This is a genomic window from Paenibacillus turicensis (assembly GCF_050461185.1).
Taxonomy (GTDB): Bacteria; Bacillota; Bacilli; order Paenibacillales; family Paenibacillaceae; genus Fontibacillus; species Fontibacillus turicensis_A.
Genome location: NZ_JBCMOR010000015.1, coordinates 1 through 57,671, shown reverse-complemented (window position 1 = coordinate 57,671; position 57,671 = coordinate 1). Strand labels below are relative to the sequence as shown.

Genomic DNA, 57,671 nt, shown 5'->3' with positions numbered 1-57,671 from the left:
TGCGATCACGTGGATGGATTTTAAGATGGGCTAATTCTTGCAACCTAGCTTGGATCGCCTCAGGTGTAGATTGCCCTGGATTTTGCTCAATCACGATCGTTTTTCGCTCCTGAGTCTTCACCACAGTCACTTCAACCTCTAATACGCCGTTAATATCGTAAGTATATCTCACATCGATCGATTGCTCGCCACGCTCAGCCTTAGGTACGGCAACCTGTAGCTCACCAATTTTCACATTATTTTTTACGAGGCGACTTTCACCTTGATACACCTCTACTGAAATGATGCTTTGTTGATCATGAGCAGTATATAACCGTTCTACCCGACTAACAGGGATTGGCGTGTTGCGCTCAATAATTGGTAAGAAATACCCGCTATCAACAGACCCGTTATTGCTTCTTCTTATCACATCGGTTCCCAGTGTATATGGACATACGTCAGTCAAAATCATTTCCTTTAAGCTAACATTACGTTCCTTTAGCGCGACCTGAATCGCAGCACCTAATGCAACGGCTTCATCTGGATTAATATTGAAATTAGGGAGACGCCCAAAAATTTTACTCACAATCGTTTTGATGACGGACATTCTTGTTGCGCCACCAATCAGAATAATTCCATCAATGTCAGATGGCATTAAGGAAGCATCTCGTAGGGCACGCTCCACAGGATTACGCAGGCGAAGCAACAGCGAACTACATACTTGATCAAATTGCTCCTTTGTAACGCTCAGTGTATAGCTTTGCTCCTCGTAGTTTAATTCCATTTGTCCCGTCATATTTTGGGATAAGCTCAGCTTACATAATTCCGCTTGCTTTTGAAGTGCAGATTGAGTTTTATGTGGCATTTCATTAAAGTTTAGCTTATGGGACTCCACAAAATGAGACATCAACACATTCGTAAAGTCTTCGCCACCAAGATAGTTATCGCCCGCAATTGCTTGTACCTGCATGACACCCTCGAAGTAATCTAACACCGACACGTCAAAGGTTCCGCCACCAAGGTCAAACACAAGAAACTTCGTATCCGCGTCCTGCAAATGAAGACCATAGGAAACAGCAGCAGCAGTGGGTTCACTAATGAGTCGTTCCACATGTAATCCTGCTAGATTTGCGGCGCGTTTCGTTGCTTTACGTTGGGCATCATTAAAATAAGCAGGTACACTTATGACCGCCTCATCAATGACCTCACCTAGAAAAGTTTCCGCATCTGATTTTAACGAACGCAAAATAAAAGAAGATAAGTCCTCTGGAGATAAAGTTAGATTGCCAAGCTGATACATTTTTTCTGTTCCCATATATCGTTTAAAGGCAGAGACAGTGAGCGAAGGATGTGTAATCAAGCGTTCTTTTGCAATCTGTCCCACTAAAATTTCATTATTTTCATCTACACTGACGATCGAAGGAGTTAAAAATTGGCCGAAGGCATTAGGGATCAGTGCTGGGCCTTCCTCTGTCCAGTAAGCAGCTAAGCTGTTGGATGTACCTAAATCAATACCGATTTTTGCCATAATATTACCTACCTCACATTACATAGTCTTAGTATTTTATTTCGGAAAATAAAGGAATAAAAATGAGATCAAAGACCCAAAAAGCAGGATGAAATCCTAAAATCATACTTTTAAATTGCTATAGAGATAACAATACTACGTTTACCTACAGCGACATGATATACTACTACACAGATTACTTACCCAAATAATAACCTATTGGAGTTGATTTTTTAAATGAGTTCAACGTTAAATGAAAAAGAATTAGTAACATATATTGTAGAAGAAACAACCGCTACCCCTGAGCAAGTTCGTCTTGTATTAAAACATGAAGCAGCTTATCTTGATAACGCACATAAGGGTGGAGCGAAGGAAGTAGATGTTGATTTTGATGATGTCGTTGATTATGTGCTTAGCCGCCGCGATGTGAAGTTGAGTGAGTTATTGGTGGAGGAAATTTTGGAAGCAGAAATGGATTATTTGATGGACAAAGGTTTAGCAGGTTACGAGGATTAATGATGAGATCCCTCTATTGTATCGGTATCGTTGTTGCCTTAATGGTATCAGGATGTTCAGTGCAGGGGGAAGCTGCTACCTCAATGGCGCAGAATCGCTCAGTCAATACAGTGGTACAGGCTACGTCTGAATCAACAGGTAAAGCAGAACAAAATATCAATATTAAGAAAAAATTGATACCTACTGTAGTGGAAGGGACATATGCTAAACCAGATTATACGGCTGTGAATAATGGGAGTGCTATCGTATCTAAGCTAGGTGATAATTTGTACCATATTGATGTCTCCATGGCATCAGGCTATGCTCATCATACAGGAGAGATTACGTCTGATTTTTCATGGAATGGGGAGCGTTTTGTATTAAAGGATGAAGAGTATGCTGGGATAGAACTGTTCTTTACCTCAGATGGCTTACGTATTGAGTATGAAGATTCTATTAAATATGGTGGGCTAAATGCTGAGCCTAAAGGCACTTACTACTTGCAAAACACGATAGAAGATCATGTTCCCTTTCTAAATACTGTTTATGATGCTGTGAAGCTTCCAGAAAAATATCGCCAAGGGCAAAGTGATTTATATATTTATAATATTGGAGATCATCTTAATAAAATTGTGTATGTTCAGGCCTATGACATGTCACTTCCTGAAGGGATGATGCAGGAGTATGTTGCAATCTATGACCCCGCACAAGGCAAGGTGAACTTTGTTGGCGAGCCAGATCGCTATAATTATTTCCAGCTTAGTTCTATACTACGAGAGCAGGGTGCAACTGATGATGTCATCTATGAGGTGCTTTGTAAGCCATATGCAGATCGATGGGTTAAGTTGAAAATGGCGCTAATAGATGAGGGGAATACAGCAATACGTGATGATGACAACTTCAAACTCAGTGTAGAACAAGCCTTTTATATTGTGACTGGGGTAGAGGGCAAAACGATCCTACAAAATAATTTGCTTGATAAAAAAACGATCGGTTCGACGTTTGTTCAAGAGGTGGATCATTGGGATGAAAATAAAGTTATGATCCACACTTATGAGTTGGCTGCAAATAGTAATGGAAATGAGCATTTAGCTATCGGTGATTGGCTTGAGGTGGATAGAGCCACAGGGAAAGTTCGAAATTCACTTATTAATAATAAGTAGGCAATAATTTTGCTGTGAGGTGAAGCCAAGTGGCACATAATATACTGCTTGTTGATGATGATAGTTCAATCGTAGATATGCTGACAGGTTATTTAATCAAAGAGGGTTATGCTGTAACTACCGCTAGTAATGGGGAAGAAGGGATCAGCCAATTCCAGAGTAAAAAGTTTGATTTGCTCATTGTTGATATTATGATGCCGAAGCTGGATGGGATTGAAATGATCAAAATCATTAGAGAAAGTAGTCCCATTCCTATTCTTATTATGTCTGCTAAGGATAATGATATTGATAAGGCGATTGGACTTGGTTTTGGTGCAGACGATTATATTGCCAAACCTTTTTCACTTATTGAGATAACAGCAAGAATTAAAGCTGCGATTCGCCGAGCTACCTTATATGCGAAGCATGATCTGCACAATGAACCAGAGGTCGTGGCTAGCCAAGTGCTTGATTTAGGCCATGCTATCGTGGATCTAGATCATTATTTGGTTAAAAAAGGGAATGATGAAATACAGCTCACCTCTAAGGAAGCAGATATTCTCAAGCTTTTTCTGAAAAATCCTAATCGTGTTTTTACGAAAGCGCAAATCTATGAGTTCATTTGGCAAGACGATTATATGGGCGACGAGAATGTTATTAATGTACATATTCGGCGTTTACGGAGTAAGATTGAAGAGAATCCTTCAGAGCCAAGGCATCTTAAGACATTATGGGGAATCGGCTACAAATGGGATGGACTATCATGTTAATGATCCTTTTGGTTAGCATTATCGTCCTGCTATTGATTTTACTTTACCAGCAATATAATTATAATCGAAGACGCAATCGACAGCTTGAAGAAATACACCATAAGCTTGCCTCTATCATTTCGGATAGTCCCCAGGAGAAGTTACTACTATACACTACAGATAAACAATTAACCACGTTGCTCTCTGATATTAATACTGTGTTAGAGCACAATCAACGTATTTTAGGAGATCATAAAAGAACAGAGCAATCCATACGCAGAATGTTATCTAATATCTCGCATGATCTGAAAACACCGCTGACCGTCGTATTAGGCTACATTGAACGTATGAACTTGGACACAGAGATGTCTACCGAAGAGCGAACTGAGTCATTAAAAAAAGTGCAGTGGAAAGCAAATGAGCTGATGGATATGATTCAGCAGTTTTTTGACTTAGCTAAGCTGGAGGCGGGGGATCAACCGTTACCGTTGACAAAAGTACACTTAAATGAGCTTTGTCGCCGTAGCATCCTTCAGTTCTATGATGATATGACAACTCAAGGTATTCAGGCGGAGATTGATATTCCCCAAGCGCCGTTATACGCACATGCTAATGAAGGTGCATTAGATCGCATCCTGGATAATTTAATTTCCAATGCGCTACGCTATGGTAGTGAGGGTAAGATGCTAGGTATAAGTCTTAGGCAAGATGAAAAGTGGTTATATATTGAGGTGTGGGATCGAGGTAAAGGCATTCATGAGGCGTATCATAGCCGTGTTTTTGAACGAATGTATACGCTGGAGGATTCACGTAATAAATTGTACCAAGGTAGTGGATTGGGACTGACCATCACGAAACGCCTTGTTCAAAATATGGGGGGCGAAATTACTTTATATAGTAGACCATACGACAAAACCGTGTTTACTGTTAAATTGAAGAGATTAAATTATTAGCTTATGGCAGGTAGGAAATTACCTTGTCGTGGGCTATTTTTTTAGACTTATATATCGGTGATTAATAAGGTTTATTTTCAACAATATCGGCTCATCTAAAAAATCAGAACTTGACAATAGGCAAGCGAAGCGGAGGAGCAGAGAGATGGTGGAAAAGCGATAGCGTCCGCCTTTAAAGTCCCACTTTTATCATTTCAAGATAAGTTATAAAAGAAAGTGGGACTTTAACAGCGGTTGAAACCACTCTCTGCTACGTAGCCTCCCACTCCAAAGATTGTCAAGTACTGATTATTATATTGAGCCACAAAATCCAACTTAAGAATTAAGTAAGAATTGATTAATAATTTAGAATGGATTGTCTTTTACAATAGATAACATAAGAGCTTAGAAGTGAAGGAGAGAGAGCAAAGCCTATGAGTTATATGATTAGAACAATTCAGTTGACAAAGGTATTTAATAATAAAGAAGTCGTCTCCAATGTAAATATGAATGTGAAGCAAGGCGAGATTTATGGTTTTCTTGGACCAAATGGGGCAGGGAAAACAACCGTTATGAAAATGATGACCAATTTAATCAAACCCACCACAGGTGAAATCGAACTGTTTGGACAGAAGCTTACAGCCAAGTCCTATCTTCAACTAGGGCGAATGGGCAGTATTATTGAGGTTCCTGTTTTTTATGACAAGCTAAGTGCGAAGGAAAACCTTGACCTTCATTGTGAGTATATGGGGTACCATAACAAGAAAGCGATGAAAGATGCCTTAGAGCTTGTAAATCTTCAGCATATCGGGGATCAAGCTGTGCGTGAGTTTTCATTAGGGATGAAGCAGAGACTTGGCATTGCTAGAGCAATTATAACGAAACCCGAAATTTTAATTTTGGATGAGCCTATTAATGGATTAGACCCTGTTGGAATTAAAGAAATTCGTGATTTGTTCAAGATGCTGTCCAAGGAATATGGGATTACTTTATTAGTATCTAGCCATATGTTAGGGGAAATGGAGCAAATGGCAGATACGATTGGGGTCATCAATCATGGCAAGCTTATTCAAGAGGTATCTTTGGAAGAGGTCAAAGAGAAAAATACGGACTATATTGAAATTACCGTTCGAGATAGCAAGGTTGCAGCATTTGTATTGTCTAATCAGTTGAACCTTTCCAATTTTAAGGTCATAAATGAACATATATTACGTGTATACGAAACTCGTATTCCACAAAATGAACTAAATAAAATACTTGTCATGCATGATGTGGAGATTGAATCAATTTATAGTAAAAATAGTTCCTTAGAGGATTACTTCTTATCCTTGTTAAATGGAGGACCACCATATGCTTAGTATTATGAAACTCGAAATGCAAAAGTTTAAAATGCGAGGAAGTGTGATTGGTGCATTTGTCGTGACATTTATCTCGATGGCAGCCATTATTCTCATGAATTTAGATGAAGATGTGAGAATGAATAGCTATGAGGAAACAATGAGTCTGATCAATAATATAGTTTCATGTATATTTATTATCTTTGCAGCAGCATTAATTTCTAAATATATTATTAGTGAGTACAAGGATAAAACCATTACAGTGTTATTTATGTATCCAATTCCAAGGCAAAAAATTATGATTGCAAAGCTTCTTATTATTTTGGCCTTTACGTTTATCTTTGGCATTATTAGCAAACTGATAATCTATACAGCGTTTTATTTCTTTAATCAATTTGTACACTTTTTTGAACATGAGATGACAAGTGCTTTGGTATGGAGATATGGAGCGAAGATAGTTATTGACTCCTTATTAATGAGCTGTGTTAGTCTGATTCCACTCTATTTTGGCATGCGTAAATATTCAATTATTACCACAATTCTATCGTCTTTATTAGTGGCAAGCGTGTTGTACTCCAATGTGTCCTTTTCGGATTCCAATTTTGCGTTAAGTAACATTGTTATGATTCATATCCTAGTTTCAATTATTGGTTTACTTATTGCGTATAGTGCCATTTATCGGATTGATCAAAAGGACGTGTTGTAATGGAGGACAACCACATGCTTAATATTATGAAATTAGAAATGAAGAAATATAAAATGCGAGGGACTGTGATTGGTGGATTCATCACGACCTTGATTTGGATGGCGTTCATTATTCTTATAAATTACGATGAAGAATCGGTTATGAAGAACTATGAGGATGTAATCGGGTTTATTAATATTACAGTCTCATGTACATTTATCATCTTTGCAGCAACATTAATTGCTAAATATATTATTAATGAATACAAAGACAAAACGATTACGGTGTTATTTATGTACCCGATCCCGCGGAAAAAATTCCTTATTTCAAAGCTTATTATTATTTCTGCCTTTACGTTTATCTTTGGTATTATTAGCAAACTTATCATTTTCTCAGGAGTGTATTTCTTTAATCAGTATGCTCACTTTTTTGAACAAGAGCTGACAAGTAATTTTCTATGGAAAAATGGAGTGGAACTGATTATTAATTCATTTTTGATGAGTTGTGTTAGTCTGATTCCACTCTATTTTGGGATGCGTAAACATTCTGTTAGTACAACCATCGTATCTTCTGTAATTATTTCACTTCTGTTGTATTCCAATGTGTCTGTGTCTGGTTCGAATTTTACATTGAGTAGTATTGTTATCATCCCTACCATTGTTTCAATTGTTGGTTTACTTATTGCGTATAGCGTGATTCATCGTATTGAGCAGAAGGATGTAGTGTAATTGAGTTGAAAACAGTACTTGACCGCTAACTAAAACTAGCGAAGAAACAGAGAAATCCTAAAGAATAACAATCGCAAGAACTCTCTGGATCGTAGCTACGAGCCTCCAATCGTTGGTCAAGTACAAATTTTTAAATATAGCCACAGCTTTATCGTAATTTATGCCGATCTATTTCAAATTGGCGAGCATAGCGGCGTTCGAGATACTTCTGCAATATCCCTATGCCGATACATAGTAACCAATAAATGAGGGCTACCAAGACATACATCGACATGTAATCAAAGGTTCTGCCTCCAACGTTCTTTGCTTTTAAAAAAATATCTGGGATTGAAATCATCGCGACTAGCGATGTTCCTTTTAGCAAATCCATCGCAACGTTGCTTAATGCGGGGATGGAAATACGAAAGGCTTGTGGCAAGATGATCAAGTTTAGTGTTTTCGTAAAACTAAAGCCTAGCGCATAAGCAGCGTCCCATTGTCCACGCTCTATACCAGCAATTGACCCTCGATAAATCTCACCAATAAATGCGCTACTCGTTAGCGTAAAGCAAAGGATTGCGGCGGCTAATTCTGGCAAGTGGTAGGGTAGTCCAAAGTACAATAAAAATAGCAACACTAATGCAGGTACTCCCCGAAAGAAAGACAGATAAACAGCAACGACTGCCTTCACCAATCTACTAGGGAGCATCCCCAAAAATACAAGCAAGATGCCCACAACATTCCCAGCTAGAAAAGAGCTAATTGCAATCCCTAATGTATATCCTAGACCCGAAAGTAAAAAAGGAATGGATTCTAACATTAAGTTGAAGTCAAGTCTTGGAATATACATTAGTTTTTTGTTTCAACCGTTTTTACTGGTTTATCTGATTTTACAGAAATGTCAGTTTGGAAATATTGCTCGGAAATTTTTTTGAAAGTGCCGTCTTTTCGCATTTCCTCAAGTACAGTATTGATCTTTTCACGAAGTGCAATATGCTCTTTTACAAATAAAAATCCGGTTTCATTTGGATTAAAGTACACGTCTTCTAAAATTTTAACAGGCACATTAGGTAGTGCTGCTAATGCCATCTTTTGCAAATAGTAATCGTTAAGAATTACATCTGTACGACCATTAGCGACATCGGTTAAATATTGATCATTTGTTGCGTTATCGTACGATACAGGGGTTGCGCCGTATTTCTCAGCTAATTGCATATAACTTGTGTTTGGTTCGCCTGCCGCCTTTTTCCCAGCTAAATCCTCTAAGGAAGCAATACCTGAATTATCACTCTTGCGTACGATCATGCTATCAAAGGAGTATTTAATAGGACTCGATAAGCTAAATTTCTTCTCACGATCTGCATTTATGCCAAAATCATTAGCGGCAAAATCGGCTTCGCCTTTGGTCAAAGAAGCAATTTGTCCATCCACATTGTATTGTTTAAATTGAATCTTAACACCTAAGCGATTAGCAACCTCTTTGGCTATGTCTACGTCATAACCCACTAATTCATTTTTATCATTGAAATAAGAAGAAGGGTACAAGGTTCCAGAAGTGGCTACAGTTAAAGTTTTCTCCTGTTCTACTTTACTTAAGCTTTGGTCTGAGCTGTTATTACTGTTACAGCCACTAAGTAAGAGAGCTCCTAACACTCCAATTGTTAATAGTTTTGTCCACTTTTTCATTATTTTCACCTTACCCATTCTTATAATTTGTAAAAATTTTAACAAACTGTTATATAACAATTCATATGCTATTTCATTTAAAACAACTATAGCGGAAACAAGATTATTTTTCAATATGAGTATAACAGTTTTAATGAAATTATAATCTGTATTATAAGGTAAATTGTAAATTTCTTTCAAATACATACTTTAAGTGATAGGTAAACTCTCCTTGCATCCTCCGCTACTATGTATTACAATATAGCCAACACTATTTTGCATTGCAAGATAGCTTCCCAAATGAGGTGAATGACATTGATTCCATCCCAGATGCTAAAGGGAACACTAGAAGGCTGTATTTTAAAAGTGATCAGCTTTACAGAAACATATGGCTACGAAATCTCTCAGCAATTGCAGGCATATGGCTTTGTTGATATTTCTGAGGGAACAATTTATCCACTATTGTTACGTCTCGAGAAAAATGGTTTAATTTCAGCACAATATCGACAATCCGCAGTAGGACCCAAACGTAAATATTTTTCCATTACGCCTGCGGGAGAGGGAGAGCTGGAATTATTTTTAGGACATTGGCAGGAATTACAGCAAGCCGTTAATAAACTGTTTCAGATTGGAGGACAACAAGATGTACAAGGAAATGAAGGAGCTTAGAAAGCTGAACAACAAGCTAGACAAAAAGCTAGCACCTGAAAATAACAAGGTTTTAACTGATATTATTGTTTACTTACGTGGGGCTAAAATTTCGGAATATAATCAGGAGCTTATTAGACAGGACTTACTGGAAATGGTATTGTCTGCGCAGGAACGGGGGGAAGATATCGCATCCGTCATTGGAGAGGACTATAAAAGCTTCGCTGACAATATTGTAGCGAATGTACCAAAGCTAACTTGGAAGGATCGAATGATAGAGATGTTGGATATTATTTTGTTATCTTCCTCTATTTTAGGTCTAATATTTTTAGTAACATCTAAAGATACTTTTTCAATTGTTCGGAATTGGTTTGCAGGTGAGCCTGCTCAGTACAGTATCTCTATCTCATTGGGGGCATTAACTGCTTATGGACTGATTATCATTTGTTCCATTCTTCTCATTCATTTGGTGACTAAAACGTCTTTTGATTATTTAAGCAAACGTAACATTATTAGAATTGCCCTCCTAGATGTGGTGTTTGTGGCTGTGACTGTGTTGCTGGCATGGGTAGGAAGGAATACAGTTTTTACAGTTCATTTTGCCATCGTTTGTATGTTGGTTGTCGTTTTATTTGTATCACATAAGGTTTTGGAACGATATTGTAAATAAACAAAATGAATCAAGCCCAACGGTGTTGAGAAATCAACATGGTTGGGCTTTTTAATGTAGTGAATATTATGTCTCTTATATTACGTGGACTACTTTTGCTACCCCTGTGCGCACAGCCGCGTCAATTACAGCCTTACGAATGTAATCAACGACATTAGGATCAAATGCATTTGGAATAATGTACTCCGCATTACGTTTCTCATCCGAAACCGCAGATGCAATCGCTTGTGCCGCCGCCAGCTTCATTTCATCATTAATGTCACTTGCACCACAATCCAAGGCAGCTCTAAAAATACCAGGGAAGCATAACACATTGTTAATTTGGTTCGGGAAATCTGAACGTCCTGTCGCCATAATTTTTACATAAGGTGCTGCTAGTGCAGGATCAATTTCCGGAATAGGATTGGCCATTGCAAATACGATCGGGTCTTGTGCCATTTGCTTCACATCTTCAACGGTGAGTACATTTGGTGCGGATACGCCAATGAAAATGTCAGCGCCTTTGATACAATCAGATAAGGCTCCCTTTTCCAGTTTCGGATTGCTGATGTTTGCAAATTCGGTCCAATGTGACTGCGCATACGTATCTAGTCGGTTAATCGCACCAGCACGATCTACGCCAATTAAATTAACTGCACCTGCTTTCAGTAGCATTTTAGAGATGGAGATCCCTGCTGCACCACAGCCATTTACAACGATTTTAACGTCTTTTATTTTTTTATCTACAACTTTGAGCGCATTTAGGATACCTGCTAACACAACAATGGCTGTTCCATGCTGATCATCGTGAAAGACAGTAATATCTAATTCTTCTCTCAGTCTACGTTCAATTTCAAAGCAACGTGGAGACGCAATATCTTCTAGATTAATCCCCCCAAATGAAGGTGCAATTGCTTTAATGGTAGCAATAATTTCTTCCGTATCCTTGGTATCTAAACAAATCGGTACTGCATTGACATTAGCGAAACGCTTAAACAAAGCTGCTTTTCCTTCCATGACAGGCATGGCAGCTTTGGGTCCAATGTCTCCAAGTCCAAGCACTGCTGTACCATCACTCACAATAGCAACTGTATTTTGCTTGGTGGTGTATGCGTAAGCTTTGCTCTCATCCTCGGCAATGACTTGGCACACTTTAGCTACACCAGGCGTATACACCTTAGCTAAATCCTCCATCGATTCAATAGGGTGCTTTAACGTTGTCTCCATTTTTCCGCCTAAATGTAGCTTCATGATCTCATCAATATTGCTCATTTTTTGTGCCTCCTAGTTCATAGTTAGAATGTAGACTTTTCCGAATATTTAATGCTAAAGAAAAGGATAAACAATTTATAAATGGTGAATTTTGTAGTATGTATTAATCATAGATCACTTAATGTTCGTCTTTTTGTGTAATCGCTCATTTATGCTTGATTAAAACATATTCCAACGTAAATGGAAAGTATAAATGTATAAAACTCATCTTTTGCATAAATTTAGAAACCCAATTATAATCGTCATGAATAGATGAATAATAAAATTTCACTTTCCCTATAAAGGAGAATGTACACATGCGGATGGTTGACCTGATTGCGAAAAAAAGAGATGGGCATGAATTAACAACAGAGGAAATTCAATTTTTTATTAAAGGATATACTGAGGATGAGATTCCAGACTATCAAGTCAGTGCGCTTGCAATGGCAATCTACTTTCAAAATATGACGGAACGAGAACGTGCCGATTTAACGATGGCGATGGCGCATTCTGGCGATATGATCGATTTGTCAGCTATTGATGGCGTCAAGGTAGACAAGCATTCCACAGGGGGAGTTGGGGATACAACCACATTAGTATTAGCTCCGCTTGTTGCAGCATTGGACGTTCCTGTGGCAAAAATGTCGGGGCGTGGTCTAGGACATACAGGAGGAACCATCGATAAGCTAGAATCGATTCCAGGCTTCCATGTAGAGATCAAGACGGAGGAGTTTATTGGGCTTGTCAATGAGCATAAGCTCGCAGTTATTGGGCAATCGGGCAATTTAACCCCTGCGGATAAAAAGCTATATGCATTGCGTGATGTTACTGCAACAGTTAACTCAATTCCACTCATCGCAAGTTCGATTATGAGTAAAAAAATTGCGGCAGGTGCAGATGCGATTGTATTAGATGTAAAAACAGGCGCAGGCGCATTTATGAAAACGATTGAAGAGTCTAAGGAATTGGCACAAGCAATGGTGAACATCGGCAATCAAGTGGGTCGTAGAACGATGGCGGTCATCTCTGACATGAGTCAGCCTTTAGGACGTGCAATTGGAAATGCGCTTGAAGTGCAGGAAGCGATTGATACGCTTCGTGGAGAAGGCCCTGAGGACTTGACTGAGCTATGCCTAATCTTAGGCAGTCAGATGGTATTATTAGCGAATAAGGCTAGCTCATTAGAAGAAGCCAAGCAAATGCTACAGGAAGCGATTACTAGCGGCAGAGCACTTGACAAGTTTAAGCAATTTATTATTAATCAAGGCGGAGATGCCTCAGTAGTAGATGATAAGGAGCGTTTGCCACAGGCACAATTTATCGTGGAGGTTCCTGCCAAAACCGCTGGTTATGTGACGGAAATCGTGGCAGATGAGCTTGGTACAGCGGCAATGTGGCTTGGTGCTGGACGTGCAACGAAGGACTCTGAGATCGATCTTGCAGTTGGCTTGATGCTCGATAAAAAGGTAGGCGATCGTGTGGAGGAAGGCGAAACACTCGTTACGATTCATACGAACAAGATTGACATTGATCATGTGATTGAAAAAATATATGATAACATAACAATTGGGGAACATGCCGAAGCGCCAGTATTAATTTATGATGTGATTACAAATTAAATATAAGTAGATGTGTTTCAGGAGTAGGTGTGGAGATGATATTTCTCCTCACCTTTTTTAATTTCTAGTTAAGTTAATTGACGAGCAGCATTCATTTCCTACCGCAAAATATTTTGAGAAAGTTAACATAAATTAGAAATCTATATTTAGGAAACTGTTTAATTTTGGTCAGATTTTAATATTATAAATTAACCTTCTATGACCGATATAATATACACAATTTTATAGGAGGTTTTATATGAATAATTGGCTTCTGAAACCATTTGCCGCAACGATGTCCCGACTTAAATACGCCCAAAAATTTATCTTGCTGAGTGTGATTATGGTGATTCCATTGATCTTACTCCTAGTCAGCTTGTTATCTGAGCTTCAGGGCGATATTCAGACAGCCAAAAACGAAAGAACTGGAGTTAATTACATAAAGTCAATTTTTCCAGTTGTTATTCAGGTTCAACAGCATCGTGAGGTTGCTGATGAATTTTTGAATGGGGATACCTCCGCCAAGGCTAAGCTTGAAGAAATTGAAAAACAGGTTACAACCTTACTCACCTCTATTGATGCTGATCAGAAGGAGATTGCGGATCAACTTCAGGTTACGGCTCAATGGAAAAAGATTGAACAGGAATGGGATGAACTCAAATCAAATGCAACGAAGCTTACGCAACAAAAAAGCTTTGAGGCTCATACCCAATTGATTGATAAAATCCTTGACCTTAATTTATTTGCCGCAGACCAATCTGGACTAACCCTTGATCCTAAGATTGATTCCTATTATGTAATGGACATTATGATTAATCGTGTTCCCACTATGATTGAGTTGGCTGAACAGGTAAATTTCGAAGGCAAGCTAATTTTGGATCTGAAGCAGATGAGCATTGAGGAAAGAACAACCGTTGCCGTTCAGAGTATGCAGATTAAAAATCAATTAGAAGGCTTACAAAAGGCGATGACTAAAATTAATGACTTTAATGCCACAACAGCCCAGCGCATTGAAGGTACGGCCGGTATAGCTATAAAGTCGACAGAACAATTTCTTAAAACAGTAGATAAAGAAATTTTGAATGCACCTTCCTTTAGTAAGAAGTCAGTGGATTTTGTGGCTGAGGGGAAAAATACGATTGAAGGTACGCAAAAGTTATATACATTGATTGTCGAGGAACTTGATCAACTTTTAAGTGATCGTTATGATACGTTAAATCTTAATCGCACAACCACATTAGTGATCGTATTTGCAGCGATGCTAATTGTCATCTTGTTTTATCTTGGCTTCTATAGCAATGTTCGTTCAACGATTAAAACGTTACAGGTTGAGGCTAATAAGATGGCACAAGGTGATCTATCTAGTCAGTTCCAGCTAAATACAAGAGACGAGCTTAAGCACGTGGGTGAGGCATTTAACGACATGAGTGACTCACTTAATACATTACTGCTGCATAATCAGGAGATTTCGGAGCAGGTAGCTGCAGCTTCTGAGGAACTGTCTGCGTTAGCGGTAGAGGCAACCTCAGTGACGCAAAACATAGCTCATTCAGTAGGCTCTATTTCCGATGGTGCTAGTGTACAGCAAAAGGTATCAGAGGAAAATGCTCAAGCGATGAATGAGGTGGCTACAGCCATTAACCGTATCGCAGAGACAGCGGCAGATGTGTCTGATGTGGCTTCCGAGATGACAAAGGGGGCGACACTAGGTGAGACGAAGCTTCAGGAAACGTTACACCAGATGAACGGGATTCATACGGCTGTTCACCAATCTAGTGAGCTGACGGTGAAGCTGAATCAGCACTCGAATGAAATCGACTCCATTGTTTCCGTCATCATGGAAATTTCTGCACAGACTCACCTATTGGCGCTTAACGCAAATATCGAAGCCGCACGCGCGGGTGATCAGGGACGTGGCTTCATGGTGGTAGCAAATGAGGTGCGTAAATTAGCTGAACAGGCGACTGAATCGGCGCAGTCCATAGCTACACTTGTGGGGAATGTACGTAATTTGCTTGGTCAGGTCACTTCATCCATGGAAGAGTCTACTAAGGTGACAGAGCAGGGGATGGCTGCAAATAAGGAAGCTGTAGAAGCGATCGGAACTGTGTTGCAATCGATTGGTCAGGTTGCAGGGCATATTCAAGAAGTATCAGCAGCGGCTGAGCAAGTTTCTGCGAGCACACAAGAGGTTACTGCGGCAATTGGAGAGATGGTTGGAATTACAAGAAATACCGCCGAGGAAGCTAGAAATGTAGCAGCAGCAACGAAGCAGCAGATGTCTTCTTTAGAAGAAGTACAATCTTCTTCCGAGATGCTCAGCTCCAGTGCTCAGCAATTACAGGATGAGCTAGGAAAATTCCATCTACGTCGTTAATAAGCTAAAATAGGTGTATATGTATCTCAGAAGGAGTTGATTGTATGCCTATTTTAACCTTTCATGGTCACTCTTGTGTACAAATTGCAGTAGAAGAACATTCTTTACTCATTGATCCCTTTTTAAGAGGTAATGATCTTGCAGTAAGCCAACCAGAGGATATTAAAACCGACTTTATTTTATTAACACATGCTCATACAGATCATATTTTAGATGCGGAGCCGATTGCGAAAGCGAATCAAGCAAAGGTGGTCGCTATCGTTGAATTGGCTACCTATATGTCCTGGAAAGGGCTAGAGACGATTGGCATGAATATGGGTGGCACGGTTGACTTAGGTTTTGCTCAGGCTAAAATGGTACAAGCCTATCATACCTCTGGAATTGTAATTGAGGATAAGCAGCAAATCATGTATGGAGGTATGCCAGCAGGCTACGTTATCCAAGCCGGAGGCAAAACGATTTTACATGCGGGTGATACAAGTTTGTTTAGTGATATGAAAATGATTGGGGAACGTTATGACATCGATGTGGCTTTTATTCCAATTGGTGGGCATTATACGATGGACCCTGAGGATGCGTTACAGGCTGCGCAGTGGTATGGCGCTAAGCTGACGATTCCTGTACATTGGAATACCTTCCCTGCAATTCAGCAGGATGCAAATAAATTTGTGGCGAAGCTTGCAGAGCACGGCTTACAGGGCAAGGTACTACAGCCTGGGGAAAGCTTGTCGCTGTAAAATAACAACTAAAAAATACTCGCTCTTGATCGGCAGAGTCTATACCCTTCTGCAATGCTAGAGCGAGTTTTTATATAGAGAGGCTTGCTGAATAATTGAAGATATACCAGTTTAAGCTGATAATTATTGTGGATTCGTGGTCCAAATTCCTGCTGTTTTCACCAATACACGTGGTGGTAACTTCAAGGTCGCGAGTGCAAGCTCTGCTACATCCTCAGGCTGCATCATCCGATCCTCATCTCCGATTTTAAGCCCTGCATTGACAGCAAGATCAGTATTTACCGTACTTGGTGTTAATGCTACGACACGAATGTTAGATTTACGAACCTCCTGCATAAGCGATTCCGTAAAGCCCATTAAAGCAAATTTAGATGCACAATATGCGGAGCCTGTTGCGAACCCTCGTTCACCCGCAGTGGATGCTACGTTGATGATGTCCCCACTTTTTTGTTCTAGTAAAAATGGCAAAGCCGCTTTGGTCACATAATACGTTCCCATTAGATTTACTTGGATAATGCGCTCCCAATCTGCAATGTCCATCTCAGCCACAGTGCCGAACTGAGCGACGCCAGCATTATTAATTAAAATATCTACAGAACCAAGCGCGTTAATCAGTTTTTGAACTGCGGCTTCTGCTTCTGTATAGGTAGCAATATCTGCGCTGGCAACTTCGACCTTAACACCATATTGTTGCTGTAATTGCTGTTGTAATGATTCTAAGTCAGCGGTAGTACGAGCAATTAAGCCAAGGTTTACTCCTTCCTTTGCAAGTGCAATGGCGATTGCCTTTCCGATTCCTTTTCCTGCTCCAGTGATAATGGCATTTTTATTTTTTAGTGACAAGCTAGATCGCCTCCATAAACGTAATTTCATTCATCCATAGTTTACCATCATAAATAATTTGACATCAACACGGCATTGATTTATCTTAATATTAAGATACTTAATAACGGGGTGAAAATAATGAGTTCAAATCGTAATGAAGCATTGGATTTATTTATTGCATTATCAAGAGCCAACCAATGGGTAAATGCAATTTCGGATCAGGATATACGGGAAAATGATATGACACGTACTGAATTTGCGGTGTTAGAGCTGCTACATCATAAAGGACCTCAGCCTATTCAGCAGATCGGAAATAAGGTGTTAATGAGTAGCGGTAATATTACATATGTCGTAGATAAGCTAGAGAAAAAGGGATTTGTTAAGCGTAGAGCTTCTAGCGAGGATAGACGTTTAATTTATGCGGAGGTTACTCCTGCTGGTAGCCAGTTTATTGAGCAAAATTTTCCTAAACATGTTCAAGCGATTGAAAGGGCAGTGAGTGGACTTTCCTTAGAAGAGAAAAAAATCGCAACTGCCTTGCTGAAAAAGTTAGGGAAAGCTGCTCAGGAGCAGTGTTAGGTACAAATGCCTATATATTGTTGGAAATATCACAGTTCCATAATCTGGACAAGTGATAAACTAGTCATTAGAAGTTACATCCTAGGGGGAATTATTTTGAGTAATCCAGCATTTACAGATCTAGTGAAATCAAGACGTTCTGCTAACAAGTTTATCCCTGAAACACCAATTACAGATAAAGAAATTGACGCAATTTTCTCTTTAGTTAAGTTTGCACCTTCTGCTTATAATCTACAGCATGCCAATTATATCGTTGTGCGTGAAGAGGAAAATAAGCAAAAAGTATACGAGGCGGCCTATAAGCAATACAAAATATTAACGGCTTCCGCGGTCATTGTCGTATTAGGTAATAAAAAAGCGTATGAAGATGTTGAAAAGCTCAATGAGGGTATGCTGAATTTAGGTATTTTGAGCAAGCAGGAGTTTGATCGACAAGTTGAAATTGTTCATCAAGATTATGCCGCGCGTGGTGGAGACTTCATGCGTGATGAAGCGATTCGTAACGCTAGCTTATCTGCGATGCAGCTTATGCTGATTGCGAAGGATCAAGGCTGGGATACTTGTCCAATGATCGGCTTTGATGCTACGGCACTGACAAGTGCATTAGATATCTCACATGACTACGAGCCGGTGTTGCTTGTTGCTATTGGAAAAGAAGATACCTCCAAACCTCGTCCTCGTGGGTACCGTAAGCCCGTAGGTGAATTTGTTAAAATGATGTAAGTGGTAAATTTTAAATCAAGTTTATTATACAAATGTAACGGGACAATCTCATTGTTCATATCTTTATATCTAAGCGGACATGGAAAGAATTTAGCCATGTCCGCTTTTGTCAAATTTACTAGAATTGACGTATACTAGAGAATATTAACTAGCTCACAGGAAGATTAGATAAAAAGTAATAAATAGTAGTGTTATTAGTGTTATCACATCGAAGAGGGGAAGGATGAATAACATATGGGTCTTTTTTCATTTTTAAAAGGTCAATTTATTGAAGTCATCGAATGGAACAATACAGCAGGGGATATCGTCTATAAATTTCCAGTTTACGATAATGCAATAAAAATGGGCGCACAGCTCATTGTCCGTGAGGCTCAAGCGGCTATTTTTGTGAATGAAGGGGTTATTGCAGACGTATTTGGCCCAGGTAGACATACATTGCAAACAGAAAACATGCCACTTTTAACAGGGCTAAAATCGTGGAAATATGGCTTTAACTCACCGTTTAAGGCAGATGTTTATTTTGTTAGCACTGCGATTTTTACAGACCAGAAGTGGGGAACAACTAATCCGGTTATTATGCGTGATCCTGAGCTAGGTGCAATACGTGTTCGCGGCTTCGGCAATTATTCATATCGGGTTAGTGATCCAGCGTTATTTATGCGTTCCTTGTTTGGGAGTAACGAACAGTTTACGCCAGATAATATTCATGGTTACTTTAAAACGTTAATGATTTCTACGTTGAGTGACGCCTTGGCGGAATCACAAATTCCTGTCATTGATATTGCTACACGTTATGAAGAGCTAAGCCAAGGTATCGCTTTACGCTTGGAATCTCATTTTCGTGAGTTAGGGTTTGCCTTTACTGGTTTTGTGATTGAAAACTTATCTCTACCACCTGAAGTCGAGGCCATGATTGATCGTAAATCTTCAATGAACATTGCAGGTAACTTAGATCAATATATGAAGTATCAGACAGCAGAAGCGATTCGTGAATCAGCGAACAATACTAGTGGTGGATTGGCAGGTGCAGGTGCTGGTATGGGTGCCGCGATGGCAATGGGACAAATGATGCAAGGGGCGTTAAATCCAAACGCACAAGGGGGTAACATCCCACCAGGACAGCCATCAGAGCAACCTAATGTCAATTCAGCTCCAAATGTGCAGGGTGAAGTAGCGTGTGGTAGCTGTCAAACATCAATGAAGCCAGATGATAAATTTTGCTCTCATTGTGGTACGCCAAGACCTGTCGTGAGTTTTTGTAAGGAATGTGGAACAAAGCTAGCCGTAGATGCAAAATTTTGCTCAGGGTGTGGCACGAAGCAATAGGAGGGAACGATGACTTATGACGAGTGAACCGAATACAGCGTCATCGATGTTTCCTTGTGCTAGCTGTGGCGGGCAAATGTTATTTAATACGGAGAGCCAAAGCTTGAAATGCCAATATTGTGGACGAGAGGAAAGCATTGAGTCGATTTTAGAGCAACCCACAGAATACAAGCTAAATGTTGCCAACATGGAGTTGTCCGCGGCAGCAGAATGGGATATTTCAGAACAAGTTATCTCATGTACAAATTGTGGGGGACAGATGGTCGTGGATGGACTACAAAGTGCATTATTATGTCCATTTTGCGGGTCGCCTAAGGTGTTGCCTCAGCAGCATGTCGAGAGCACGATTCGCCCTGAATCGCTGATGCCTTTCCGTTTATCTAAGGAGGAGGCGCTGGCTTCCTTTAGAAAATGGAAGAAAAAGCGTTGGTTTGCCCCCAATGATTTTAAACGTCATCATTTAAATACAACTTTAAATGGGGTTTATATTCCATTTTGGACTTATGATGCTGATAGCTCCTCCGCGTATTCTGCACAGGTAGGCGTCTATCACTATCGTTACGAAACACGGACACGCACAGTGAATGGAAAGGTAGAAACCTATCAGGAACGTGTACGTTATACGGTATGGCATCATGCTAGTGGGGTATATCGACAGTTTTATGATGATGTGTTGATTCCTGCTTCTAGTCATTATGATGATGCTTTGCTCCGTAAAATTGGTGGCTATAATTTGAAGAGCTTGCATTCGTATCAGCCCCAATATTTGAGTGGCTTCATTGCCGAGCGTTATTCTGTTTCTTTAAAGGATGGCTGGGATCAAGCCTGTCATGAGATGGATCGACGAATTGAATCAGGTGTGCGGTCTATCATTGGTGGTGATGAGGTACGTGGATTGCGAATAAAAACGAACTATTTCGACCAGACCTATAAGCATATTTTATTGCCAGTCTGGAACGCTGTATACACGTATAAGGATAAGCAGTATCGATATATGGTCAATGGGGAAACCGGTGATGTGTCAGGTAGGGCACCTAAAAGTGCTTGGAAAATCACCTTTTTTATCTTGGCTTGTATTGCCGTTACGCTTCTTATTGTATGGTTAGTTAAGCAAGCAGAGTAGAAGGGGAATACAATAATATGTTAGAGCAGTCCCTAATATCCAGCTAGCATTTTAGGCACTGCTCATTGTATTTTATGGTTAGTTCAAGTGATTACACAGAAACTACAGGCTTAGATTCATGATGGCTAGATATGGCACAAATTAAATGATGATAGCGATTTTGTCCATTTTGTGAGGTCAAATGCCGATATTTTTCAAAAAATGTTATACATTTTATAATCTCCCCTGCTTGACTAAAGCGTATAGCTACGGTGAGCCCATCTAAAATACATTTTATCCCTTCCGCATAACTTCCTTTTTCAATATAAAAGCTAGCAAGTCCAATAAAAAATGAAATATAAGCATCGTCTAATGAAGCTTGGCTTACGTCTAAGCTTAACAAATAACTTTGGAAGTGGTGAAGAATCGGCTCAATTTCAAAGTTATATTGGTTAGCCGCTTGAACAATAATGTTTAATGCAGGGAGTATTTCACTTTCTTTATTAGAAATATAATCTATATAGGTTGGTAATACCTGAATTTTACCCATCATTAGCTGGTACTGGAACGTATCGATTGTTGCACGTTCTCTATAATAGGTAATCCAAGCCTCAGTCTCCTCTGTATGATCCTCCACACATTCTAAATTTTTATATAACGTTGTATAATGTAGTGCCATTTCATAGTTTTGTTGCTGCCCACATACTTTAGCTCTTAAATAATACCCCTCTAAAATATATGAAAACAAAGGTTGTTTTATTTTAAGAATAATGGAGTTTTTCTTAGAGGAATGGTGCCTGTACTGATAATATGCCTGCGCTTTTATCGTAAGCTTTTCCGCTAAAAGATTCAGTCGATTCCAATCCTTTACTCTCAGATATGTTGTTGCTAAGTCTTTGATGGCATCAAGCTCAATTTCTTCACTTAGATTATCAATATAGTTTTCAAAAATGGCGGCAGCTCTGACGTTTTCAGTGTAATCTTCGCCAATACTTAATAAAAATAAACGATATTGACATAACGCTAAGCGCTCTGAGCGCTGGTATTTCTCACATTCAGCAATCACCTTGTAGAGTATCCGTGATGCATCGTAATAATCAAGCCAAAAAAAGTCCTCCGCCGTCTCAAATAGTTGAGGAATATAGGCGAGTGTATCCATCGTAAGTCCGATGACCCGCTCGATACAATCAATTCGATTGAGCTCTGCACACCGATATAAAAAAGGCTTTAATCGGCGCCAATTTGGTGGAGAATGCAAAAAGAAATCTTCTATATACGCATCATAAAATGTATCCGGAGGCAGTCCCATTCCAGCGGTAATTTTATCAAGCTGCCCCATAGCAAGGGAGCGGTTGCCATTTACCAATGCACTTAAAGTCCCTACATTAATTTTCGTAAGCTTTGAAAAGTATTGAAAGGTGTAACCATGCTCCTTCATAAATTTTTCTAATTCAGAGGTTATTATATTATTCTGTGTCAAACAATCACCACCTTTGTAGCTACTTTCGATAAAAGTTTATATTTAACGACACAGGAATGTATTTGGTAATATTGTATTTCTTTACATAATGGTTAAAATCCTTTATTTTCTTCGTTTTATTTTTTCCTTTTTTCCCTTTTTTCTATGACACATATTTGACAATTCTTTCACACCCCATCCACTAAATAGAAGCGCTTTGAACAGTCTAGCAATACATCCCGATTCCACATTTAAGTAGGTACATTTTAAAAAAATAAAGTGGTGGATGATCGGAAGCAGATTAAGCTTCTTACAACATCCACCACTTTTATGTCTAGAAAAGGCTTAAGACCTCGAAATCCTAAAGCTTAAATTAAACTTAACCTTGTTCTTCGAATTTTTTGATTACATCAATTACAACGTGAGTAGCTAACACCATGTTATCTAAGGACACAAATTCATATTTACCATGATAGTTTTCCCCACCTGTAAAAATGTTAGGCGTAGGTAATCCCATGTAGGACAACTGGGAACCATCAGTACCTCCGCGAATTGGCTGAATAATCGGCGTGATGTCTAAGGCTTCAAGCACACCTTTGGCAATCTCAACAATTTCAAAGACAGGCTCAATTTTTTCGCGCATATTGTAATACGTATCTTTGATTTGCACGCTAACAGCATGTTCTCCATATTTTGCTTGAAGCTGCTTAGCGGTTTGCTCAACTAGTGATTTACGCTGTTCAAAGGCAGTGCGATCAAAGTCTCGGATGATATATTTTAAAGTTGCAAATTCAACGTTACCGGATATATCTGTCAGATGATAGAAGCCTTCGTAGCCTTCTGTCTGTTCAGGACATTCAGCCGTAGGCAACAGCGAGTGGAACTCCATAGCTAGCTTAGAGGCATTCACCATTTTATCCTTGGCGGTTCCAGGATGTACACTAATCCCTTGAAAGGTCAATGTAGCCGCTGCTGCATTAAAGCTTTCGTATTCAAGCTCTCCTACAGGGCCACCATCCATTGTATAGGCGTATGTAGCACCAAATGCTGCCACATCAAACTTCTCAGGTCCACGTCCAATTTCCTCATCAGGTGTAAAGGCAACTCGAATTTTACCGTGTTTAATTTCAGGGTGCTTAATCAGATAATGCATGGCCGTCATAATTTCTGCAATCCCTGCTTTGTCATCTGCACCAAGTAATGTGGTGCCATCTGTTGTAATTAAGGTATGTCCTTTATAGTTGTGCAAATTAGGGAAGTCAGCAGGAGAAAGCTTAACACCTAATGCAGCATTTAAAAGGATCTCTTGTCCGTCGTAATTTTCTACAATTTGTGGCGAAACATTTTCCCCAGAAGAATCAGGTGATGTATCCAAATGGGCTAAAAAGCCAATGACGGGGATATCCTTTTCTGTGTTCGCAGGTAAGGTGGCCATTACGTATCCATAGGGATCAACAGTGACATCTTCCATGCCAATTTCCTTCAGCTCCTTCACGAGCTGGTGAGCCAACGTCATTTGCCCAGGAGTAGAAGGACAGGTTTCGTTATCCTCATTAGATTGTGTATTTACTTTTGCATATGAAATAAAGCGTTGCTTCAGTTCCTCTACAATTTCTTCTTTTAATGCCTGCTTCATTCTTTAGCACACTTCTTTCTCCATTTAGTTATATATTCATATTATTTAATTTGAACCTCTAATTGGTCTATCATCCGCTTGGCTTCAATTAATGATAAATTTGTCGCTTCACGTAGCTTCTTGATCGCACGGATGCTTTGTCCATTTTCCACCAGTGTGCGAAGCTCTGCTTGTAAGTGTGCATTTACAATTAAGGGGCCGTTGCCTAAAGTATGACTTGCTTGATCTTCGTAAGTATAGGTTGGATTTCCTTTTGGCACGTTTCCTGTTGATGCATTGGTGGTGCCATAGACAAGCACATCTCTCAATTGCTTTTGCACAGTATGAAGTTGTCTTTGTAAACTAATAACTTTAACTGCAAGCAGGAGTGTGATAACTAATGAGCTGGCTGCAATCATCGTTATGGGATCCATACTACCAAGCTCCTTTCAAAAGACAATTTAATCCCTTAATTATAACATGTACCATGAAATGCTTTAAATCATACCTCAGTAGTGTTCCCGAATATTTCTGCTAATAATGAATAGGAATGTAAACGTGCTGTATGATCATATATTTGTGCGGATAGGATGATCTCATCTGCCCCCGTTAGTTCCAGGTGTGATTGTAGCTTCGCGGCAACAGTGTTAGGGCTACCTACAGCTCCAAAGCTAAATTTGCCCTGAACCAGTGCCTTTTCTTGTGCATTCCACAATGAATCCATATCGTCCGTTGGCGGCTGAAGTCTCCCTGTTTTTCCTCGGATTAGATTCAAAAACTGTTGTTGCTGAGAGGTAGCTAAATATTTAGCTTGTTCATCCGTATCCGCCACGACGGCATTTACTGCTATCATGACATGTGGCTTATCTAATACCTCAGATGGGGTGAAATGACTACGATACAAGTCAAGTGCTGGCATTAAATATTCAGGTGCAAAATGGCTAGCAAATGAAAAAGGTAAACCTAGACGACCAGCCAGTTCTGCGCTAAAGCCACTAGAGCCAAGTAGCCAGATTGGGATATTTAAGCCTTCACCAGGAATCGCCCTTACTCTAGAAGGGGCATGGGGATCGGGCTGGAAATAGGCGCGAAGCTCACGAAGGCGTTCAGGGAAATCCTGTCCATTGCTTCCAGGCCCTCGACGTAACGCTTGAGAGGTAGCACCATCTGAGCCTGGTGCGCGCCCTAAGCCTAAGTCAATTCTACCTGGAAATAAGCTTTCCAACGTGCCAAATTGCTCAGCAACAACAAGTGGTGAATGATTAGGTAGCATAATTCCGCCAGCGCCAACACGAATCTGCTTGGTATGTGCGGCGACTTGTCCGATCACAATCGAAGTTGCAGAGCTTGCAATTCCGGGCATATTATGGTGTTCTGCCAACCAATATCTATGATAACCCCAACGTTCTGCATGTTGTGCTAAGTCGATTGTATTTTTTAAAGAAGTTGCTACACTTCCTTCTTCAGTTACTGGGGCAAGATCGAGAATCGAAATGGGTGTACCTGCTAATATGCTGGATGTATGATTTTTAGCTTGATCTGTCACTTATAAAGCCTCCCTGTCTATATAGTTACACAATTAATTGTTTACAATTTATATCATACCAAAAGTAAGTGACTAACTTCAACTCCAAGAGTCCTTTGTTTAAATGATAGACTGTGCTGAATGCACTTACAATTAATACAATTTGTCATTTTATTTTAAAGCGATTGTGACCAATTCACATTTGCTGCACATTATAATGAAGGAGAAGGATCGTATAAAGGATATAAATACATATCCATCATGTTTATGAAAATGCTAATTAGGGTAATGACTATAAAGCAGCTTATCCTTCTTTTAGAAAGGTGGAGTACATGCGATGAATAAATGGAAAAAAACATGTCTTTCAATTTTGATGATTGTGGTGATGACACCATTTTTACTTTCAAATACAAAAGCATCTGATTATAAAGATGTAACTCCTACTATTAAACAAGCTAATGAAGTGACAGAGACGGTATATATTAATCACATAAGTACGGATGCCTCTGGAACAACATTGACGATAGAGCCAATTGAATGGTATCAAGGTGAAGCAGCACGTAAAGCTTTTGCAGCGCATGAACCAGATGCTGATCTTGATGGGCCACCAGATGGCTACTATATCGTGAACAACCATAAGCCTTTAGAAACGTATACTGTCTCTCCGAATGCAACAGTGATGATGCAAATTTATGATCGTACTGGCCAGCTTGAGGATATGGACATTCAAGCAAATGAACAAATAACGTTGGCTAAATTTAATAAAATCTTTGCTGACAAGGATAATTTAGATTTAAGTAATTTCCCTTACCATATTAAAATTCAAGACGGTGTAATTACATCGATTGTTCAACAGTATATCCCTTAATGAGGGGGAAAAAATAAGCTATAATTGAAGCACAAGCTTCAGGAGCATCCCTTCCTGACTGTTTGTGCTTTTTTATGATTAATTTTGATTAACTGGCGCATCTTGACGCTCATTTATTTCGCTATATACTGATTAAAAGGGGATTTTGGGCGAAGATAAATAGTCATTAAATGGTATCGAAAGTATTTTTTACGCTGATAATAGAATAGGTATTTAAGGATGAGCACGCCTAAGGTCGTTTTTTTTAGTATACTAGTATTTTAGGCATAGTTGCTTATACCTATTTTCAAGAAAAGAGTGGGATAGATAGATGCGTAACAGGCTGAACTTAATACATCAGAAAAACATTTGGATGTTGCGCATAATCGCGCTTTTTTATGGTTGTGCCTTTATTATTCATACTCTGGTGAGAGGCAAAATCTCTGGAAGCCATCTTGGTTTAACATTACTCCTATTTTTAATTGCCTTTATTTTTATAAAAATCCCCCGTTTATCAAGCTTTACAATGATGATGATCTGTGTGTTAATGTTTGTGTATTTTTACTCATTAATACTTCATACCCCTCATTACATTAATTATTTATTTATGGCATTAGTACCGATCTCTAGCTTGATTTATCATGATTTACGACCTGTTTTATTATCGAGCATTTTATATATCGGTTCTGGTTTATACTTTTTTTGGTATGACGGAAAATTAATGTTCCCTGGAATGGGGAGAGAAGATTGGATATATGTCGTTGCTTTTTCTGGATTTGTCTCTATATTTTGTATCATGTACACTAAAATGCTAAAAAACATTTTACAACGGGCTGATTTAAGTGAGGATCGATTGCAGACGATTTTAGATAATGTATCTATTGGTACTTGGTCTTATGATCTCCATACCGAGAAGCTAGAGCTATCTGGTCGATTGAAGAAAATGTTAGGGCTTGCACATTATACATCAATCACAGATTTATCTACTATGTATTTTTGTATCCATCCCGATGATCGTAAAGTAATTATGGATGCGCAACAAGAAATGGTGTTGTGGCGACAGACCTCCTCTAAAGACTTTAGAGTTTTAAATAAGGATGGTTCTATTACTTGGCTGCAAAACCGAGGACGTCCTCATTTTGATTATAAGGGTCATTTAGTTCGTTTAGATGGGGTCGTTATTGATATTACTGAACGTAAAGAGATGGAGCAGCGAATTGAGTATTTGGCTTATCACGATGAGATGACGGGACTACCTAATCGGGCAATGCTAAATAAAAAGTTCAAGGAGTATAGTCAGTGGATACGTTCCTCTTTGGCTATTTTATTTATTGATCTTGATAATTTTAAAGAAGTAAATGATACGTTAGGACATGCAAGTGGTGATTTATTATTAAAAGATGTAGCACAAAAGCTATTAGCTGTTGTACGAGAAGAGGACACCATTTGCCGACTAGGTGGCGATGAATTTGTCATTTTATTAACAGATATGGACGAGCAAAGCATTGTCACGGTTGCAAACCGTATTAAGCATAGTTTGTCGCAAATTCAAACCGGCCATATTAGAGTAGGAGCAAGCATTGGAATCTGTGTGGCGGCAGAAGGTGAAACGTTAGAGGATATGATTCATCGGGCGGATGAGTCTATGTATGGAGTAAAAAGAGGGAATGCAGACGTTGAGGTCAGGTTTCTAGATAAAAATCATTTCTCAGAACAATAATAGAGGAAGATAACCGTCATGTTCGGTGCATCTTCCTTTTTTTATTTAACTACGCTAAAAGTCCAGATTTATTTAGAAGTGCCATAGCTTGACCACAGTCGCTTCAGAAGCAGAGAAATAGCCCATATACCTAAAACCATAAACAGCAGGATAAATGGGGTTCCGTACCTTGCAGTGGGTATAAATAGAAGCTGGAACGCTAACATGCCTGAGCAACACCATGCCAAGAAATTACGTTTAAATAACCAATATATTATAGAGGGTACTGCAATGAGCAGAGTAAGATAATGTAAGATTACACCGCCGTAAACGTACAATTGAGGAAAATGGAACGTATTGCTTACCCACATATTACTAAACAACACTTGAAGCTTACCTACAGTAAACCATTTGAGGTATAGCAGGAAATTAGCTTGAAACCCTTCTAAAATGACCCGAAGCCCATAGCTAGTCTGATCTAGACCAAGTGCATACATTTCCTTAAAGTTAATAGGCTCGTTAAAATAAGGATAAGCTCCTGCTAATAAGGCATTACCGCTATCCGAAGCTAAAATCGTAAATTCATGTAATGAGACATAGTTTCTAATGATCCATGGTAAAAAGAAAATAACCATCGTTGCCACAAAGGGAAGCAGGACTCTCCTTTTCTCTCTAACAAATGCCAAAAATACAATGGCTAATACAATAACGGGCAACATGCTTGGCCTGGTCAAAATCCCATAACTTAAAATTGCAGAGGCCATAATGATATTAAGTAACGTCGGGTTTCTCCACATTCTCTCCCATGCAGCAAAAAATAAAGCAAGTAAAAACACAAATAAGGTTTCTGTCATAAATATGCCAGTCATAAAAATAAATGGCGGATAAATTGCCACAAAAAGCGAACCTAATAACGCCAAGCCAACTGAGGCTTTATTTCTTATCAAATAAAATACTGGAATGATGGTTGCTGCCCCCAACAGTATTTGTACCCATTTATACGCGGTTAAACTAAATGAGGTTAGGGTTAGAATAACATAACCAAAGAGTGGAAATCCCGGTGTTACTCTTGCGTTAGCGGTTTCACTTCCGTAACCATAAATGTGGTTATTAGCAAGTTGCTCTATCATACTGTAGTAGCGTCTACCATCCCCACCGAAGAAGTCTTGTGTCCCTGTCACAAAGACATAAAGCGCACGTAGTAACACTGCAACTACAAAAATCAAGGTTAACCATAATGTCCTTCTTTTCGAAAAGCTGGAGGTGAATCGGTTTAACTGGTTCAGATTTAACATGTGAGTGAGAACTCCTCTTCTAGTAATGAAAATACGTTAAGTCACAGTTTTTATGGACGTTACTTCAAAAATTATATATCCTTTTAGTAGGAGGATGACAAGACAAACATGAAGAAATTTTTAGATTTAGTAGAGATAAGAACAAAAGCAGCCAGTATGATCCCTTTTTTGATGGGGACTTCCTATGCGTGGTTTCGATTTGATACGTTTCAAGTAGAGCATTTTATATTAATGTTAGTGTCATTGCTAAGCTTCGACATGGCTACAACCGCCATAAATAATTATTATGACTACCACAAGGCGATCAAAAAATACGGTTATGGCTATGAGGCGCATAATGCAATTGTACGATATAAAATGAATCCAAGTAATGTGGCGCTATTAATTATTATTTTATTGGTGCTTGCGATTGGGGCAGGTATCCTATTATTTTTACACACGGGTTGGCTTGTCCTCGTATTAGGTGGACTTTCCTTTGCGGTTGGCATCCTGTATTCGTTTGGTCCTATTCCCATTTCGCGTATGCCACTTGGCGAAATTTTTTCGGGTCTTTTTATGGGCTTTGTCATTATTTATATTTCAACCTACATTCAAGTGGGTAATCAATTAGCAATCTTAACGTTTGAGCATAACAAAATCCTTTTGGAATTAGTATGGACGGAGACGTTATGGTTGTTCCTTGTGTCTATTCCAGCGATTTTATGTATTGCAAACATTATGTTAGCCAATAACATTTGCGATATGGAAGAGGATATTGAAAATAAGCGTTATACCCTTCCTGTTTATATTGGTCGTGAAAATGCATTGATTTTATTTAAAATATTATATTACGCCTCTTTTCTAGACCTCATTGTACTCTATTTGCTGGATGTTTCCCCAATCTTACTGTTGATTGCTTTACTCTCGATCATTCCAGTCACTAGTAATGCCAAGCAATTTATTGCTCAGCCAGTTAAAAGGTTGACCTTTAAATTAGCAGTGAGTAACTTTATGCTGACAAATATGTCCCGTATTGTAGTTTTGGTATTGGCGGCTTGGTTGAGACTATAACAAAAGAGCACTAGATTAGTGCTCTCAGGTATACAAGTCGGTCTAATTCAGTGCAACTATGCCTAATTACGTTTGGGCTTCATAATGAAAAAGGCTCCTATAATAATAAAGACGAGTGCAAGGACGGGTTGCCCAAACACAAATTGATTGTATAGGGAGCTAAGTGAGAAGACGGCAAAAAATAATAGGGATAATCCAGCTAATATATTAATGGGTATTAATAAGAATTTGTTCCGTTTTCCAAACCAATAAAATTCAAAGAGTCCTACTGCGGGTGCTGCAATAAACCCTGGCCACATATACTGCCAGCTATCAAATAAGGTAGAGATCTGGCAAACGAGACCTACTGTGAACAAAATACCACCGGGGATGAGCAATCCTGTAAGCTTGCGGTAGGAGAACGAAAAATAAAACCAATGTAATAATAGTCCAACTGGAATTACAAAAATCGTAGGCCAAAAGGTAGCAAATATAGCTCCTGGGGTAAGTGCTTGTTCCTTAAACCACAACAAATATATACCGATAATGATTAAAATAGGTCCTAACCAAGTTTTTTTATTCATTTTAATAATTCCTCCCTGGAATTTGTTTATAATATGTAATTTACTTTTTAGCAGCTTTGGAACATGTTCAGTATACTATATTTTTTTTAACTGATGCTTCCGTCTACAGGGATAATATAAACTAGACTAAGGTCTAGTAATTTTTGAAATATGACCTAAAAGGAGTTGAACGGCTTGTTAACCCATAATAAACCAGTCATTTCAATTAAAGATTTAAGGATGAAATATAGTGATCGGTACGTGTTAAATGGTGTTGACTTAGAGGTTTACCCAGGACAAATTATTGGATACATAGGCCCCAATGGCGCAGGAAAAAGTACTACCGTTAAAATTATGCTTGGTCTCGTTGAAGGCTTCACTGGGGATGTGACAGTATTAGGTGCACGTGTAGGTGAAGAGGGGGCTGATTTTAAAAAAAGGGTTGGTTACGTCCCTGAAATTGCTGAGATGTACGATATGTTAACTGCGATGGAATATCTTGTCTTTATTGGACAGTTATATGGCTTGGATGCGGATGAAGCAGAGAGCAAGGCAGGAAGGCTGATGGATCAGCTAGGGCTGTGGGAGATGCGTCATGCTACGATATCCACCTTCTCAAAAGGGATGAAGCAAAAGGTCATGATTATATCAAGCTTGCTTCATAATCCCGATATTTTATTTTTGGATGAGCCTTTAAGTGGCTTGGACGCAAATAGCGTTATTATTATAAAAGAAATGCTGGCATTGCTCGCAGCAGCGGGCAAAACTATTTTTTATTCTTCTCATATTATGGACGTGGTGGAGAAGATTAGTAGCCGTATCATTTTGTTGGATCAAGGGCGAATTGTTGCAGATGGCAGCTTTGAGGAGCTACAGCATCAGAGTCATGAGGGTTCATTAGAACAAATTTTTAATCAGCTGACAGGCTTTAATGAGCATCGTGAGATTGCTGAACGATTTGTATCGATTGTGCAAGGAGGGTAACCATATGAGGGATTATCGAACTTTGCAGCTATTAGATAAATGTAGTGGATTATTTACTAAATTCGGGATTGATTATAAAGCGATGCGGCACATCCTTCAAGTGAAGCTAACGCTCGATGCAAGAACTTCTTCCTTTTTATTAGCCAACACTAAATCTGAAAAAAATCAATTTATTCGTTCTTTATGGTTTTATTGCCTATTTGGCTTGATCACCAGCCCGCTCATTTATATCGCAGACAATTATTTGTTTCAGATGAGTATATTTTTTGGCATTTTTACATTTATGCTGTTAACAATTTTAATTTCAAGCTTTTCATCGATTTTATTAGATGTGCGGGATCGTACCATCTTGTTCAGTAAGCCAGTTGATAAAAAAACGATTGCCATGGCAAAAACGATGCACGTCTCTATTTATATGCTGTTCTTAACAGGATCGATTGCTCTCGTTCCCTTAGGCGTAGGACTGTATCGGCATGGTATTTTATTTTTTCTTCTGATGCTTTTATGTGTAGTGCTGATTGATTTATTTACGGTCGTTTTAACCGCACTTATTTATTTGCTGGTGTTACGCTTTTTTGATGGTGAGAAGCTCAAGGACATGATTAATTATGTACAAATTGGCCTAACTGTTGGTATTACGGTGGGCTATCAGCTATTAATACGTTTATTTGGGGTTGTAGATATGGCTGTCGTGTTTCAGTCCCAGTGGTGGCAATTTTTAATCCCACCGATCTGGTTTGCGGCTCTATTTGAGACCACGTTAAATGGGATACATGACCCATTATTTATACTATTTAGCCTGCTCGCCATCGTGATCCCTATTCTGTCATTTATCATCTACCTGAAATTTTTGCCTACGCTAGAGCGTTATGTGCAGAAGTTAGCCGCACCAAGTGGGGTTGATAAAAGTAAAAACAAACTCCCGAAGCTTCTTGCTAAATTAAGCTGTGGTAGTCAAACTGAAAAAGTGTTTTTTCAATTTATATGGACAATGATTAAGAAGGAACGCAAGTTTAAGCTTAAAGTTTATCCTTCACTTGGCTTGTCATTGGTGTTTCCGTTTATTTTTTTGTTTAGCCCAGGTTTTGGAGGGAGTAGTAACTTTCAAGGCTCACCCATGTTTTTACTCATTTATTTTTGTGCCATGTTCATTCCAACGGTCATCATTATGATTCAATATAGTGAAAAGCATAAAGGTGCATGGATTTATGAAATTACGCCAATACAGGATGAAGTGGTTATATATAAAAGTATGATTAAGGCTTGCTTCTTACGTCTCATCGCACCAGTGTTTCTACTCGTCAGTATTGTAATGATCTATTTATTTAGCATTGCTATCATACCTGATTTAATTTCTGTATTATTAAGCCTCTTTTTGTATACGGTTCTAACCTTCATGTATTTTGAAAAGTCATTACCGTTTTCCAAGCCGTTTGGGGTTGGGGAATCAGCAGAAGGCGTAAAGGTTGTGCCTATCATGCTAGTTGCTTTTTTGATTGCTCTTATTCATTTCGCCTTTTTGCAGGTCATTTATGGTACTTATTTGTACATGGTGCTCGTCATTGTGTTAAATTGGCTTGCATGGAGCAAGGGTTTTACCAAAGACGTATTAATACGTGGAGTTAAGATATAATATCTATATAAAATAACAGCAGAAGGCAGGGGGAATTGTCATTTTTTTGATGGTTTTCCTTGCCTTTAGTTTCATGTAAGCTAATTAATTGCAAATGGACACATTTTATTCACATATAACAATTGCGATAAAGCTATGTGTGGCAAGGGTTTGACGATTCTTAATCCAAATGTGACATTAATCATGTGATTCTTGTCACAAAATTATTGATTTTTATGTGTTAGCTTGCACGAAAACAGTGATAGAATTCACAATAGTTGAGCATTTATGCAAAATGCCTAGATAATTATAATGATGAGAAAGTAGGGAAGAGATATGTTGGATCCGGTTATGCTTGGACGCCTTCAGTTCGCAGTGACTACCATTTTCCACTTCTTCTTTGTGCCACTGTCTATTGGTCTGGTGTTGCTTATCGCGATCATGGAGACGATGTATGTCGTCAAGGGCAAAGAAATTTACAAAAAGATGGCAAAGTTTTGGGGACATTTATTTCTAATTAACTTCGCAGTAGGGGTAGTAACAGGGATTCTTCAAGAGTTCCAGTTCGGGATGAACTGGTCTGATTATTCTCGATTTGTGGGTGACGTATTTGGTGCGCCACTTGCCGTTGAGGCCTTGTTCGCCTTTTTCATGGAATCGACATTTATAGGTTTATGGATTTTTGGTTGGGACCGCTTATCAAAAAAGGTTCACTTAATGTGTATTTGGCTTGTTGCAATAGGAACTACCGTGTCAGCGTTCTGGATCTTAGCTGCGAACTCCTTTATGCAAAGACCAGTTGGGTTCGAGGTGGTTAATGGTCGGGCGGAGATGAACGACTTCTTTGCACTAATTTCTAATGGACAGCTATGGGTTGAGTTCCCGCATACTGTATTAGGTGCATTTGCCACAGGTGCTTTCCTCATTACAGGGGTAAGTGCTTATAAGTTGCTCAAGAAACAAGATACAGAATTTTTTATGAAATCATTTAAGATTGCATTGATTGTTGCTCTAATTTCCTCCTTTGGTACAGCATTGGTTGGACACTCCCAAGCGCAATATTTGGTGAAGACTCAACCAATGAAAATGGCTGCATCTGAAGGTCTTTGGGGTAAAAGTGGTGATCCTGCGCCTTGGACTGTGTATGCGCATATCGACCCTGAGAAAAAGGAAAATAGCTTTGAAATTAAAATTCCTTACGCTTTAAGCTTTTTATCCTATAGTAAGTTTTCGGGTGAAGTTAAAGGGATGAACGAGCTTCAAGCAGAATATGAACAAACATACGGACCAGGTAATTATATACCACCAGTAAGAACTACCTTCTGGAGCTTCCGGATCATGGTTGCGGCAGGTTCAATTATGATTTTACTAAGTCTATATGGTGCTTATTTAATGGCACGAAAGAAATTAGCAAATCCAAACAAAAAGTATTACAAAATGATGTTATGGGCAATTTCCTTACCGTTCATTGGAAATACAGCAGGCTGGATTATGACCGAGATTGGACGTCAACCATGGACTGTATTTGGCTTAATGCAAACGAAGGATAGTATTTCACCAAGTGTAACGGGTGGACAGATTTTATTCTCTTTGATTGCATTCACCTTAATTTATGCGGTTCTTGGTATCATTATGGTTTACTTGTTCGTCAAGTCGATTAAGAAAGGACCATATGCGAAAGACGATCATGATGATAGTCATGCAGATCCATATGATAAGGAGGGATACCATGTCTCTTAATGAATTGTGGTTTGTGCTTGTTGCCGTATTGTTTATCGGTTTCTTCTTCCTCGAAGGCTTTGATTTTGGGGTAGGGATGAGTACAAAATTTCTGGCTAAAAATGATATGGAAAAGCGGATTTTGATCAACTCCATTGGTCCCTTCTGGGATGCTAATGAAGTATGGTTAATTACAGCGGGGGGCGCGATGTTTGCTGCATTCCCGAACTGGTACGCTACGATGTTTAGTGGTTATTACACTCCACTTGTTGTGTTATTGCTTGCGCTCATTGCACGTGGGGTTGCTTTTGAATTCCGTGGCAAGGGCAAGGGAGAAGCTTGGAAAAAATCATGGGATGCTTCTATCTTCTTTGGTAGCCTACTCCCTCCATTTTTACTTGGAGTTGTTTTTGCAGGCATGATGAAGGGTCTTCCGATCCATGAAGATATGGAAATGCGAGCAGGATTATTTGATATGGTTAATGTCTATACTGTAATGGGTGGAATCACCGTTGTAATGCTATGCTTAGTGCATGGCTTAATGTTTACAACTTTACGTACAGTGGGCGATCTTCAATTACGTGCGCGTAAGCTAGCTAAGACATTGTTGTATCCACTTGCTGTATTGTTAGTTGTATTTGCAGTAATGACTTATTTCCAAACGGATATTTTTGAGGTTCGTGGTGGTATCTTGACCATCATCGCGATCTTAGGGGTTGTATTGTTCTTATTAGCAGGCTACTTCATGGTTAAGCAGAAGGACAGTTGGGCATTTGGGATGACTGGGGGCGTAATTGCACTTTCTTTTGCGTCGATCTTTGTAGGGATGTTCCCTCGAGTTATGGTTAGCTCTATTAATGATGCTTTCTCATTAACATTAACCAATGCAGCATCAGGACAATATTCATTGAAAGTAATGAGTATTGTAGCTTTAACCTTGTTACCATTTGTTTTAGGTTATCAAATCTGGAGTTATTTTGTGTTTCATAAACGCATTCATGAAAAGGAGCATTTGGAATACTAATGGGTCGTGGATTGATGAACTTCAAAGGAATTAGGCCAGTAATGATAATTATGGCTTTATTAACATTGATTCAGAGTATCGCGATAATTATGCAAGCAAAGTGGCTGGCAGAGGTTGTCTCTGCCCTCTTTGCGGGCGCAAAAGTAGAGGAACAGTTCGGCACAGCCGGATTGTTCCTAATTGCATTTGCAGTGAGACAGCTATGCGTATTGTTGCAGCAGCGTACAGCGTCCCATTTTGCCGATAAAACAAGTCGAGATTTGCGTAAAAAAGTTCTGGATAAGTTGTTCCAGCTTGGTCCACGGTATGCAGGAGTTGCGGGTACAGGGAATTTAGTTACCCTTGTAATTGAAGGGGTCATTAAGTTCCGTAATTACTTAGAACTATTTCTTCCACGAATGCTTGCTACTGGAATGACGCCAGTGCTGGTATTAGCTTATGTGTATTATTTGGATGTAAGATCAGGGGTAATCTTAACTTTTACCTTGCCGATTTTAATTGTATTTATGATTTTAATTGGACTTGCCTCTAAAAAGCGAATGGATCAGCAATGGGAGTCATATCGTACCTTGTCTAACCATTTTGTTGACTCTTTACGTGGTTTAGAAACGTTGAAGTTCCTTGGTCGTAGTAAGCAACATAGCGAATCTATTCAAACGGTTAGTAACTCGTATCGGGAAGCCACGGTTAAGACGTTACGTATCGCTTTTTTATCTTCCTTTGCCCTTGATTTCTTTACGATGTTGTCGGTCGCTTCTGTTGCCGTTAACCTTGGGCTTCGATTGATTGATGGTCATATTTCATTACTACCTGCGCTAACTGTGCTGATTTTAGCACCTGAATACTTCCTACCTGTACGAATGGTGGGGGCAGATTATCATGCCACACTAGATGGAAAAGAAGCAGGGGAAGCGATGAATCAAATTATTACTTCCGCAGAGGCGAGAGAAGCTCAGCATGTGGCACTTCCTGCAAATGTTAATCTAAGTTGGAAACAAGATAGTACACTTAAACTCCGTGGTATCGGATTAAGTCATGAACATAGCCACATTCCTTCGGTGAGCGACGTTTCACTTGAAATTTCTGGTTTACGCAAGATTGGAATTGTAGGCGAAAGTGGCGCTGGTAAGTCTACGCTTATCGATATGTTAGGCGGGTTTTTAAGTCCAACTGCAGGTGAATTTGAGATTGATGGGGTTGCGGTGCATGATTTAATGCATAGTGATTGGAGTAATCAGATTACATATATTCCGCAAAACCCTTATATTTTTAGTGGTACATTAGGTCAAAACATTGCCTTTTACAGTCCTGACGCTACAAGTGAGCAAATTCGAGACGCTGCTGAGGCGGCTGGTTTAGGTGAATTGGTGTCAAGCTTGCCACAAGGTTATGATGAGCAGATCGGCGGCGGTGGACGTGCATTAAGTGGTGGACAAGAGCAACGTGTCGCCTTAGCGCGTGCTTTATTAACAGGTCGTCCAATTATATTGCTGGATGAGCCAACTGCTCATTTAGATATTGAAACTGAGTATGAGCTAAAGGAAACGATGTTGCCGTTGTTTGACAATAGACTCGTTATTTTGGCAACACATCGTCTTCATTGGATGTCTAATATGGATGAAATTATTGTGATGGAGCAAGGTAAGGTTTTGGAAAGAGGAAGTCATGATGAACTCATGCAATTACAAGGTGCATATTATAACATGCTCCACTTGCAGCAGGAGGGATTAGCATGAAGCAAGAAGACTGGTTACGACCTTATTTTCGGGAATATAGCGGAAGATTTGCCCTCTATTTGATTCTGTCGATCCTTACTGTATTGTGTGCAGGGATGCTGATGTTTACGTCAGGGTTTTTGATTTCAAAGTCTGCTACGATGCCCTACAATATATTGTTAGTTTACGTGCCTATTGTAGGTGTACGTACCTTTAGTATTGGTCGGTCTGTCATTCATTATGTTGAACGTCTTGTTGGTCATGATGCGGTATTACGTATTTTATCTAAAATGCGTGTACGGCTTTATCGGATTTTGGAGCCCCAAGCTTTGTTTATTTCCTCTCGTTATCGTACAGGTGACATTCTTGGCGCACTAGCGGATGATATCGAACAGCTTCAAAACGTGTATATTCGTACCGTGTTTCCAAGTCTGGTTGCTGTTGTGTTATATGCAGCGGCGGTGATTGGGATTAGTGGGTTTGATGTCACCTTTGCCGGTTTAGTTGCGATTTATATTTTTATCTTAGTTTTTGTGTTGCCGTATATATCATGGAAGTTAACTAAGGGTACTAATAAAGCGGTAAAAAGAGAGCGTAACGGCTTATACCAAAAGCTAACGGATGCAGTTATGGGAATAGGCGATTGGGTCATTAGCGGAAGACAAGGCCACTTCTTACATGATTATGAAAATGAAGAAGCTACTGTAGCGCAAAAGGAAAGAAAACTACGAGCTTGGAGTAGATGGCGGATGCTAATCGGTCAACTCGTGGTAGGGATCGTTGTTGTCTCCATGCTCTATTGGTCAGGCAACCAAGCGGCGGCAGGGCAGATTGATATTACGTTAATTGCTGCCTTTACCTTAGTTGTATTTCCAATTGCAGATGCCTTTTTGCCTGTATCGGAGGCGATTGAGCGTATTCCGGGGTATCAGGAATCCCTGAACCGATTGGATGGGATGTCGGGTTCTGATTCAATGTTAGCAGGTAATGCACAGAGTGGGCTTCGCCAGCTAACAAAAGAAGAGATTAGCGCAGCATCCAAGCTTGCTAATCTTTCATTAGTTGATGTTGCCTTTCGTTACAATGAAGGTGAAAGTAATTCGGTACAATCACTTTCCTTAGACATTCCACAAGGCAAAAAAATCGCAATTATTGGACGTAGTGGTGCGGGCAAATCTACATTATTAAAATTGATTCAGGGCGCTCTAGTCCCAACTGAGGGAAGCGTCACAGTAAATGGGATCAGTGCGCATCAATTTGGGGATGAGATTGCCCACGTGATTGCTGTATTAAATCAACGTCCTCATCTATTTGATACGACATTAGCAAATAATATTGCATTGGGACATAGCGGATGCACGAAAGAAGAAATGATGGATGCCGTTGAACGAGCGCAGCTATCCCCGCTGGTGGCTAGTCTCCCAGCAGGCTTAAATACACCGATGCGGGAAACAGGACAACGGTTCTCAGGTGGAGAACGTCAACGTGTCGCCTTAGCGCGTGTGTTATTGCAAAATACACCGATCTTAATTTTGGATGAACCTACAGTAGGGCTTGATCCACGTACAGAGCGTGAACTATTGTCTACGATTTTCCATAGTACAACAGGTAAAACCTTAGTCTGGGTTACCCATCACCTTGTTGGTGCAGAGCAGATGGACGAAATTATATTTATGGAGCAAGGCAAAATTATTATGCAAGGCTCGCATGCTGAGTTGATGGAGCGTGAGCCAAGATATCGTCATTTGTATGAACTCGATAAGCCACAATAAATTAGCATACAAATATAAAGACCTCCTTTCCACAAATCGTGGTTAGGAGGTCTTTAAAATTTTTCCATTAGTTATTATTGAGGTTCATTTCCCCATACTAGCTGACCTGCCACATACCCTGTAACTTTTGTGTTGTCTTGATATGTTGTTGAAAGGGCATCAAACGAATAATCATTAGCTTGATTAAAGCTACTCCAATTTAGCTTGGAGAAACGAGTTTGGATGAAGGCACTTTGCCCTGGCTGAAGGACACCAGCATCATTGCTAAATCCGATTTGCAAATAGTGATCCGCAGTAGCTGTAGCCGTTGGTAGCTTCACAAAGGCTCCAGTGACATGTTGATTGCCGATGCTCGCCCAATCAGAGAAAAATTGATGTCCTTGCTCACTATCGCTAGTAAAGTAATAACGTAATGTCACATCAGACAAGTCAATCGGCTCGTCTCCTGAGTTAATTAGCTTAAACTGAGGATTAATACTTTGTGTAGATGCAGTTCTATTCTCATTGTATACCTGTAACGTAATGTCACTATCTACAGGAATTGGTGTTGTTGTATCTACAATATTTATAGCCAGCACCGCAGGGGTACCACCACTGAAATTAAAGGTCAGACTTGTACTGCCAAGTGGCTGAGTCGCCAAATAGCTACTTAATACTTTAACGGTATTGCCTGTTAACGTATAATCTGTCCCTTCAACTAACGTTACAGCACCATTTTTAATATTGGTTAGCGTATTTTCATTTAGTGTAAGTGCAACAGAGAGGTCAGCTTGATTGCTCACCTTTTTATCAAAGGTAGCTGTTGTTGGTGTAATACTAGAGTTAGCAGGCGCAGCGGAATCAGTTATCGCGACCTTTAATACCGCATTTGCTCCAGCGCTAAACACAAAGGTCAAGTTATGATTTCCGACCGCAAGTGAGGCTAGATAACTATTGCTTAATTTTACAGTTGTGCCTGTTACGGTATAATCGGTTCCTTCAGTTAACGCTACATTTCCTTTTTTAATGGCAGATAACGTATTACCATTTAAGGTTAACGCTACAGATACATCGTTAGTTGCACTTGCCTTGTCAAAGGAAGCTGCTGTTGGTGTGATTGTTGAATTTCTAACTGGCTCAGGAGTAGTCAGGCTATCTCCATATGCAATACCAAGTCCATTTGTTCCAATATATACACGTCCAAAAATACGAGGGTCACCTGTAATAGCTGTATTAGTGGAAGCGTATTGATGCTCATCATCGTTAATTCTTACCCAGCTAGCGCCAGCATCAATGGAACGGAAAATACCACGTACACCGTCAATTTTTGCACTTGTATAAAGGGCATCATACGTTTGTCCAGGTGCGGCTTTCCCAATACCAATTACATTAGCTTCCTCTACATTATCAAGCTTAGTGAAGGTAGCACCTGAATCAGTGGAATGCCAGATTCCATAAATACCGCTTTCCGTATCTCCACCCGCTAACCAAATATCACCTTCGATCGTTGGCATTAATTTAAAATCTAGGTTTTGATATGGTGGGTTTGGTAAACCTGTTGCAGCAGATTCAGTAAATGTAACCCCACGGTCGGTACTTACATAAAATTTCCCCTTACCAATCGCATAAAATTTATTACTGTTCACACGGTCAGATTTCACAACAGCCCCTACAGGAACGCCGTTGCTACGAGTCCAAGAGTTACCGTTACTGTGGGAGTAGAACACCCCTGTTTCTTCTGTGCTCCATACGATGCTTTCCCCGTCAGGTGAGACAGCCACTCTACCACCGCCGCTCGTTCCTTGCGGCTCACTAGCTGTGTACCAATTGCTACCTCCGTCGCGAGAGAAGCCAATCGCTTTAGCATTTGGCGTTTCTGATCTGTTAATCTTTCCTACGCGCACAACATATTCAGGATCATTTTGTGCAAAATCAAGTGAGGTTGAAGTTTTTGGATTAACAAACATTTTTTCAGGTGTCTTCGTTAAATCATCATGGCGGAAGCCAGTCACATCACCGATTGCACTTAATAAGTGAGCACCTGATGGTGGACTAACCAAGTCCAAAATCGCCATTTCTTCAATGTTTTTAGCCTTTACCTCAATATCAATGACACCGTTTGGTTTATCCCAATTTGTTAAGTTATCTGTGCCATATAGCGTAGCACCTGTACCATACATCATTCGATCTGAGTTAAACGGATCAATGACAAGACTGCCAATCATCCAGCCAAGTCTTGGAGAAGGCACGGGTGGTTCAGGTAAATTACCAAAATCAAGCCAAGGTGCAGCGGAAATATCTAGCGTATAACGTAAATTACGGTCTGGATAGCCATTAAACTCCCAAATCGGTTTCCATGTTGCTCCGCCATCTAAGCTACGGTACATATTTGCATCTGGCCACCATTGGTTAAGGTTTGCTACCACGATCGTATTTGGATTTTGGGCATCTACAGCTAGTCCGCCATAACCAAACGTTTGTGAACTATCAGTGGAAGGGACAGGACTAATGTTTGTCCATTTTCCCGTCTTTGTATTGTATTTCCATACGTCTCCCTTAGTCCCGTCATAAGGGCCAATCCCATTGTTATAAGGGATATATAACTCTCCAGTAGAGGATAGGACGCCATGGTGTGGAAGGAAGCCTTTTGGTTGTCCCGGTACAGCGCTCCAGGTTGCGCCTCCATCGGTACTTCTGTATATGCTCTCATCCTTATCAGCAACACCAACATAAATAGTCTGCGTAGGTTGTCCTAGTGTACCGGTAGATTTATCAAATGTAATCCATGCTAGCCCCATAATATCGCTTTGGTATTCGTTAGTAGGGTCTTGAACGTAGTTACCGACATTCGGGAAATTTTCAACCTTATTCCACGTTACGCCATAGTCTGTACTTTTCCATAAGCCATTCCCACTACGTGCACCAAAGTATAAAATACTGTTTTTATTTGGATCAATCGCTAGACGTTCACCCATAGAACGCCCTGGCATGTTACCTCCTACTTTAAAAGGAAGCTCCGTTTCCTCCCAAGTATCTCCACGATCTGTGGAACGTAAAATGTAACCGTTGGTCGACTCCCAACTATTCGTATACGTGCCTGCAGCAATATACACGCGGTCTGGATCAACAGGGTCTGTTGCTAATGCATCTACACCTGTTTTACCCCATTCCTCAAAGCCAACCCAGTCCATAAGCTGAATCCAACTGCTATCGGCTGGGTTCCAACGATACACACCACCAATATCTGTTCTTGTATAAATAAGGTCGGGTTCACTTTCATTAAAAATGATGCCGGGGATAAAGCCACCACCAGCGCCCGTAAAGACCTTGTTCCATTGATAAGGTTCACTAGTTGCAGCCTTAGCCTGTTGTGGAAATGCTGTGAGGTAGGAGCTACCGATCAGGGCAACAGAAAGAAGGACAGCACTAAATTTAGACAACCATTTTTTGCGCTTCACAAAATTACCTCCCTATGATTTTTGGCTAAAAAATAAAATAAATACGTTGCTGCAAATATGGCAGGAGTAGCCTTAAGCCCCACCTCCTTTCAGAATAGATGCTAAAAATACAAATAGTTTCCTTAAAATAAGGGATATAAAGCGCTTTCTTTTTTTTGAAATTTAAAAGAGATAATTGTTGCGATTGATTAGTATTGTAGGCTGGATTTTTAATTTGTGCTGTTAGAGCAAGAGGTGTATTCATGTGTACTATGAGTGTGTTTTGAGTGCACTGTGAGATGTGTGCTGTAGATGTGTACTATGAGATATGTAAGATAGGATAGTGTCAATTCTTTATGAGTAGAAGCATGAGGAGTAGTCTGAGGTGATTATAAAATATGCATTTACTAGAAAATTTTAACTTGTAATATTAAAAAAGTCAATCTATCAAACTACCTAGGAAACTAGTGTAACTGTACATCTGGGTTAATAGCAGTCATAATAGGTACAAGCAAAAGTTGAAGCAAAAAGTAAGACAGAAGAGGTGAGCGCGATGGAACTAAGGCAAATTCAATATTTTATTGAAGTAGCGAAGCTGGAGCATGTGACGGAAGCCTCTTATATGCTACACGTATCCCAATCAGCGGTAAGTCGTCAAATTTTTAAATTAGAAGCAGAGCTTGGTGTGGACTTGTTCATTCATGAGGGGCGCAAGGTGAAGTTAACGCCAATCGGGCGATTATTTTTAGCACATATGGAACATTTGATGAAGGTGATCCAAAATGCAAAGCAGGAAATTAATGAATATTTAGATCCAGAGCAAGGGACGGTACGGATTGGCTTTCCAAGTAGTTTAGCGGCACATATGATTCCAAGCATTGTGTCTGCTTTTAGAGAGCAATATCCTGCAGTTCATTTTCAGCTTCAGCACGGCTCATATAAGGAATTGATCGAATGGGTTATTAAGGGCGAGATGAATTTAGCTATAATGGGACCTGTGCCTAAGCATGAACGGCAAGTGAATGTTGAGGTCTTGTTTAAGGAGAAGTTTGTTGCTTTATTACCTGCCACCCATTCTTTAGCGACTCAAAACTCAGTGAAGCTAGAGCAACTGATGGATGATGTATTTGTATTATTTCCTTCGGGGTTTGTCCTGCGAGATATTGTTGTACACGCTTGCACAAATATTGGCTTTCAGCCCCTAGTGTCATTTGAAGGTGATGATCTTGATGCGATTAAAGGCTTGGTTGCAGCAGGGTTAGGAGTCACATTGTTACCTGAAATTGCAGTGGGAGAGCATCTTTCTTCCTCCATTGTAAGCCTACCCATTGTGGATTCAGTTGTGACAAGAGATGTGGGGATCATCACGCCTGCCACAAGGGAGTTATCACCAACGGAGAAGCTGTTTCATGACTTTTTGAAAGAGATGGGTCCAAAATTTCAGAGTAGCTAAGCTTGTCTAATGTCAAATACTTAGGAAGGAGAACTAGCATTGGAAGAGAAAAATACAGACGTCAAGGCTTAGCAAAAGCATGTATTTATGAATCAATGAAGCAATGTAAAAAGCTTGGTGCGAATGTTGTATATGTTGTTCCTGATGAAGAGCCGTATCCTTGGTATAAGAGTATGGGCTTCAAGCAGACATTAGAAAGTTATTGTTGGAGCAAAACCTTCTAAATATGGAAAGTTTTCATTTGAATAATATTTCAATATAGCCAATAGGTAATTATTAAAAAAGGATTTGAAGGTCTAGTTTTCTAGAAACTTCAAATCCTTTTTGTTGCGTTTTGCGTTTACACCACACCATGAGCGATCATTGTGTCTGCTACCTTTAAGAAGCCTGCGATATTTGAACCAACAACAAGGTTGCCTGTATGACCGTACTCTTCAGCAGCTTTTACACTGTTGTTGTAAATGTTAGTCATAATATTTTGCAATTTTGTATCAACTTCTTCAAAAGTCCAAGCGAGTCTTGCGCTATTTTGTGCCATTTCAAGCGCAGATACCGCTACACCACCCGCATTTGCTGCTTTAGCAGGTCCAAAGTAAACGTCATTGCTGAGGTAAACCTCAATTGCTTCTAACGTAGAAGGCATGTTAGCACCTTCAGCTACATATTTCACACCGTTAGCTACTAATGTTTTGGCAGCTTCTTCGTTAATTTCGTTTTGGGTTGCACATGGCAATGCGATATCACAAGGGATCGTCCAGATGTTTTGGCAGCCTTCTACGTATTGTGCAGTTGGGTGCTCCTTCACATATTCACTAATCCGTTTTCTTTCTACTTCTTTAATTCTTTTTACGGTATCAAGGTTAATTCCGTCCTTATCGTATACATAACCATTGGAATCACTACATGCAACGACTTTCGCACCAAGCTGCTGTGCTTTTTCAATCGCATAAATTGATACGTTACCAGAACCAGATACAACGACTGTTTTATTCGTAAAGCTCTCGCCTTTTGTTTTAAGCATTTCTTGCGTAAAGTAAACGAGGCCATACCCTGTTGCTTCTGTACGCGTCAAGCTTCCCCCGTAGGTTAAGCCTTTACCCGTTAATACCCCCGCTTCATTACCGCCAACAAGACGTTTATATTGTCCAAACATATAACCGATCTCTCTAGCGCCTACACCAATATCCCCAGCAGGTACATCAGTATCAGGACCAATGTATTTAGATAGCTCTGTCATAAAGCTTTGCGTAAACTTCATAACCTCACGATCTGATTTTCCTTTAGGATCGAAGTCAGAACCGCCTTTACCGCCACCAATCGGTTGACCTGTTAATGAGTTTTTAAAAATTTGCTCGAAGCCTAAAAATTTAATAATGCTAGCGTTGACAGAAGGATGGAAGCGAAGCCCACCTTTGTAAGGTCCAATTGCACTGTTAAACTGTACACGGAAGCCACGGTTTACCTGTACCTTACCTTGATCATCAACCCAAGGCACGCGGAACGAAATGATACGCTCCGGCTCTACAATTCGCTCTAGGATCGACTCGTTTTGGTATTTAGGGTGCTTGGCGAATACGGGAACAAGCGAGTCAAGAATTTCTTTGACCGCCTGATGAAATTCACTTTCACCGGGGTTGCGTTTTTTAACCGTTTCGTAAACCTCATTTACATATTGCTGTGCAGCAGTGAGGTTAGCTTGCTCAGTTGTTGCCATCGTATAAATCCACCTTTCTATCCTATGTCTAATTTTTGTGTTAGTTTTCTTTTCTCGATTTTCTTACGATTATTGTAATATCTATGTCAGCTATTAACAAAGCCATATTTAGATCAAGTTCATGACTAAATTAGATTAACTTTGGATTAATTAATAATCTATATGAAATTACTGATTGACAATAAAATTGATGGTAAGCTGCGGAACAAAGGTTCTTCCGATCGTTGTTAAAACCAGATTCCTTATTATTAGATTTTATTTGTTAGAATTTGGTTTTAAATACGAACGTTTCACTTCTCCAGAATCCTTTGTCTCTTCGCAAATTTGGGCTATTTGTCAATCACTGATTTAAAGATAGAGTCTTCATTAAAAACTTCGGAATTAATCATTTTTTTCCATCTTACCGTTAAATTAAATAGGAGCTTTTTATAATATGAAGGAGGTTAATCATGTCGATCCAAGTTGGAATTATCGGGACAGGTTGGTTTGGGAAGATGCATGGCGATCTTTTAAGTCAGATGGAGGGGGTAAACGTAGCCGCTATTGTAGGGACTTCAATGGAAAAAGCTGAGACATTTGCAGCCCATTATGTCGGAGCAAAAGCATTTGATCACACGCTTCGTATGCTAGATGAAGTACAGCTAGATGCCGTCTACATTACTGTACCGCCAATGGCTCATGGTGAAATTGAGCTTGCACTTATTGAAAGAGGAATTCCGTTTTTTGTTGAAAAGCCAGTGGGTGTAGATATTGAAACTCCTGAACGTATTTTAAAAGCACTGGAGGCCAAGCCTGTCGTAAACGCAGTTGGCTATCATTTTAGATATAAAGAATCGATTCAAATGATGAAGGAACTGATAGAGGGAAGTACTGTTGGATTTGCCGAAGGTGTATGGATGGGGGATATGCCAGGAGTAGCTTGGTGGAGAGATGAAGCCTTGTCAGGTGGGCAATTTATTGAACAAACGACACATATTGTGGACTTGCTAAGGTATACCGCAGGGGAAGTAACAGAGGTGTACGCTACATTTGCCAACCAAGTTTTACAGCAAAAATATGACGGGGTGACCGTTCCCGATGTAGGGACTGTATCGATGAAGCTGGCAAGTGGAGCGATTGCTACCATTTCTAATACGTGTATTTTACCAAGTGGGATCGGAAAAACGGGCCTAAGCTTATATACCGACCATGGTATATTGGATTGGACGCCTGAGCGTTTAGAGGTTGAAGCAGAGGGAGTTAAAACGACTTATCATAGTAAAGGTAACCCGTACGAGGCGGAATCTATTGCTTTTATTCATGCGGTACAAACGGGGGATGAATCCCATCTATTATCCAACTATGCGGACGCAGTCAAGACGCAAAAGGTAACCTATGCGGCAGTGCAATCTGCAAAGATCGGACAAGCAGTTAAACTATAATATTAAAAATATACGAATCTACTAGCAACTTCATCTATACCATTTCTATCAAATCCTCATAGTATATCTCAAGAAAAACAATAGCGTAATGATAAGCACTTCTTTAAACGTATTTAGCTTGATGTTTTTCTTAATTTATATTAGGAGTTGGTAGAAATGGCTGAAGTTTTAGCTCATGTGGTCAATGTTCCTACCCCAATTACAAATGGAGCTGCAATCCCGATTCCGACTACCCCTGCTGGTCAAGGGATCGCTTTAGTAAGAGTTCCTATTCCAGCTAACCGTCCTACTAATAATGTACAATTAAATGCAACAGTTGGATTACAGGGTGTAGTGGGTATTCCGAGAATATTATTCCGTATTTTTAGAGATGGACGTGAAATCTATTATGCACTCCAAGCTGTAGAAACAGATTTCGAAAATGTTTCATTAACTTCGCTTGTTGCTGCTGATGTGAACGTTCCTCCAGGTGTCCATGACTATGTATTATCTGTTGAAATTCAAAATGCTGGCGCACAAGCAACAGTCATTGGTCCAATCGTATTTACTGCACTTGCTACAGCATAACACTAAACTAGCTATAACGATATAATAGAGAAAAGCGTAGACTCTGAGGCATATTGCCTTGGGGTCTACGCTGCTTTAAACTAACAATGAAATCAATATGGGCGCAATGCCAAGCGTCAACAATGCAGATACAATCATCGAAATACTAGAGATGGTTCCAGTTAGTGAACTAAATTCAAATGCTTTAGAAGTACCAGTCCCATGTGCACCTGTGCCTAGCAATACACCACGAGCAACTTCACTTTCAATACGAAACCATTTTACAATCATTGGACCGAGCATCGTACCAAGCAAGCCCGTAATGATGACAAACACGGCTGTAATATTAGGCACGCCACCGATAATCTGCGATATATTCATAGCAATAGGTGTAGTTACTGAACGTGGAATTAAACTATTTACCATAGATGCATCTAGCTTTAACAGCTCTGCGATTAATGCAGAGGATACGATTGCTGTGATGGAGCCTGTAAGTACACTCACCAAAATAACAACGGCATGTTTTTTGAGCACATCATAATATTTGTATAAAGGAATCGCAAAAGCAATCGTAGCAGGCTGAAGCATTTTGCTTAACCATTGGCCACCTGTATTATAATCCTCGAATGAAATCCCTCTAGTCATCAAAATGAGGATGAGCATTACTGGTGTGATAAGTAAAGGCGAAAGGTATACCTTAGGATAACGTTGATATATTTTTTTAGAAATAGCATAAATGGTAAGGGTCGCAACGATATATAATAATGCGTGAATCATGATAGCCCACGTTCCTTCCTTTTTGTAATCCGTGTTGCTGTAAGACCAGATGTTAACATCACAATAAATGTACTTATTATGACGACCACTAGGATACGTAGACCTTGGTTTTCTAATATCGGTATATATTTCATGATTCCTACTGCAGAAGGAATGAAAAATAATAACAATTCAGCAAGCAGCCAATTTCCACCTAATTCAATCCAAGATAGCTTTACAACCTCAGTTTTTAACAAAATAAATAAAATAATAATGCCAAGAATCGTACCAGGAATAGGAAGATGAAGCGCATTTGCTACAACATTCATTCCCATAGACAATAGGAACAATAAGCCGACTTGTGCTATACTTAGCAGCATTGATTTTATGGTGCGCATAAATGCTCTCCTCTCCCTTTTTATGAAAACAAATGATTTATAATGTAAATATACAACACGGTTTTTCATGAGTAAAATGAATATATAGAATGAGTAGTATTCCATATTGGAATGATTGTAAGAAAGGGGGATTTTACTTGGATATTCGGCAACTCCAATACTTAATTGAGGTAGCAAGATGGAAAAGCTTCACGAAAGCAGCCGAAGCGTTATATATTACGCAACCAACGATTAGTAAAACGATGAAGGCAATGGAGGAGGAGCTAGGTGTCACTTTATTTGATCGCACAGGCAAAAAGATGGCGTTGACTGACGCAGGCGAAATTATTGTGAACCAAGCACAGCAAATTGTAACCTCATTTTATAATTTAACGGCTGAACTCGATGATCTACGCAATCTAAAGCAAGGCAATATTCGTATTGGCTTACCGCCGATGGTAGGGGCAAGCTTTTTCCCTCGTGTCATTGGGCAATTTCATAACAAGTATCCGGAGATAAAAATTCAGCTTTTTGAAGATGGTGCTAAAAGAGTGGAGCTAGATGTGATGAATGGGTTGCTCGATGTTGGTGTGGCGGTATTACCAACAACACAGGAGGGGCTTCAAAGTATTCCTTTTGTAGAGGAAAAGCTTAAGCTTGTATTGCATCCCACACATCCATTGGCACATCGTAAAGAGGTTCGGCTCAGTGAACTCGCTGAGGACGCCTTTGTTTTGTTCCGCCAAGATTTCACACTCCATGATCGTATTATTGGAGAATGTGTAAAGGTGGGTTTTCAGCCACATGTGATCTATGAAAGCTCCCAATGGGATCTAATAAGTGAGATGGTGGCGGCAGGTCTAGGAATCACGTTATTACCTGAAACAATTTGTCGTGAGATTGATGAGAAGCAGGTCAAGATCGTAGAGCTAACCCAGCCAGTCATCCCATGGAAATTAGGGATCGTATGGCGTGAAGATCGCTATCTTTCCTTTGCAACAAGAGAATGGATCAGGTTCGCACAAACTGTGCTAGCTAACTCAGATTGGTACAACATGGAGGAGTAGGAGCAGTGAATACAGACATCACAACAAAGACAGACATTACGACGAAAACAGACGGTAAAATAGACATTGAAATAGACACTGAAATAGACACTATAGAAAGTACAGATGAATTAGAAAATACACTTCATGGTTCCCCTAATTCTCCCAAAATCGCTTCGATTATTATTGCTATCATTTTTGGCTCATTCATTTCTATTTTGAGCATTAGTACGATAAATATTGCAATCCCGATTATGATGGGACAATTTCATACCGATTTGGCTACGATGCAATGGGCATTAACGGGGTTTATGCTTGCCATGGGGAGCTTTGCACCTGTAGCTGGCTATTTAGGAGAGAGATTTAGCTACAAGCGATTATATTTATTTGCATTAATTGGTTTTGTTATTTTCTCTTTATGTTGTGCCATAGCTTGGAGTGCCCCCTCACTGATCGTTTTCCGCTTTCTACAAGGTGCTTGTAGCGGATTAATTATGCCAGCAACGATGACGATTATTTATCAGGTTGTTCCCAGAGAGAAGCAAGCTGTTGCAGTGAGCTTATGGAGCTTATCCTCTATGCTTGCACCTGCCTTTGGTCCCACTTTAAGCGGCTGGATTTTACAGCATTTAAGCTGGCATTATTTATTCATTATTAACATTCCAATTGGAATCATTGCGATTGCCTTAGTCATTAAGTTAATTCCATATTATCGCCTGCAAGTCCCTAAACGCTTTGATTTGTGGGGACTAATTACCGTTGTTTTTGGTAGCTTAGCTATCCTTATCGCCTTTAGTCAAGGGCATACATGGGGATGGAGTTCTTGGAAATTCATAGCGTTGCTTAGCGCTGGTGTTAGTTTGCTTGCAATTTTTATATGGCGTGAGCGTGTTACAGAAGCGCCACTTTTGAATTTAGGTGTCTTTCGATTTAATCGGTATACGCTGGCGATTGTTATTAGCAGTATTATGACGATTTCTCTGTACTCTGGAACATTTCTAACCCCTGTATTTTTGCAAAATATTCAGCATGTGTCACCACTAGATACAGGGCTTATATTGTTGCCTTCTTCTTTGGTGATGGCGGTATGTACATTTTTTGTAGGTCGGTTATACAATATCGCAGGGCCAAAGGTATTGATTTTCATAGGTGTAGTTTTAATTGTGCTTGGTACATTGCAGATGAGCTGGCTTAGTGTAGGTACCCCACATATGTATATTATTGTATGGATGACGGTGCGAAATATCGGCATAGCCTTAACGAATATGCCTGCTAACAATGCGGCGATGGAGGTCATTCCTCTTCCGTTAACTGGACATGCCTCATCTATGAGTAATTGGATTCGTAATGTTACAGGTTCATTTGCGATTGCATTATTTGCCGCGATGCTTGCTTCTAGAACGCAGACTCACGCCTCTGAAATGGTGCATGCTGGTGTAAGTAATATGGATCAGATTTCGCTAATGTCCTATACGTTAAGCGTAAATGATGTGTATTTGCTTGCTACAGGTATCGCTTTATTGGCATTGCCGTTGTCCCTATGGCTACGGAAGTTACCGTTAAAGACGACCTCAACCTCAACGACGATGTAAACAATTGGAGATGACCTGTAGTTTTGGTGCATACTTTTCAAGGAACAAAGGGACATTAAGGGAAGATAACCTACAGAAATGAAGAATTAAGGAGAGATTGCAAAAAATGAAACGAACCTTAGTCTCGTTGGTGTTAACTTCACTTTTGTTCACATTGATTTGTGGTCAATATGCACCCCGTACACAAGCGGCAGATGTCCCTTTTAACTTTGGCTTTAAAAAAAGTGTAAATGGGAAGCTAGCTTCGATTGATGAAGAAGGCTTTAAAGATATACTTACGAAAAATGGCGCCATCTTTTTAGGAGATCCGTCACGTAAGGAGTTGTTTTTAACCTTCGACAATGGTTATGAAAATGGTTTTACCCCACCGATTTTAGATGTTCTCAAGGCGAAGAAGGTGCCTGCTGCTTTTTTTGTAACAGGTCATTATGTCAAGGATCAGCCAGATTTAGTGAAGAGGATTGCGAAGGAAGGACATTTAATCGGGAATCATTCTTGGAATCATCCTGATATGACAAAGATTTCAGATGCCAAGATTAAAGAAGAGCTCGAATCGGTGCATAAGGCGGTTAGCGAGCTGACAGGTAATCCTGTCATGAACTATTTAAGACCACCACGGGGTGTTTTTAGTGATCGCAGCTTACGTGTTAGCAAGGAATTAGGGTATACGAATGTATTTTGGTCAATCGCTTATAAGGATTGGGATACTAAGGTACAGCGTGGATCGAATTATGCCTTTAAAAGTGTAGTGTCTCAATTCCACCCTGGTGCCATTTTGTTGCTACATTCTGTTTCCAAGGATAATGCAGAGAGCTTGGGTGCAATTATTGATGAAGCTAGAAAACAAGGCTATGAGTTTAAAAGCTTAGATTACTTACAAAGTAATTTGCCACCCCATATTGTAAATGAGTAAAAGACTATAACATCGATTCTTACATCGTTCAAATTAAAACGGCTTCTAATTCCAGTATTTTCATGGGTTTTCTCATGTGAGGATTAGAAGCTTTTTCTGTATTTTTCACTAATTATTGTCTTTAAAAGAATGTTGACATTAAAACTTTAGACTCATATACTTAGGTTTATAAATAAATTGTATACCTAACTATTTATCTATATTAATAGTGTGTATACGAAGCACATACAAGGAAGTGATGATGTGAGAGTAGGGGAAGATGATACTAATGCACATAAATTAATGGAGGCATTTCATCGTTTTCGTCGTGCAGAATGGAAAAAAAACACCCAAGAGGGCTGTACTTTTAACGAAATGAAAGTGTTGTTCATCGTCCGTAAATTTTATAAAACATACGAACAGGGCATAACCATATCGGAGATTAGTACTAAAATGGAGGTGACTTCGCCCACGATAACCCAGCTTATAAAAGGCTTGGAAACCAAAGGCTTTGTCATCCGTTTAAACGATCAGGTAGATCGAAGAGTGGTGCGTGTAGAACTAACTGAAGCTGGAGAAGAGGTCACTAATAAGGCAGTGCATGAATTTTCAGCTACGATACAAGGGTTATGTGATTTTTTAGGCGAAGAAAAAACAAAGCAATTTATTGAATTATTAAATAGCTCTTATCAGTATTTGGATGGGGAATATAAAAAGAAACAGCATTAGAGTTTAGAGTGGGGATGATAAAAACATGATGAAATTAATTAAATATTTGAAGCCTTATCGTACTCCTGTCATTTTTGTTTTAATTCTTGTATTTTTTCAGGCATTATCTGAGTTGTATTTACCTACCTTGATGTCTGACATTGTCAATAAAGGTGTCGTTCAAGGCGATACGCAGTATATTTGGGAAATCGGCGGTTACATGCTAATCGTTGCATTTTTAGGTATGGCATGTTCGATTGGTGCAAGCTATTTTTCCTCTGTTGCTGCATCAGGTTATGGTAAATTACTACGCGGAAAAGTATTTGGACACGTATCCAACTTTTCGTTGCAGGAATTTGATAAGGTGGGCACAGCCTCACTCATTACACGTACAACAAATGATATTAATCAGCTTCAGCAGGTTTTAATTATGGTTCTTCGTATGATGGTAATGGCACCGATGATGGCGATTGGTGGAATTATTATGGCAGTTTCTAAGGATGCTACGTTATCGCTCATTTTTATTGTCGTTATTCCATTACTTGCATTGGCTATCTTCTTGATCGCCCGCAAAGGGGTTCCGTTATTTAAAAGTATTCAGCAAAAAATCGATAAGCTCAACCTTGTATTACGTGAAAATTTAACGGGGATTCGTGTTATTCGTTCCTTTAACCGTGTGGAGCATGAATCTAAACGTTTTAATAAGGCAAGCTTAGATTTGATGGATGTATCAATTAAAGTTAATAAAATTATGGCACTCATGATGCCCGTTATGATGCTTGTTATGAATATATCAGCAGTAGGGATTATTTGGTTTGGTGGAATTCGTATTGATGCGGGTCATATGCAGGTGGGCGACTTGATGGCATTTATTCAATATGCGATGCAAATTATGTTCTCGCTAGTGATGGTATCGATGATGTTTGTATTGATTCCTCGTGCTGCGGCATCTGGTGCGCGGATTAATGAAGTGCTTGAAATGGAACCCGTCATTAAAAATCCAAGCTCAACGGCTAGCAGAACTTCCAAAACAGGTTATGTTGAGTTTCAAAATGTTAGCTTTAGCTACCCAGGTGCGGAAAATCCAGCGATTTCTGATGTTTCCTTTGAAGCAAAACCTGGTCAAGTGACGGCGATCATCGGTGGAACGGGTTCAGGTAAGTCTACACTCGTGAGTCTCATTCCGAGATTTTATGATGTTACACAAGGCAAAGTGCTTGTAAATGGGGCAGATGTTCGTTCTCTGTCACAAGAAGAGTTGCGTAAAAAAATTGGCTATGTACCACAAAAGGCAGTTTTATTTACAGGAACGATTAACGATAATATTCGTTATGGTAAGGAAGATGCAACAGAAGAAGAAATCAAGCATGCGGCTAAAATTGCACAGGCAGAAAATTTTATCTCCGAAATGGAGCATGGTTATGAATCCTCGATTTCACAGGGAGGGACTAACGTATCTGGAGGACAAAAGCAGCGTCTTTCTATCGCTCGTGCTCTTGTGCGTAAAGCTGAAATTTATGTGTTTGACGATAGCTTCTCTGCACTTGATTTCAAGACAGATGCGAAGCTACGCGCAGCGCTAAAGGATGAAACTGAGGAGTCCACTGTCATTATTGTGGCGCAACGTGTAAGTACTGTCTTAGATGCGGATCAAATTATTGTGCTGGATGAATCAAAGGTTGCCGGAATTGGTACACACCAAGAGTTAATGGAGTCCTGTGAAGTATATCAAGAAATTGTGCGCTCACAGTTGTCAGAGGAGGAGATCGCATGAGTAAGGAGCAACATGGCAGAAGATCTCATGGCGGTCCTAGACATGGAGGTCCAGGCATGGGGATGCCTGTAGAGAAAGCGAAGGATTTTAAAGGCACCTTAAGAAGATTGATGGGGTATATTCGACCTTATCGTATGCAATTATTTTTTGTATTATTGATGGCGGTTATTAGTACGCTGTTTAATATTGTCAGCCCTAAAATAATGGGGAAAGCAACAACAAAACTTTTTGAAGGTTTAATTGCAAAAATGCAAGGTATCCCTGGCGCGGCGATTGATTTCACCTATGTGGGACAAATTTTGCTCATCTTACTAGGGTTTTATGCACTTAGTGCATTATTTAGTTACTTCCAACAATACATTATGGCTAGTGTTGCGCAAAAAACTGTTTATGATCTACGTCGAGACGTCAGCGATAAGCTTAATCGCTTGCCACTAAAATATTTTGACGGAAGAACACATGGAGAAACGTTAAGTAGAGTGACAAATGATGTGGATAACATCAGTTCCACTTTACAGCAAAGCTTGACGCAGTTAATTACATCGATCCTTACCATAATTGGTGTTGTGGTGATGATGTTAACGATTAGCCCTTGGTTAACCTTAATTGCAGTTGTCACCCTTCCGCTTAGTGTGGTTGCGATTACCTCAATTGCAAAACGTTCGCAAAAGCAGTTTGTACGTCAGCAAGCAGAGTTAGGGAAACTAAATGGTCACGTAGAGGAAATGTACACAGGGCACAAAATTATTAAAGCATTTGGACGTGAGCAAAGGTCGCTAGAGCAATTTGACACAATTAATGATCGCTTATATGAAGCAGGCTGGAAGGCACAATTTATTTCTGGTGTCATTATGCCGATCATGAGCTTTATTGGTAATATCGGGTACGTGTTGGTTGCCGTCGTGGGTGGTATTTTTGTAACAAAAGGTTCGATTACAATTGGTGATGTGCAAGCATTTATCCAATACTCACGTCAATTTACGATGCCGATTTCTCAAACGGCGAATATTGCCAACATTATTCAGTCAACAGTAGCCTCGGCAGAACGTGTATTTGAAATTTTGGATGAAGAGGAAGAAGTGCCAGAGGTAAGTACACCTACTGTACTTAAAGAAGCAGAGGGATATGTATCCTTTGAGTCTGTGAAGTTTGGATATGACCCAGAGCATATTCTGATCCAAGATATGAATATTGATGTGAAGGCAGGACAAACGGTAGCTATCGTGGGGCCAACAGGTGCAGGGAAAACGACACTGATTAACCTGCTTATGCGTTTCTATGAGCTTAATGGTGGTAAGATTACCGTTGATGGTACAGATATTACGAAGATGAAGCGTGGCGATTTACGTACCATCTTTGGCATGGTGCTTCAAGATACTTGGTTATTTAACGGTACCATTATGGAAAATATCGCTTATGGGCTAGAAGGGGCAACCGAAGCGGATGTGTATCGTGCAGCAAAAACAGCACATGCCGATCACTTTATTCGGACATTACCTGAAGGTTATCAGACGATTTTGAATGAAGAAGCTTCGAATATTTCTCAAGGTCAAAAGCAGCTACTTACGATTGCTCGGGCGATTCTGGCTGATCCACCGATTATGATTTTGGATGAAGCGACAAGTAGCGTAGATACTCGGACAGAAGTGTTTATTCAAAAGGCAATGAATGAAGTCATGAAGGGAAGAACTAGCTTTGTGATTGCACACCGTTTGTCTACGATTAAAGATGCTGACCTCATTCTTGTAATGAACCACGGTTCTGTGATTGAAAAAGGGACTCACGATGAGCTATTAGCGCAAAATGGATTTTATGCTGATTTGTATAATAGTCAGTTTTCTAAGGGTGGATTTGATTTGGAAGTGGGGTAAATTGCAAGGAGTGTAAGTGGGGGAGGGGAATGTTGGACTGTTTTGAGTGGCAGTCGCTGTTAGTCTCTGATTTCCATGAATCTTAATGGTGGAAGAAATCAGAGACTAAAGGCTCCTTTTCCTCAAAACAGTCCTCCAATTCCCTGAGGCACTTACGAGCCTCTTTGCAAGTTGACCTTGGGGAGCAGTAAGTGGTGTGGGAGGGTAATGTTGGACTGTTTTGAGTGGCAGTCG

At 39.7% G+C, this 57,671-nt stretch carries 50 protein-coding genes (1 of these 50 running past the window's edge); 35 read left to right on the top strand and 15 right to left on the bottom strand.

From position 1 onward, the window contains the following. Positions 1-1,507, bottom strand: partial view of a molecular chaperone HscC gene (locus tag ABE099_RS17715; protein WP_430032413.1) — the 5' portion only. The gene continues 191 nt to the left of window position 1, outside the view; 1,507 of the gene's 1,698 nt are visible here — the first part of the coding sequence; its start codon is at positions 1,505-1,507; its stop codon lies off the left edge, out of view. 216 nt (positions 1,508-1,723) lie between these two features. On the opposite strand from ABE099_RS17715, the gene ABE099_RS17710 reads away from it, so the two are divergent. From ABE099_RS17710 to ABE099_RS17680, 7 genes are all read left to right on the top strand, one after another. After that, positions 1,724-2,002: a hypothetical protein gene (locus ABE099_RS17710; protein WP_430032411.1), complete on the top strand. Its 279-nt coding sequence runs from the start codon at positions 1,724-1,726 to the stop codon at positions 2,000-2,002. Between the two features lie 2 nt (positions 2,003-2,004). After that, on the top strand, positions 2,005-3,144 hold the full coding sequence (locus ABE099_RS17705; RefSeq protein ID WP_430032409.1) for a hypothetical protein: 1,140 nt from the start codon (positions 2,005-2,007) through the stop codon (positions 3,142-3,144). 29 nt (positions 3,145-3,173) lie between these two features. Next, positions 3,174-3,893, top strand: a complete 720-nt coding sequence (locus ABE099_RS17700) for a response regulator transcription factor (RefSeq protein ID WP_430032408.1) — start codon at positions 3,174-3,176, stop codon at positions 3,891-3,893. Next, the gene (locus tag ABE099_RS17695; protein ID WP_430032407.1) at positions 3,887-4,825 is read left to right on the top strand and encodes a sensor histidine kinase; all 939 of its coding nucleotides are present in this window, start codon (positions 3,887-3,889) and stop codon (positions 4,823-4,825) included. Before ABE099_RS17700 ends, ABE099_RS17695 begins: the two co-directional genes overlap by 7 nt. Positions 4,826-5,238: 413 nt before the next feature. After that, a complete protein-coding gene (locus ABE099_RS17690) occupies positions 5,239-6,162 on the top strand; it encodes an ABC transporter ATP-binding protein (protein WP_430032406.1) in 924 nt (307 codons plus the stop codon). Beyond that, complete coding sequence (locus tag ABE099_RS17685) at positions 6,155-6,847, top strand: ABC transporter permease (protein ID WP_430032405.1); 693 nt, start codon at positions 6,155-6,157, stop codon at positions 6,845-6,847. The genes ABE099_RS17690 and ABE099_RS17685 overlap by 8 nt, the downstream gene beginning before the upstream one ends. 14 nt (positions 6,848-6,861) lie before the next feature. Continuing rightward, positions 6,862-7,554, top strand: coding sequence for an ABC transporter permease (locus tag ABE099_RS17680; RefSeq protein WP_430032404.1), 693 nt, complete (start codon positions 6,862-6,864; stop codon positions 7,552-7,554). Positions 7,555-7,702: 148 nt separating this feature from the next. Here the strand turns inward: ABE099_RS17680 and ABE099_RS17675 are convergent, their stop codons facing one another. Together ABE099_RS17675 and ABE099_RS17670 are read right to left on the bottom strand one after the other, a co-directional pair. Then, positions 7,703-8,383 (bottom strand): amino acid ABC transporter permease, encoded by a 681-nt coding sequence (locus ABE099_RS17675; RefSeq protein ID WP_430032403.1) that lies wholly within the window; start codon positions 8,381-8,383, stop codon positions 7,703-7,705. Further along, complete coding sequence (locus ABE099_RS17670; protein WP_430032402.1) at positions 8,383-9,219, bottom strand: transporter substrate-binding domain-containing protein; 837 nt, start codon at positions 9,217-9,219, stop codon at positions 8,383-8,385. Before ABE099_RS17670 ends, ABE099_RS17675 begins: the two co-directional genes overlap by 1 nt. Positions 9,220-9,528: 309 nt before the next feature. Between ABE099_RS17670 and ABE099_RS17665 the strand changes: the two genes are divergently transcribed. Further along, the gene (locus ABE099_RS17665) at positions 9,529-9,867 is read left to right on the top strand and encodes a PadR family transcriptional regulator (protein ID WP_430032401.1); all 339 of its coding nucleotides are present in this window, start codon (positions 9,529-9,531) and stop codon (positions 9,865-9,867) included. Continuing rightward, positions 9,842-10,516, top strand: a complete 675-nt coding sequence (locus ABE099_RS17660; protein WP_430032400.1) for a hypothetical protein — start codon at positions 9,842-9,844, stop codon at positions 10,514-10,516. Before ABE099_RS17665 ends, ABE099_RS17660 begins: the two co-directional genes overlap by 26 nt. A 75-nt stretch (positions 10,517-10,591) precedes the next feature. Here ABE099_RS17660 and ABE099_RS17655 read toward each other — a convergent pair whose 3' ends face one another. Continuing rightward, a complete protein-coding gene (locus ABE099_RS17655; protein WP_430032399.1) occupies positions 10,592-11,767 on the bottom strand; it encodes an NAD(P)-dependent malic enzyme in 1,176 nt (391 codons plus the stop codon). A 296-nt stretch (positions 11,768-12,063) separates the two neighbouring features. On the opposite strand from ABE099_RS17655, the gene ABE099_RS17650 reads away from it, so the two are divergent. The 3 genes from ABE099_RS17650 (at position 12,064) to ABE099_RS17640 (ending at position 16,458) form a co-directional block, all read left to right on the top strand. Then, positions 12,064-13,365 carry a pyrimidine-nucleoside phosphorylase gene (locus ABE099_RS17650; RefSeq protein WP_430032398.1) on the top strand — a complete coding sequence of 434 codons (1,302 nt, stop codon included), beginning with the start codon at positions 12,064-12,066 and terminating at the stop codon, positions 13,363-13,365. Between the two features lie 238 nt (positions 13,366-13,603). Then, complete coding sequence (locus ABE099_RS17645) at positions 13,604-15,721, top strand: methyl-accepting chemotaxis protein (RefSeq protein ID WP_430032397.1); 2,118 nt, start codon at positions 13,604-13,606, stop codon at positions 15,719-15,721. Between the two features lie 44 nt (positions 15,722-15,765). Beyond that, positions 15,766-16,458, top strand: a complete 693-nt coding sequence (locus tag ABE099_RS17640) for a metal-dependent hydrolase (RefSeq protein WP_430032396.1) — start codon at positions 15,766-15,768, stop codon at positions 16,456-16,458. A gap of 123 nt (positions 16,459-16,581) precedes the next feature. On the opposite strand, the gene ABE099_RS17635 is transcribed toward ABE099_RS17640, so the two are convergent. Then, entirely contained in the window at positions 16,582-17,301 is a 720-nt protein-coding gene (locus ABE099_RS17635) for a 3-ketoacyl-ACP reductase (protein WP_430032395.1), read from the bottom strand. A 120-nt stretch (positions 17,302-17,421) separates the two neighbouring features. On the opposite strand from ABE099_RS17635, the gene ABE099_RS17630 reads away from it, so the two are divergent. From ABE099_RS17630 to ABE099_RS17615, 4 genes are all read left to right on the top strand, one after another. Next, complete coding sequence (locus ABE099_RS17630) at positions 17,422-17,862, top strand: MarR family winged helix-turn-helix transcriptional regulator (protein ID WP_430032394.1); 441 nt, start codon at positions 17,422-17,424, stop codon at positions 17,860-17,862. Between the two features lie 96 nt (positions 17,863-17,958). After that, complete coding sequence (locus ABE099_RS17625; protein WP_430032393.1) at positions 17,959-18,585, top strand: nitroreductase family protein; 627 nt, start codon at positions 17,959-17,961, stop codon at positions 18,583-18,585. Positions 18,586-18,819: 234 nt separating this feature from the next. After that, positions 18,820-19,911 (top strand): SPFH domain-containing protein, encoded by a 1,092-nt coding sequence (locus tag ABE099_RS17620; RefSeq protein WP_430032392.1) that lies wholly within the window; start codon positions 18,820-18,822, stop codon positions 19,909-19,911. 16 nt (positions 19,912-19,927) lie between these two features. Continuing rightward, positions 19,928-21,034, top strand: coding sequence for a hypothetical protein (locus ABE099_RS17615; RefSeq protein ID WP_430032391.1), 1,107 nt, complete (start codon positions 19,928-19,930; stop codon positions 21,032-21,034). Between the two features lie 91 nt (positions 21,035-21,125). On the opposite strand, the gene ABE099_RS17610 is transcribed toward ABE099_RS17615, so the two are convergent. From ABE099_RS17610 to ABE099_RS17595, 4 genes are all read right to left on the bottom strand, one after another. Further along, positions 21,126-22,493, bottom strand: coding sequence for a helix-turn-helix domain-containing protein (locus tag ABE099_RS17610; protein WP_430032390.1), 1,368 nt, complete (start codon positions 22,491-22,493; stop codon positions 21,126-21,128). Positions 22,494-22,851: 358 nt separating this feature from the next. Then, positions 22,852-24,108, bottom strand: a complete 1,257-nt coding sequence (pepT, locus tag ABE099_RS17605; protein ID WP_430032389.1) for a peptidase T — start codon at positions 24,106-24,108, stop codon at positions 22,852-22,854. 41 nt (positions 24,109-24,149) lie between these two features. After that, a complete protein-coding gene (locus ABE099_RS17600) occupies positions 24,150-24,521 on the bottom strand; it encodes a hypothetical protein (protein ID WP_430032388.1) in 372 nt (123 codons plus the stop codon). 68 nt (positions 24,522-24,589) lie between these two features. Beyond that, a complete protein-coding gene (locus ABE099_RS17595) occupies positions 24,590-25,633 on the bottom strand; it encodes an LLM class flavin-dependent oxidoreductase (RefSeq protein WP_430032387.1) in 1,044 nt (347 codons plus the stop codon). 316 nt (positions 25,634-25,949) lie between these two features. Between ABE099_RS17595 and ABE099_RS17590 the strand changes: the two genes are divergently transcribed. Together ABE099_RS17590 and ABE099_RS17585 are read left to right on the top strand one after the other, a co-directional pair. After that, entirely contained in the window at positions 25,950-26,480 is a 531-nt protein-coding gene (locus ABE099_RS17590) for a hypothetical protein (protein ID WP_430032386.1), read from the top strand. 352 nt (positions 26,481-26,832) lie between these two features. Next, positions 26,833-28,179, top strand: a complete 1,347-nt coding sequence (locus ABE099_RS17585; protein ID WP_430032385.1) for a diguanylate cyclase domain-containing protein — start codon at positions 26,833-26,835, stop codon at positions 28,177-28,179. 68 nt (positions 28,180-28,247) lie between these two features. Here the strand turns inward: ABE099_RS17585 and ABE099_RS17580 are convergent, their stop codons facing one another. Further along, complete coding sequence (locus ABE099_RS17580; RefSeq protein ID WP_430032384.1) at positions 28,248-29,453, bottom strand: glycosyltransferase family 39 protein; 1,206 nt, start codon at positions 29,451-29,453, stop codon at positions 28,248-28,250. Between the two features lie 108 nt (positions 29,454-29,561). On the opposite strand from ABE099_RS17580, the gene ABE099_RS17575 reads away from it, so the two are divergent. After that, positions 29,562-30,503 (top strand): 1,4-dihydroxy-2-naphthoate polyprenyltransferase, encoded by a 942-nt coding sequence (locus ABE099_RS17575; RefSeq protein ID WP_430032383.1) that lies wholly within the window; start codon positions 29,562-29,564, stop codon positions 30,501-30,503. A gap of 62 nt (positions 30,504-30,565) precedes the next feature. On the opposite strand, the gene ABE099_RS17570 is transcribed toward ABE099_RS17575, so the two are convergent. Next, a complete protein-coding gene (locus tag ABE099_RS17570) occupies positions 30,566-31,066 on the bottom strand; it encodes a hypothetical protein (RefSeq protein WP_430032382.1) in 501 nt (166 codons plus the stop codon). 219 nt (positions 31,067-31,285) lie between these two features. Here ABE099_RS17570 and ABE099_RS17565 point away from each other — a divergent pair, with 219 nt between their 5' ends. The 6 genes from ABE099_RS17565 to cydC all read left to right on the top strand — a co-directional run bounded on the left by ABE099_RS17565 (position 31,286) and on the right by cydC (position 39,871). After that, positions 31,286-32,029, top strand: coding sequence for an ABC transporter ATP-binding protein (locus tag ABE099_RS17565; protein ID WP_430032796.1), 744 nt, complete (start codon positions 31,286-31,288; stop codon positions 32,027-32,029). Positions 32,030-32,033: 4 nt separating this feature from the next. Then, complete coding sequence (locus tag ABE099_RS17560; protein ID WP_430032381.1) at positions 32,034-33,662, top strand: hypothetical protein; 1,629 nt, start codon at positions 32,034-32,036, stop codon at positions 33,660-33,662. Between the two features lie 318 nt (positions 33,663-33,980). After that, positions 33,981-35,381: a cytochrome ubiquinol oxidase subunit I gene (locus tag ABE099_RS17555; RefSeq protein ID WP_430032380.1), complete on the top strand. Its 1,401-nt coding sequence runs from the start codon at positions 33,981-33,983 to the stop codon at positions 35,379-35,381. Further along, positions 35,371-36,384, top strand: coding sequence for a cytochrome d ubiquinol oxidase subunit II (gene cydB / locus ABE099_RS17550; RefSeq protein ID WP_430032379.1), 1,014 nt, complete (start codon positions 35,371-35,373; stop codon positions 36,382-36,384). The genes ABE099_RS17555 and cydB overlap by 11 nt, the downstream gene beginning before the upstream one ends. Continuing rightward, a complete protein-coding gene (gene cydD / locus ABE099_RS17545) occupies positions 36,384-38,120 on the top strand; it encodes a thiol reductant ABC exporter subunit CydD (protein WP_430032378.1) in 1,737 nt (578 codons plus the stop codon). The genes cydB and cydD overlap by 1 nt, the downstream gene beginning before the upstream one ends. After that, a complete protein-coding gene (cydC, locus tag ABE099_RS17540; RefSeq protein ID WP_430032377.1) occupies positions 38,117-39,871 on the top strand; it encodes a thiol reductant ABC exporter subunit CydC in 1,755 nt (584 codons plus the stop codon). The genes cydD and cydC overlap by 4 nt, the downstream gene beginning before the upstream one ends. A gap of 74 nt (positions 39,872-39,945) precedes the next feature. Here the strand turns inward: cydC and ABE099_RS17535 are convergent, their stop codons facing one another. Continuing rightward, entirely contained in the window at positions 39,946-43,308 is a 3,363-nt protein-coding gene (locus ABE099_RS17535; protein ID WP_430032376.1) for a X2-like carbohydrate binding domain-containing protein, read from the bottom strand. 532 nt (positions 43,309-43,840) lie between these two features. Between ABE099_RS17535 and ABE099_RS17530 the strand changes: the two genes are divergently transcribed. Next, a complete protein-coding gene (locus tag ABE099_RS17530) occupies positions 43,841-44,740 on the top strand; it encodes a LysR family transcriptional regulator (protein ID WP_430032375.1) in 900 nt (299 codons plus the stop codon). Positions 44,741-44,742: 2 nt separating this feature from the next. Next, positions 44,743-44,964, top strand: coding sequence for a GNAT family N-acetyltransferase (locus ABE099_RS17525; RefSeq protein ID WP_430032374.1), 222 nt, complete (start codon positions 44,743-44,745; stop codon positions 44,962-44,964). 116 nt (positions 44,965-45,080) lie between these two features. Here the strand turns inward: ABE099_RS17525 and gdhA are convergent, their stop codons facing one another. Beyond that, positions 45,081-46,454 (bottom strand): NADP-specific glutamate dehydrogenase, encoded by a 1,374-nt coding sequence (gene gdhA, locus ABE099_RS17520; protein WP_430032373.1) that lies wholly within the window; start codon positions 46,452-46,454, stop codon positions 45,081-45,083. Positions 46,455-46,903: 449 nt separating this feature from the next. Between gdhA and ABE099_RS17515 the strand changes: the two genes are divergently transcribed. After that, positions 46,904-47,875 carry a Gfo/Idh/MocA family protein gene (locus ABE099_RS17515; RefSeq protein ID WP_430032372.1) on the top strand — a complete coding sequence of 324 codons (972 nt, stop codon included), beginning with the start codon at positions 46,904-46,906 and terminating at the stop codon, positions 47,873-47,875. Positions 47,876-48,031: 156 nt separating this feature from the next. Beyond that, the gene (locus ABE099_RS17510) at positions 48,032-48,442 is read left to right on the top strand and encodes an exosporium protein C (protein WP_430032371.1); all 411 of its coding nucleotides are present in this window, start codon (positions 48,032-48,034) and stop codon (positions 48,440-48,442) included. A gap of 75 nt (positions 48,443-48,517) precedes the next feature. Here the strand turns inward: ABE099_RS17510 and ABE099_RS17505 are convergent, their stop codons facing one another. Both ABE099_RS17505 and ABE099_RS17500 read right to left on the bottom strand, forming a co-directional pair. Beyond that, on the bottom strand, positions 48,518-49,195 hold the full coding sequence (locus ABE099_RS17505) for a CidB/LrgB family autolysis modulator (RefSeq protein ID WP_430032794.1): 678 nt from the start codon (positions 49,193-49,195) through the stop codon (positions 48,518-48,520). Continuing rightward, complete coding sequence (locus ABE099_RS17500; protein WP_430032791.1) at positions 49,195-49,566, bottom strand: CidA/LrgA family holin-like protein; 372 nt, start codon at positions 49,564-49,566, stop codon at positions 49,195-49,197. Before ABE099_RS17500 ends, ABE099_RS17505 begins: the two co-directional genes overlap by 1 nt. Before the next feature lie 146 nt (positions 49,567-49,712). On the opposite strand from ABE099_RS17500, the gene cidR reads away from it, so the two are divergent. The 6 genes from cidR (at position 49,713) to ABE099_RS17470 (ending at position 57,437) form a co-directional block, all read left to right on the top strand. Beyond that, a complete protein-coding gene (cidR, locus tag ABE099_RS17495; protein ID WP_430032370.1) occupies positions 49,713-50,621 on the top strand; it encodes a cidABC operon transcriptional activator CidR in 909 nt (302 codons plus the stop codon). A gap of 5 nt (positions 50,622-50,626) precedes the next feature. Continuing rightward, a complete protein-coding gene (locus ABE099_RS17490) occupies positions 50,627-52,192 on the top strand; it encodes an MDR family MFS transporter (protein ID WP_430032369.1) in 1,566 nt (521 codons plus the stop codon). A gap of 106 nt (positions 52,193-52,298) precedes the next feature. Further along, positions 52,299-53,105 carry a delta-lactam-biosynthetic de-N-acetylase gene (gene pdaA, locus ABE099_RS17485; RefSeq protein WP_430032368.1) on the top strand — a complete coding sequence of 269 codons (807 nt, stop codon included), beginning with the start codon at positions 52,299-52,301 and terminating at the stop codon, positions 53,103-53,105. A 243-nt stretch (positions 53,106-53,348) separates the two neighbouring features. Then, positions 53,349-53,813: a MarR family winged helix-turn-helix transcriptional regulator gene (locus ABE099_RS17480; RefSeq protein WP_430032367.1), complete on the top strand. Its 465-nt coding sequence runs from the start codon at positions 53,349-53,351 to the stop codon at positions 53,811-53,813. 25 nt (positions 53,814-53,838) lie between these two features. Beyond that, on the top strand, positions 53,839-55,566 hold the full coding sequence (locus ABE099_RS17475; RefSeq protein ID WP_430032366.1) for an ABC transporter ATP-binding protein: 1,728 nt from the start codon (positions 53,839-53,841) through the stop codon (positions 55,564-55,566). After that, the gene (locus ABE099_RS17470) at positions 55,563-57,437 is read left to right on the top strand and encodes an ABC transporter ATP-binding protein (RefSeq protein ID WP_430032365.1); all 1,875 of its coding nucleotides are present in this window, start codon (positions 55,563-55,565) and stop codon (positions 57,435-57,437) included. The genes ABE099_RS17475 and ABE099_RS17470 overlap by 4 nt, the downstream gene beginning before the upstream one ends. Positions 57,438-57,671: the final 234 nt, after the last annotated feature.

What these genes read in the sequence shown, in the direction of transcription:
- pdaA (WP_430032368.1), top strand. Translation starts at nt 52,299, where the DNA reads ATGAAACGAACCTTAGTCTCGTTGGTGTTAACTTCACTTTTGTTCACA.
- ABE099_RS17600 (WP_430032388.1), bottom strand. Translation starts at nt 24,521, where the DNA reads ATGGATCCCATAACGATGATTGCAGCCAGCTCATTAGTTATCACACTC.
- ABE099_RS17710 (WP_430032411.1), top strand. Translation starts at nt 1,724, where the DNA reads ATGAGTTCAACGTTAAATGAAAAAGAATTAGTAACATATATTGTAGAA.
- ABE099_RS17640 (WP_430032396.1), top strand. Translation starts at nt 15,766, where the DNA reads ATGCCTATTTTAACCTTTCATGGTCACTCTTGTGTACAAATTGCAGTA.
- cydB (WP_430032379.1), top strand. Translation starts at nt 35,371, where the DNA reads ATGTCTCTTAATGAATTGTGGTTTGTGCTTGTTGCCGTATTGTTTATC.
- ABE099_RS17675 (WP_430032403.1), bottom strand. Translation starts at nt 8,383, where the DNA reads ATGTATATTCCAAGACTTGACTTCAACTTAATGTTAGAATCCATTCCT.
- ABE099_RS17645 (WP_430032397.1), top strand. Translation starts at nt 13,604, where the DNA reads ATGAATAATTGGCTTCTGAAACCATTTGCCGCAACGATGTCCCGACTT.
- ABE099_RS17650 (WP_430032398.1), top strand. Translation starts at nt 12,064, where the DNA reads ATGCGGATGGTTGACCTGATTGCGAAAAAAAGAGATGGGCATGAATTA.
- ABE099_RS17665 (WP_430032401.1), top strand. Translation starts at nt 9,529, where the DNA reads ATGCTAAAGGGAACACTAGAAGGCTGTATTTTAAAAGTGATCAGCTTT.
- ABE099_RS17575 (WP_430032383.1), top strand. Translation starts at nt 29,562, where the DNA reads ATGAAGAAATTTTTAGATTTAGTAGAGATAAGAACAAAAGCAGCCAGT.
- ABE099_RS17580 (WP_430032384.1), bottom strand. Translation starts at nt 29,453, where the DNA reads ATGTTAAATCTGAACCAGTTAAACCGATTCACCTCCAGCTTTTCGAAA.
- ABE099_RS17680 (WP_430032404.1), top strand. Translation starts at nt 6,862, where the DNA reads ATGCTTAATATTATGAAATTAGAAATGAAGAAATATAAAATGCGAGGG.
- ABE099_RS17590 (WP_430032386.1), top strand. Translation starts at nt 25,950, where the DNA reads ATGAATAAATGGAAAAAAACATGTCTTTCAATTTTGATGATTGTGGTG.
- ABE099_RS17690 (WP_430032406.1), top strand. Translation starts at nt 5,239, where the DNA reads ATGAGTTATATGATTAGAACAATTCAGTTGACAAAGGTATTTAATAAT.
- ABE099_RS17655 (WP_430032399.1), bottom strand. Translation starts at nt 11,767, where the DNA reads ATGAGCAATATTGATGAGATCATGAAGCTACATTTAGGCGGAAAAATG.
- ABE099_RS17620 (WP_430032392.1), top strand. Translation starts at nt 18,820, where the DNA reads ATGGGTCTTTTTTCATTTTTAAAAGGTCAATTTATTGAAGTCATCGAA.
- ABE099_RS17570 (WP_430032382.1), bottom strand. Translation starts at nt 31,066, where the DNA reads ATGAATAAAAAAACTTGGTTAGGACCTATTTTAATCATTATCGGTATA.
- ABE099_RS17510 (WP_430032371.1), top strand. Translation starts at nt 48,032, where the DNA reads ATGGCTGAAGTTTTAGCTCATGTGGTCAATGTTCCTACCCCAATTACA.
- ABE099_RS17685 (WP_430032405.1), top strand. Translation starts at nt 6,155, where the DNA reads ATGCTTAGTATTATGAAACTCGAAATGCAAAAGTTTAAAATGCGAGGA.
- ABE099_RS17585 (WP_430032385.1), top strand. Translation starts at nt 26,833, where the DNA reads ATGTTGCGCATAATCGCGCTTTTTTATGGTTGTGCCTTTATTATTCAT.
- cydC (WP_430032377.1), top strand. Translation starts at nt 38,117, where the DNA reads ATGAAGCAAGAAGACTGGTTACGACCTTATTTTCGGGAATATAGCGGA.
- ABE099_RS17615 (WP_430032391.1), top strand. Translation starts at nt 19,928, where the DNA reads ATGACGAGTGAACCGAATACAGCGTCATCGATGTTTCCTTGTGCTAGC.
- ABE099_RS17470 (WP_430032365.1), top strand. Translation starts at nt 55,563, where the DNA reads ATGAGTAAGGAGCAACATGGCAGAAGATCTCATGGCGGTCCTAGACAT.
- ABE099_RS17560 (WP_430032381.1), top strand. Translation starts at nt 32,034, where the DNA reads ATGAGGGATTATCGAACTTTGCAGCTATTAGATAAATGTAGTGGATTA.
- ABE099_RS17565 (WP_430032796.1), top strand. Translation starts at nt 31,286, where the DNA reads ATGAAATATAGTGATCGGTACGTGTTAAATGGTGTTGACTTAGAGGTT.
- pepT (WP_430032389.1), bottom strand. Translation starts at nt 24,108, where the DNA reads ATGAAGCAGGCATTAAAAGAAGAAATTGTAGAGGAACTGAAGCAACGC.
- ABE099_RS17670 (WP_430032402.1), bottom strand. Translation starts at nt 9,219, where the DNA reads ATGAAAAAGTGGACAAAACTATTAACAATTGGAGTGTTAGGAGCTCTC.
- ABE099_RS17475 (WP_430032366.1), top strand. Translation starts at nt 53,839, where the DNA reads ATGATGAAATTAATTAAATATTTGAAGCCTTATCGTACTCCTGTCATT.
- gdhA (WP_430032373.1), bottom strand. Translation starts at nt 46,454, where the DNA reads ATGGCAACAACTGAGCAAGCTAACCTCACTGCTGCACAGCAATATGTA.
- ABE099_RS17530 (WP_430032375.1), top strand. Translation starts at nt 43,841, where the DNA reads ATGGAACTAAGGCAAATTCAATATTTTATTGAAGTAGCGAAGCTGGAG.
- ABE099_RS17630 (WP_430032394.1), top strand. Translation starts at nt 17,422, where the DNA reads ATGAGTTCAAATCGTAATGAAGCATTGGATTTATTTATTGCATTATCA.
- ABE099_RS17660 (WP_430032400.1), top strand. Translation starts at nt 9,842, where the DNA reads ATGTACAAGGAAATGAAGGAGCTTAGAAAGCTGAACAACAAGCTAGAC.
- ABE099_RS17695 (WP_430032407.1), top strand. Translation starts at nt 3,887, where the DNA reads ATGTTAATGATCCTTTTGGTTAGCATTATCGTCCTGCTATTGATTTTA.
- ABE099_RS17705 (WP_430032409.1), top strand. Translation starts at nt 2,005, where the DNA reads ATGAGATCCCTCTATTGTATCGGTATCGTTGTTGCCTTAATGGTATCA.
- ABE099_RS17515 (WP_430032372.1), top strand. Translation starts at nt 46,904, where the DNA reads ATGTCGATCCAAGTTGGAATTATCGGGACAGGTTGGTTTGGGAAGATG.
- cydD (WP_430032378.1), top strand. Translation starts at nt 36,384, where the DNA reads ATGGGTCGTGGATTGATGAACTTCAAAGGAATTAGGCCAGTAATGATA.